Here is a 56350-nt window from a genome sequence, read left to right on the forward strand (position 1 = left end):
CACGGCCTGCCCACGGTGCCCGAGGACATCGTGGGCCTGGTGTGCCGCATCGCGGCCGCCGTCCTCGTCCACCACCGGGCCCAGCCTGACGGCGAGGGCCTGGCCGCCAAGGACATCCGCTCCGAGCGGATCGGTGACTACGCCGTGCAGTACGGCGACGGCGGCCGCATCACCGAGATCGAGTTGCCCGAGTACCTGCGCGAGCAGCTCGCCGCCCGCTTCGGCGGCGGCATCACGCTGGTGAGGTCGCGGTGAGCCGCGTCGGGCGCCTCCTCAACCGCACCGTGCCGGTGTGGCGGGCGGTGACCGCCGACGACGGCGGAGGCGGCCAGGACACCACCTGGGCGCAGGTCGGCACCCCGCGCGCCCGCATGTCGCAGCCGTCCGCGCGCGAGCGCCAGGCCGCCGACCAGTCCGGCGCCGAGCTCAATGAAACCTGGTACTTCCGCCCCGGCACCGACGTGCGCCGTGGCGACGAGCTCCGCCCGCCCGGCCGCGTGCTCACGGTGTTCGCCGTCTTCGAGCCGTCCGAGGACGGCACCTATCTGCGGGCGGACTGCACCGTTCGCCAGCCCACTGTCGAGAGCTGAGGAACCCATGGCCATCCTGACCGCACAGCGGCTGCCGCTCGGCGGCCTGCAGCCCACCTACTCCAACGCCGCCGGCGGCGGCGACCAGGCCCCGGTCGGGGAGAAGCTGGTGCTGCACGTGAAGAACGGCGACGCCTCGTCGAAGACGGTCACCCTGGCCACCCCCGGCACGGTCGGGAGTCTGGCCGTGGCCGACGCGTCGCAGGTGATCCCCGCCGACGGGGAGGCGTTCATCCCACTGAAGTCAGTGTTCCGCGACCCGGCGACCGGCCGCGCAAGCATCACCTACAGCGCGGCCACCTCGGTCACCGTGGCCGTCCTCCAGCTGCCCTGAGACCGTGGCCCGCCGCATCCGTCTGGACGGTCTGCAAGACGCGCTGCGCGCCATCGGCCGGATCCCCGAGGCCGCCCGGGCCGCACGCACGGAGACCCTCAACGAGTGGGCGGACAACGTCCAGAACACCGCCGAGGACAAGGTGCCCCGCGACAAGGGCAACCTGTGGGAGGCCCTCGACCAGCAGGTCAACGACCACTTCGGCCGCGCCGACGTCGGCGTGTGGGACCCGTCCGAGCTCGAGTACGCGATGTACGTGGAGAAGGGCACCTCCAAGATGGACGACCAGCCCTACCTCCTGCCCGCGTTCAACGAGCACCGCGCCCAGGTCACCCGCACCTACAGGGCCGCGTTCCGCCGGCACATAGGAGGGGGGTGAGTGACCATGCCCGCCAAGGTGACGCTGCCGGTCTACATGCGGATCGGCGAACGCGGCGAGGAGCATCTCGTCGGATACGCCAGCTGGGACCTTGACACAGGGGAGCCCACCTCGGACCTGATCCGGTTGGACTCCGAGTTCCCGAAGATGCTCGACGAGAGCCCCGAGCTGAAGGCGTTCGGCATCGAGAGGGAGGGCCGCGAGTCGTGACGGCCGCTCTGTGGCCGCTGCAGCAGGCCGTCTACGCCAAGCTCACAGGGCACGCCCCGCTCATGGCGCTCGTGTCCGGCGTCTACGACGAGGTGCCCGAGCAGGCCGCCCACCCCTACGTCTCGCTCGGATCGATCACCGAGAACGTGGACGACGCCCACAACCAGCGCGGCCTGGAGGCCTCCGTCGTGCTGCACGTGTGGTCCAAGTACCGCGGCTTCAAGGAGGCCGCGGGCATCCTCGCTGAGCTCGACGCCGCCCTCGACCGCCAGCCGCTGGCGGTGGCCGGCTTCAAGGACGTCTCGGTCGCGCACCAGCAGCACACCGAGCTGCGTGACCCCGACCCCGACATCAGGCACATCAACGTCAGCTATCGCGTGTGGCTGACCAAGTCGTAAAGGAGTCAGGCCATGGCTGGTCTGGACGCTTTCGGCACCCAGCTGCAGCGCGGCGACGGTGCCACCCCTACCGAACTGTTCACGGCGATCGCGAACGTCACCGACATCACCCCGCCCGGCCTCGAGCGGGAGACCCTCGACGTCACCTCGCACGGCTCGCCTGACGCCTGGCGGGAGTTCATCGGCGGCCTGAAGGACGGCGGTGAGGTCGAGATCGAGATCAACTACGACCCCCGCGAACACGACTCGCTCGTGGCCGATTTCGAGGACGACGAGCCCCGCAACTACAAGGTCGTGTGGCCGAAGAACCTGGGCGACTGGGCGTTCGCCGCGGTCCTGACCAACTTCGAGCCGGAGGCGCCGCACGACGACAAGCTCGCCGCGTCGCTGACCTTCAAGGTCTCCGGCAAGCCGACCCTCACCACCGGAGCGTGACCGTGACGCAGTACCTGTCCGCCGAGCAGATCCTGGGCGCCGACGACCTCGCTTACGAGGACGTGCCCGTGCCCGAGTGGGGCGGGACCGTGCGCGTGCGGGAGCTCCCCGGCACCGAACGCGACAAGTTTGAGGCCCAGTTCGTCGGCAAGGACGGCGCCAGCGTCCGGGCCGAGGGTCTGGAGGGCTTCCGGGCCCGGCTCGCCGCCGCCTCGATCGTCGACGCCGACGGCAAGCAGCTGTTCCGCTCGGTGGCCGAGGTGAAGCGGCTGGGCGAGAAGTCCGCCCGGGCGCTGCAGCGGGTGTGTGACGTCGCCACCCGCCTGTCGAAGATGAGCGAAGAGGACGTCAAGGAACTGACGGGAAACTGAGGGCGCGGCCAGCGCGGCAGTTCTACTTCCGGCTGGCCGCGCACCTCGGCATGACCGTGCGCCGCCTGCTCGCCGAGACCGGCTCCGCCGAGCTCGCCGAGTGGCTGGCCTACGAACAACTCACCGGCCCCCTTGGAGGCGCCCGCGGCGACGTCCAGGCCGCGCTGATCGCCTCCGTCATCGCGAGCGTGAACCGCGGCAAGGGCCAGCGTGCCCCCACCGTCGCCGACTTCATGCCCCGCTGGGACCGCACGAAGATCCGCAAGTCGCCGGAAGAGCTCTTCCGGATGGCGCAGATGGCGAACGCCGCCCTCGGAGGCGGTTTCAACACGACAACTCCATAGCGACCTGAGGGGGTGATGGCCTTGGCCACGCTCGCTTCGATGACGGTCCGCCTGGGCATCGACACCGACGCCCTGCGCGAGGGCGTGGACAGCGCCAAGGCCAAGCTGACCGGCCTCGGAAAGGCGGTGGCCGGGCTGGGTGTCGGCGTGCCTGTGGCCGCCGCCGTGGCGGCCGGTGTGGGCGGCATGGCGGCCGCGTTCGCCTCCGCCGGCGTGGCCGCGAAAGCGTTCCAGCTGGCCGTTGGACCGCAGATGCAGTCCGTCTCGGAGGCCGCCACCCTCGCCGAGGAGGCGGAGAAGGCCGCGGCGGCCGGTGCTGAGGACGCCGCCGACAAGCAGAAGGCCTACACCGACGCCCTCGCCGCGATGCCGCCGCACACGCGGGCGATGGCGAAGGAGTTCATCGGACTGAAGAAGGACCACCAGAAGTGGTCCGACAGCCTCAGCTCGTCGACCATGCCCGTGTACACCAAGGGCCTGCAGGTCGTGCGGCGCCTGCTCCCGCTACTCACTCCGTTCGTCAAGGAAGCGTCGAAGGCGTTCGGGTCATTCATCGACGAGATCGACCGCGGCACCAAGGGCAAGGGCCTGGAGTCGTTCGCCAAGTCGATGGCGAAAGTCGCCGGCCAGAACCTCAAGAGCCTGCTGTCGGGCCTGAAGAACATCGCCGTCGGTATCGGGGGCGTGATCAAGGCGTTCCTGCCCATGTCGGACGAGATGTCGGGCGGGTTCGAGTCGTCCACCGCGGCGTTCGCCAAGTGGGGCCAGGGCCTCAGCAAGAGCGAGGGGTTCGCCCAGTTCGTGGACCTGGCCCGCCAGGGCGCCCAGATGCTCGGTTCGCTGGCGTCGGCGGCCGTGAAGGTTTTGGCGGCGCTCTCGCCGCTGATCGGCATCACGGCGATGATCGCCCTGCACCTGGCGGAGTTCATCAACAGCCTGCCGCCCGGGGCGGTGCAGGCCCTCACCTACGCGATCCTCGGCGCGGTCGTCGCCTTCAAGGCCTTCAAGGCGGCCTCATCCGCAGTGGACACCGCGTCGGACCTGATGAACTCCCGCCTCGGGCAGGTCGCCCGCCGGTGGGTGGCCACGGCGGCCACCGCCATCAAGTCCGGGGCACGCATCGCGGCGTCCGCCGTGGCTCAGGCGGCCCGTACCGCGGCCGCGTGGACGGGTGCGGCACTGAAGGCGATGGCACGGTTCGCCGCGCAGATGATCCGCACCGCGGCCATCGCCGTCGCCCAGTTCGTGCGCATGGCCGCGCGCGCGGTGATCTGGGCGGCGACGATGGCCGCGCAGTGGCTGATCGCGATGGGCCCGGTCGGGTGGATCATCGCGATCGTCATCGGCCTGGTGGCGCTGATCATCGCCAACTGGGACACCGTCAAGGCGTACACGATGGCCGCCTGGAACTGGGTCGTCGCGCAGATCAAGGGCGCGGTCAACGGCATCCTCGCCGGGATCGAGTGGCTCTCGCGGATCCCCGGCAAGATCTCGGCGTGGTTCGGGCAGGCCAAGGACTGGGCGGTCAAGAAGATGCTCGCCCTTGTCGCCTGGGCCGCAGGCCTGCCCGGGCGCGTCAGCAGCGCGCTGGCCGGGCTGCTCGGCGCCCTGCGGCAGCGGGCATCCTCCGCGTTCCAGGCCCTGCGGAACGTGGCCGTGCAGAAGGCCCTGTCCCTGGTGTCGTGGGTGCGCGGGCTGCCGGGTCGGCTCATGTCGGCGATCGGCAACCTCAACCGGCTCCTGGTGGGCGCCGGCCGCGCGCTGATCCAGGGTCTGATCAACGGCATCACCGGCATGGTCGGCGCGCTGAAAAGCAAGCTGTCCGGGATCACCAACATGCTGCCGGACTGGAAGGGACCCATGCGGGTCGACATGCGGATCCTGGCCCCCTCCGGCGCCGCGCTCATGGGCGGTTTCATGGACGGCATCGCCGCCCAGACACCGGCCCTGCGCAGCCAGCTGCAGGGCATCACGGGCGACCTGCCCGGCATGACCGCCGACGTCACCCCGGCCGGGGTACGGCGCGCGGCCGCCGGCCGGGAGCTCACGCTCAAGTGGGTGGGCAGCGAAGACGACTTCAACCGGTTCATGCGTCGCTCGGTCGTCGTCTACGGCGGCGGCAGCGTGCAGCGGGCCTACGGACAGGGATAGGGGGACGGGTGGAGATCACCACCGAGCTCAACCTGGGCGGCGTCTGGGTCGACATCAGCGAGGACGTGCGCACCGAGTCCGACATGAACGGCACCCGCGGCCTGTCGTCCTGGGCGTCCGAGGCCGACCCGTCGAAGTACACGTTCGCCCTGAACAACCGGCACGGGAAGTACAGCCCGCGCAACCCCGTCTCCCCGTACTACCGGCAGCTGTCCATCAACACGCCCATCCGGATCAGCGTGCCGTCGCCCACCAGCCACCTCGAGATCCTCGACGACACGGGCACGGTGACCACCCCGCACCGGCCCGAGCTGAACATCGCCGGGGACATCGACGTGAGGGTGGAGTTCGACGCCACCCTTACGGACGCCACCGCCAACCAGACCCTGATCGGCAAGTGGTCGCCGGTGACGGCGGAGAAACAGTGGATGCTGTCGGTCTACAACGGCATGCTGCGGTTCCGGTTCGTCGACGGCGCGGGTGTCGAGGTGCAGGCCTTCCAGGCCGTCGCCGGATACGGCGGGAAGGTCCTGCGCGTCACCCTCGACGCCGACAACGGGGCGGGCGGCTGGACCGTGCAGTTCTGGCAGGCCGAGACCTGGGGCGGCGCCTGGACGTCGGTGTCGGGGCCGCTGACGGCGACCGGCACCACCGGCATGAAGTCGGTGGCGGCCGGGCCGCTCGCCATCGGCATCAACGACCCCACCGGCAACCCGGCACGGACCCCGTTCATCGGCTACGGCTACCGCGCCCAGGTCCGCCGCGGCATCAAGGGCCTGGTCGTCGCCGACGTCGACTTCACCAACCTGGCCGCCGGGGCCACCTCGGTCACCGACGGAGCCGGCAACCTGTGGACCCTGTCCGGCGGCGCCCAGATCGCCCGCCGCAACTACCGCCTGCACGGCGAGGTGCCCGAGTGGCCGGCCGAGACCGACGACTCCGACACCGACAGCATCGTCCGGATCACCGCCCAGTCCCTGAAGCGGCGCCTGGACTCCGGCCGTGACCCGCTCAAGTCCGTCCTGGCCCGCCGGGTGCCCGGCTACAAACCGCGCGCGTACTGGCCGCTGGAGGAAGGCACCGACGCCTCCCAGGCCTACAGCCCCCTCGACGGGGTGAAGCCGATGACCGCGCTGAACATGACGTTCGCCTCCGAGTCGTCGCTGCCGTCCTCCGCCGCGCTCCCCGTCGTCGCCACCCAGAACGGGGCCGTCACCTCCCGCCTGTCCGGACAGATCCCCGCGGGCGGGTCGGCCACCGCCTGGTCGGTGTACTGGCTGTACCGGCTGGACACCCAGCCCTCGGACTACGCCAGTTACATGTCGATCCAGACGTCCGGCACCGTGCGGGACTGGCGTATCCAGGTCAAGGACACCGGCAGCCGCATCCTGGGCTACAACAGTGATGGCGTCGCGGTCGTCTCGCAGCTGATCGCCACCGGGCCGGACCTGTTCAACCAGTGGGTTCTGTGCCGCTTCTACGCCCAGCAGGTCGGCGGCAACATCTCCTGGCGCATGTCCTGGCAGGACGTGGGCGGCGACGCCGGCGGCTTCTCCGACACCGTCGCCGGAACCCTCGGCCGCGTCACCTCCGTGGGCTCCCCGCCCAACGGATGGAACGCGCTCATGGACGGCCTGGCCGTGGGCCATATCTCGGTGTGGGACGCCATCACCACCGAGGCCTACGACACCCCGGCCACCACCGGCACCGTGCTGCTCGGCTACGCCGGTGAGTTCACCGCCGACCGCATCACCCGCGTCGCGCGCGAGAACGACGTCCCCCTGACCTGGCGGGGCAAGCGTTTCGCCGGTGAGCGGGTGGGGCCGCAGCCCCTCGACACGTTCCTGGCCGTCGTGCGGGACGCGGCGGCCGCCGACGGCGGGATCCTGCTGGACCAGCGGGCCCGAAACGCGTTCCTGTACCTGTCGCCGGCCGCGCTGCAGAACCAGACACCCAAGCTCACCCTGGACTACACCGCGCCAGGGCACGTGGTCGGCGTCTTCGCGCCGGTCGACGACGACTCCGCGCTGGAGAACGACAGCACCGTCCAGCGTGAGGGTGGCTCCTCGGGCCGGTACGAGAAGACCGAGGGTTCGCTGAACGTCAACCCGCCCGAGCTCGACGAGGACGGCGTGGGACGCAAGGCCCAGCAGGTCACCCTCAACGTCTACACCGACGAGCAGTGCGAGGGCCTGGCCGCCTGGCGCGTGCACCTCGGCACCTGGGACGAAGCCCGGTTCCCCACCCTCACCGTGGACGCCCGGGCCATCGTCGGCCAGCTCCCCGAGGTCGCGCAGCTCGACGTCGGCGACGTCATCAAGGTCACCAACGTGCCGACCAAGCACTCCTTCAACGACCTGTACCTGCTCGTCATGGGCTACACCGAGACGCTCAGCCAGTTCCGGTGGCAGATCACGTTCAACTGCGTGCCCTACGGGCCGTGGATGACGGCCGTCGTGGGGGAGGCCCGCACCGACACCAGCGGCAGCACCCTGGAGACAGCGGCCACCAGCACCGCCACATCCCTCCAGGTCGTCAACGAGGGCGCCCCGTGGGCGCGCTCCGGGGACTACCCGGACGACTTCCCCATGGACATCCTCGTCGACGGCGAGCGCATGACCCTGACCGGTGTCACCGGCTCCCTCGAGGACGCCTTCGCCCGCACCGTCAGCGCAGGCTGGGGCAGCGCGGACACCGGGCAGGCCTGGCAGACCAGCGGCGGCACGTCTGCGGACTACCAGATCGCCGGCGGGTACGGAGGCCACCGGCTGGCCAGCACCAACGTGTCCCGCCGCAGCGTCGCCGCCCTCACCCACGCCGACGTCGACGTCTACGCCAGCATCACCGTCTCGGCGGCCGCGACGGGCGGATTCCTGTCCGGGTCAGTGACCGGCCGCTACCTCGACCCCGACAACCTGTATGCCGCACGGCTCGCCTTCAACAGCACGGGCACGCTGACCCTCACGGTCCGCAAGCGGGTCACCGCCACCGAAACCGAGCTGGCCTCCTACAGCGCGGGCTCCTACACGGCGGGCACGTACTACCGGATCCGCTTCCAGACGTCCGGCAGCACGCTGCGCGCCAAGGTGTGGCCGGCCGGGACACGCGAACCCGCCCAGTGGCACATCGACGTCACCGACACATCCCTGGCGCCCTCGACGCACTGGGGGACGAGGTCGATCTCCTCCAGCAGCAACACCAACGTGAACCCGGAGATCCGCTACCGGGACCTGCGCGTGGTCAGCCCGCAGACGTTCACCGTCGTCCGCTCCGTCAACGGCGTCATCAAGGCCCAGCCCGCAGGCGCGCGGGTGTCGCTCTTCCAGATGCCGTTCACGGCACTCACCGAATAGGAGGCGCCCGCGTGCAGTGGCTCAACGGGCTCAAGATCACCCCCGAGCGGTTGATGGACAACACCGCCGACGAGGTCATCACCTCAGGACTGTCCGTGCCGTCCGGCTGGTCGGTGTCCTCGTTCACCGGCACGAGGCTGCACGGCATCACCGAGGTCGACATCTTCGTCACCCGCACCGGCGCGGACATCACCGAGTCGTCCGCCGGGTCGGGCAACATCAGCGGCGACCCCCTCATGTGCACGCTGCCGTCCGGCTGGGCCCCGCCCCGGCCGGTCAACGCCACCTGGGGCAACGGCTCCACCGACGGCGAGGCCACCATCGTCACCTCGGGCGATGTGCAGCTGCGCTCCATCTCCGGATCCGGGGCGATCGCCACCGGCACCAACGTGCGCGTCACCTCGATGTGGATCAGCGAGACCCCGGCCGGGTACTCCCACGACGAGACCACCGACATCACCACGTACACCGAGGCCGGCCTGTTCTGGGTCACCGGCGCCGCGGGCGACGGCGTCTCGGACGACCTCTGGGCGATCCAGGCCCAGCTCGACGCCGCGCACGCCGCCGGCGGCGGCACGGTCGTCATCCCGGCCGGGAAGACCTACGGCCTGAGCACGTTCGCGGTCGTCTACGACAACACGACGATCTGGGCCTACGGAGCCACGCTCAAGGCCATCGGCAACAGCGGCTTGTTGAGGAACTTCCTCAGCTCGGAGACGTTCGCCGGGTACAGCGGGCACTCCCACATCCAGGTCCTGGGCGGCACCTGGGACGCCAACGCGGCCGACGCCGGTGTCGGCACGGTGACGGCCACGACGAACTGCATGAGCTTCGTTCACTGCGAGGACATCACGGTCCGGGACGCCACGATCACCAACGTGTCGTCCGCGCACGGCCTGGAGTTCAACTCCACCAGCCGCGGCCGCGCCATCAACTGCCGCTTCCTCGGCTACAAGGACAACTCCGGCGACGGCTCCCGCGATTTCTCCGAGGCGATCCAGATCGACATGGCCGTGTCCGGGTCGGCCTCCATCGGCGACTTCGACAACACCGCGTCCAAGGACATCCTGGTCCAAGGCTGCCAGGTCGGTGCGTCCAGCCGGCTCGGATCCTTCGGCCGCGGGGTCGGCTCGCACATGCTGCGCTCCGGCGTCTACTACTACGGCATCCAGATCATCGGCAACCGCATCGACGGCACCCGCCAGCAGGGAATCTACGGCTTCGGCTGGCGCCGCGCAGTCATCTCGGGCAACGTCGTCACCGGCTCCGGCCTGTCCGGCATCCAGCTGTCCCGCCCCGACCCGGCAGGCGCCGGGCCGTCCGAGGGCTACACCATCAACGGCCGCAACATCTCGATCACGGGCAACACCGTGGAGGGCGCCAAGGACGCGTCCGGCATCAGGGTCTTCGGCGCCTCCGGCGGGACCTACGACCAGGTCGAGATCTCCGGGAACAGCGTTCTCGGGTTCAACACGGACACCTCCAACGGCATCCACGTCGAGTACTGCAGCAGGCCGAACGTCACCGGGAACACGATCGCCGGCACCCAGTCCACAGGCATCGTGTGCTTCAACTCCGACGGCGCGCACATCGGCTCCAACACCGTGCGCAACTCCGGCTCCAACGGCGTCAACGTGACCGGCTGCACCGGCGTGAACGTCACCGGCAACACCATCGACGGCACCACCGCGAACCACGGCATCTTCCTCGCCACCAGCAGCAAGTTCAGCGTGCAGGGCAACTGGATCCAGTCCGCCGCGTCGGCGGGTGTCCGCCTCAGCGACGGCGCCCAGGACGGCACCGTCACCGGCAACCGGATCATCAAGGGCTCGGGGACCAACGGCATCACTGTCAGTGCCACCTCGGCCGGGGACAACGTCGTGGCCAACAACGACCTGACGAACGGCGGCTGGGCGGTCGGCACCGCCCTGATCTTCAGCACGGCTGCCATCACCGCCTACACCGGCGGCACGACGTCCCCCGGCGCCAACCTCGTGTCCTGACCCACCCGCCCCGCTTGCCCCGCGCCGCCTGGCCCGGGGCTTTCCTCGTTCCTGGAGCCCACATGGCCACACCCCTGTCCCCGTCGAAGCTGGTGGAGGTCCTCCGCGCCGAGGGCCTGACCGTCCACGAGGTCCGCTCGTGGCGCACGCACAATCGCAACAGCAAGGGTCCCTGGGGGCCGGTGAACGGCGTGATGATCCACCACACCGTCACCTCCGGCACCGAGGCCTCCGTCCGCATCTGCTACGACGGCTACGCCGGGCTGCCCGGCCCGCTGTGCCACGGCGTCATCGACAAAAAGGGCCACGTCCACCTCGTCGGCAACGGCCGCGCCAACCACGCCGGCCTCGGCGACAGCGACGTCCTGCGCGCCGTCGTCGCCGAGCGCCAGCTGCCGGGCGACAACGAAGCGAACACCGACGGCAACCGGCACTTCTACGGCTTCGAGGCCATCAACAAGGGCGACGGCAAGGACCCGTGGCCGCGCGAGCAGCTGGAGGCCATCGAGAAGGTCGCCGCCGCGATCTGCCGCCACCACGGCTGGAACGAGCGGTCCACCATCGGCCACCTGGAATGGCAGCCGGGCAAGGTCGACCCGCGCGGCTTCGGAATGGACTGGCTGCGCGGGCAGATCCGGGAGCGGCTCAAGCCCACCGTCGTCTACACCGTCTCCCGCGGGGACACCCTCTGGTCGATCGCCGCCAGCAAGCTCGGCGACGGCAACCGCTGGCGCGAGATCGCCGACCTCAACGTCCTCAAGAACCCGGACGACATCACGCCCGGCCAGAAGATCAAGCTCCCCAAGAAGTGAGGTAGCACCATGCCCGAATTCACCCTGCCCGGCGACGCCGAGACCGTCGTGAAGACGGCGAAGACCTACGCCCGAGACCTCGCCGAGCGCACCCTCGCCACCGGCGTCGTTGCCGCGGGTGCCGTGGCCGTGGCGGCCGGTCCCGCCGACATGTTCCGCGCGTCGTTCTGGGAGACCATGGCGGCGGCCGGCATCGCCGCAGCAGGCACCCTGCTGAAGGGCATGCTCGCCAGAGCGTTCGGTACGAAGAACTCCGCGAGCTTCGCCAAGGGCGTCTGATGCGCGCGGCGGCTCGGCGGCTCACGAGGCGGCTGGGCCGCCGCGGCGCCCTGCTCACCATGAAGGGCATCATTGCCACCCTCTACGGCTCCGGTCAGATCATCGAACCAGTCCGGGACACACGCGGCCTGCGCCTGCTCCTCACGCTCTGGCCACTGGAGGTCTGGGGCTGGGCGTGGATCACGGCCGGAGCCATCGCGCTCGTCGGCGCGTGGCTCCCACCGCGCCGCGACTGGCCCGGCTTCCTGGCCGTCTGGGCGATCACCGCACCCTGGTCCATGTCCTATCTCGTGGCGTGGTGGCCGCTCGACGATTACCCCCGGGGTTGGGTTGCGGCCTTGATCTTCGGCGCGTTCGGTGCGGTCTGCCTGGTGGCGATCGGCTGGGCCGAGCCTCCAGCACGGACGGAGCTACCGCGTGAGACCTGAGATGCTGACTGCCCTGAGCGCGTTGGCCGTCGCCCTCGTCACGGCGGCCGGCGGTGTCGTCACCGCCGTCATCGGCCGACGGCAGCCTCGGCGGCCGCGCGGGGCGGAGCGGCGCGACGATTTCACCGCAGTCACAGAGAAGTTGGGCGAGCACATCGCGCGCCTGGAGCGGGAGGCCGAGCAGGACCGGCAGCAGGCGGAGCAGGATCGGCAGCAGGCCGAGGAGGACCGGGCACGGATCAGCGCCCAGGACTTCGCCCTGCGCTACATCGCTGGCTGGGCCCGCTCGCTAGTGGCGTACATGCGGCAGGCGCAGCTGGAGCCGCCCCCGCCGCCGCAGCCCATACCCGACGAGGTCCGTCCGTACCTGCACGACATCGGCTCATGACTGCGCCCCCTCTCGCCTTCGGGCGGGAGGGGGCCCTTTCGTATGTCCGCTGGTGCCCCATACGCTCCCGGCATGACCAAATTCCTCCAGGTGTCCACGGCAACCCCTGCCCGTGACCAAGCCATTGAGCTGGCCCGCTCCGTTGTCGCTGAGCGGCTCGCAGCTGGCGCGCAGATCATCGGCCCCGTTACCTCGGCGTTCTGGCACGACGGCGAATTCGGCACTGGTGAGGAGTGGCAGCTGCTGCTCAAGACCACCCAGGCCCGTTACCCCGAGCTGGAGGCGCACTTGCTGAAGCACCACCCGTGGCAAAACCCGGAGATCGCCGCCGTGCCGATCGAGGCCGGGTCGAAGGGGTGCCTCGACTGGATCACCGCGAACACCACTCCCGCCCAGTAGTTCAGCCGCGAGCCTGCTCCAGGACGTCGGCGACCGCAGGCAGCACCTGGTGCTCGCCGAGCCGCAGGAGCACCGGCTCCAGCCGCTCCCGGGGCCGTACCGACGCCACTCCCGAGGAGAGGCCGAGCGCGCGGCCGGTGACTGTGGCCGCCTGCTCCACCTCACCCGCCGTCACGTAGGAGTCGGCGAGCCACGACAGGTACAGGGCCTTATCCCGCGCATGTGAGTCGTTGTACTGGGCGAGCGCGGCCTCAAGGACCGGCACGGCCCTCAAGGGCCGGCCGAGCTCCGTCCAGCACCGGCCGGACATGATCTGCAGCTCGGTATCGTCGACCCACGCCGCCCAGTCCGGCGGCGGGGTGTCGTCGACCTCGGCGAGCGCCGTCTGGGCGGCGTCCAGGGCGCGCTCTGTCTCGTCGGCGTGGCCCGCCACCGCATGCGCCCACGCAAGCCGCTCGTACAGCAGCGCACGCACACGCGGCACCGCGTCCGGGCCGGCGGTGGCGCACGATCTGGCCGCGGTCTGCACCGCGTCCCGCCTGTCCTGCCGATCGCCTCGCAGCCCCTGGTACGCCAGGAAGGCCAGTGCGTTCCCGGCAAGCGCAGCATCCCCCGCATCCGTGGCCGCCTTGCGGCTGGCTTCGTACAGGCCGCGCGCCTCGGCGTGCCGACCACCGTCGAACGCCGCCCAACCAGCCTGCTGCGCCTGCTCGGCGAGCACCGACAGCAGGCCGCGCCCCGTCTCCTCCGTGTACGAGTTGCGCCGCAGTAGCCCCCTGGTGGCCTGGTACTCGCCGAGATAGGTGCGGTAGGTGTCACCGCCGCCGAGGACCTCGTCGAGGCGCCGCAGGCGGGCCGTGCGCTGCCGCAATTTCTTGGGGAGGTCGCTGCCGACGCGGCCGCCTGGCGAGGAACGGGAGAGTTCGGGGAGCCCGACGGCGAGACTCGCCGCCGCGGAGGTCTTGAGGAACTCTCGGCGAGGCGCAGCGCCGACCGAGTCTTCGGGGGATGTCTCCCACGGCCGCGGCGCGAGCCCCACCATGTGGCCGGGGATGCGGAACGCGTCGGCAATACGAACGATCTTCTCGAACGTCGCCACCTTGCCGTGCCCCTTAGCAAGCGTCCCCACACGCTCCGGCTTGATGCCGCACTCTGCCGCGATCAGCGAGTAGCTGATGCCCGCCTCCGTGCGCGCGAGATGGAACACCGTCCCGAAGTCGTGGGTGGCGAGCGCGGATCTCACCTCGGGGCGCTCCAGGAGCTCTCGGGGGAGCGCGGTTGGCGGTGCGTGACCGGTCATGGGTGCCTCGTCGCGCTTGGTGATGGGGTGTTCTGACGCTGAGGGTACCCATGATGGGTACCCCTCGACGGCAAGTCAGAAGTACCTGGCACGCGCAAGGGTGAGGTCTCAAGACCCCGGCGAGGTGGAGGCCTCCCGGGGCGTGGCCAACGCCGCAAGGAGCGTCGACATCGTGAACGCTACAGCCCGCACACCGCTAGCCGAAGACCCGCCGGACCTCGCGACGATGCGCGAAACGGCGCACCGCATGCTGGGCCCGGACAGTGCGCCAGATGTCCTCCCGCCCTCCGGGGAGGAGCTGGAGACGCTCACCGCCACGTTGCGCGGCCAGATCGAGTTGCTGGCCCCCGAGGTCGAGCAGGCGGCCACTCTTCTGTCGGAGAGCAGCCCCACCCGTGCCGCCGCCCTGGCCTGCGCCGAGGAGGCGGGAGGCAAGCTCCGCGCCCACGAATTGAGCTTCGTCCCGCTGGCGGGCAGCGCCATGTACGCCCGGAGGCTCGCCCGCGTCCTGGCCGCCCTGTGCGACCACTACGAGATCGTCAGCGCGGGGATCGAGGTGACGTCCGAGCAGATGGCGTTCGTGCGCCTGGCGAACCACTGCGCGGGGTGCAAGACGTGCCTGGCCAGGAACAGCGAGGGCGTGAACGCCGAACTTTCCTGCGAGGAGGAGAGCCGCCTGTACGAGGTGTACCGGGCAGCATGCGCCCGCGCCTCCGCAGCCCGACTCGCCGGCCGCCGCCCTGCGGAGGCCTCGGCATGACCACCACCACCGAACCCGAGCCCCCCGTCGAGGATGACCCGCTCCAGGCGCTCGGCAAGCAGCTGCTGCGCACCGCGACGTCCCCCGGCGCTCGGTCAGCCGTCCAGGCGCTGCTCGATGAGCGGACCGTCCTGGAAGTCCCGGCCGTACAGCGCGCCCTGGTCGTCGACACCGGACGCGGCCAGCGAGCTGACTTCGACGGGCTTCTGGGACGCCTGTACACCCTCGGCCTGGACGAGCAGCAGCGCTCGTTCCTCGGCCTGGTCCTGTCGATGGTCGGCATCGGAATGACCACCATCGCCGCCGTACAAGACCTGGACGAACGCTGCCTGCCGATCATCCTCCGGGCGGTCCTGCGGCTCGCGGACAACGACACCATCGCTGTCGGCACGCGCATCTAGTCCATGCCCCCGCTACCGGCTCGCGCCGACGCTGGTAGCGGATGGCCACCCCGACGCCCCGTTACGGGTGGCCACGGGCCCGTCGCCGGACACGTCCCCCGTCGCCGGCGGCGGGCCCTCACTCATCCAGGTCGCCCAACTGGACTTCGAGCACCCAGGCGATGCGGAGCAGCGTCGACAGGGTGCAACCCTCGCCGGACTCGACGCGCTGGTACGTCCAGCGGGTGATGCGGGCCGCCATCCACACCTGGTCCTGGCTCGCGTTCTGGCGGAGGCGTTCGGCACGGATGCGGGCCCCGATGGTACGGCGGCGCTCCTGCACCCACTCGTCGTCGTCGGGGAGGTCTCGCACCATCACACGTTGAAGTGATCAAGGTTGGAAGTCTGCCCAATAATTTGGGCATTGTTTGATCTTGGAGGGGTCGGGAACGTGAGCGGAACACCCCCCTCCGCTAGCTGCTGAAGGTGTTGCGGTCGCTCGACAGGGCGACCCGGAGAGGACACCGGAGGCAGGGATGGGCGGTCGGCCACCGAGTCGGCCGCCCATCCTCAACCCACCTCACTCCGAATGCACTTCGGCTGAGCTTCGACTGAGCAAGCGATCATGAAACTATCCTGAAACGGACAGGACCCCAGCTCAGTTTCCTTCTGAGCTGGGGTCCTTCAGGTAGGCCCTGTGGGACTCGAACCCACAACCAATGGATTAAAAGTCCACTGCTCTGCCAATTGAGCTAAGGGCCCAGGTGATGTTGCCCCCACGAGCATAGCCGGACGACGGCGAGTCTCCGATCGGGTATCGGCTCGTGACGATCACACACCACCGTACGGGACCGAAAGCAGAGCGCCGCGACCCGCCTCTCAGAGGGGGCCACGGCGCTCGTCACGCGTCTGCGTCAGCCGTTGCGCTTCCAGCGCGGCTTGTCCTCGCGGCGGCCGAAGGAGCCGCCGCCGCGGTGGTCGTCACGACGGCCGTTCGGGCGGTCGTGGCCGCCGGAGCGGTAGCCCGGACGGTCGTCACGGCGGTCCCGGTTGAAGGGACGGTCGCTGCCGCGGTGCCCACCGCGCTCGTCGCGGCGGAAGCCCGGACGGTCGTCCCGGCGGTCGCGGTTGAAGCCACCGCGGTCGTCACGGCGCTCGAACGTACGGCCACCACGGTCACCACCGCGGTCCCGGTTGAAGCCACCCCGGTCATCACGGCGCTCGAACGAACGGCCACCACGGTCACCACCGCGGTCACGGTCGAACGAACGCCCGCCACGGTCGCCGCCACGGTCACGGTCCCGGTTGAAGCCACCCCGGTCATCACGACGCTCGAACGAACGGCCACCACGGTCACCACCGCGGTCACGGTCGAACGAACGCCCGCCGCGATCACCGCCACGGTCACGGTCGAACGAACGCCCGCCGCGGTCGCCACCACGGTCACGGTCGGCGTAGCGGTCACGCCCGTAGCCGCCGCCACGCTCCTCGCGCCGCTCCCGGCGCTCGTACGACGGGGAGGACTCGGCACGCTCCTCGCGCGCCACATCCTGCGCGGTCGGCTGCTCGGGCACCGACACCTCGACACCGGCCGGAACATCCCCGGCCACCGCCGACTCCACGGCAGCCGCGGGGTCCTCGCCCCGCTCACGAGCGACCCGCGCGAGCAGCCGGTCGGACTCCTCACGCAGCTCGGTCGCACGCCGCTGCGCCCGCTCCAGCTCCTTGGTGAGCTGGGCGACCTCACGCTCGGCCTGCTGCGCGGAGTTGCCCACGGACTCGGCCTGGACCTCGGTCATCGACCGGGCGCCGGTGATCTCGGCGACCTCCGGGTCGAAGGCCGCGCCGCCCTGGATGATGTGGCGCGTGGCGTCGACGCCCGCGTCCTCCATCAGCCGGAAGATCTGGCGCCGCTGGTGCGGCAGCGAGAGGGAGACGACCGTGCCCGTGCGGCCGGCCCGCGCCGTACGGCCGGCCCGGTGCAGGTAGTCCTTGTGGTCCCCGGCCGGGTCCACGTTCAGCACCAGGTCGATGCCGTCGACGTGGATACCGCGCGCTGCGACGTCGGTGGCGACGAGGACGTTGACGTAGCCGTCCTTGAAGTCGGCCAGCGTCCGCGTCCGGGCGCCCTGGGTCATGCCGCCGTGCAGCGCGTCGGCCTTCGCACCGGCGTCGCGCAGCTGCTCGGCGACGCGGTCGGCGCCCAGCTGGGTGCGGACGAAGATGATCGTGCGGCCCTTGCGGGAGGCGATGGCCGCGGTGACCGGCGCCTTGTCCTTGGGCTTCACGATGAGGATGTGGTGCGACATCGTCGTGACGGCGCCCTGGGCGGCGTCGACCTCGTGGCTGACCGGGTTGTTCAGGTACCGGTCGACGAGGGTCTTGATCTCGTTCTCCATGGTCGCGGAGAACAGCATCCGCTGGCCGCCCGCCGGAACCTGGTCAAGCAGCTCGGTGACCTCGGGCATGAAGCCCAGGTCGGACATCTGGTCGGCCTCGTCGAGAACGGCGATCTGCACGTTCTCCAGCGAGCAGGCGCCGCGGTTGATGATGTCGCGCAGCCGGCCCGGGGTGGCGACCAGGATGTCGACGCCCCGCTCCAGGGCGTAGATCTGGTTGCCCATGGACGTACCGCCGCAGACGACCTTCATCTTCAGCCCCATGACGTCGCCGTAGGGCTGGAGCGCGTCGGCGACCTGCATGGCGAGCTCACGCGTCGGCGTGAGGATGACGGCGCGCGGCTTGTGCTTCTCGGTGCGGCCGCCGGCGAGCGTCGCCAGGGCCGGCAGACCGAAGGAGAGGGTCTTGCCGGAGCCGGTGCGGCCACGGCCGAGGATGTCCTTGCCGGCCAGGGCGTCCGGAATGGTCGCGGCCTGGATGGGGAAGGGGGTGGTCACGCCGTTCTGTGCGAGCTTGCGCACGACGCCCTCGGGCAGACCGAGGTCGGCGAAGGTCAGTTCGGGGGTGGCGTCGGCTGCCTCGTTCTCGGGCACGACGACGTGATCAGTACTGGCGATGGACATGCGAATGCGAAACCTTCCGGAGTCTCGATCGGCACGCGCCCGTCAACTCCGTGATTCGCGATTCGCAATACGACCGCCTCAATGCGGTCCACCACGGCAAGGGAGAGTACGCGCCACACGGCGCGCTCTGCAGTGGCGCCGGGCAAGAATGGGATCAAACGATCTGCCACCATACGCACTCCGGGCCCCGCAAGGCAAACCGGACTCCGTAGGAGACAGCAGGGACGCCCTCTGTAGGCCAATGGCCCGGAGAACCTCCCGTCGGCTGTCAACCGACCACCCCCAGAGTATGTTCCCGCCGCGACGATGCTCACAGCGGGGGCTACGCCGGCGCCCCAGCCTCGGGTGCCGGCTCCCGCTGGGCGAGCTGCGGCCCCGGCGGCTCGGGCGTCGGCTCCGGCGAGGTCGTCGGCTCCTGCGACGCCGGGGGCTCGGGCGGTGTCGGCGTCGGCTCCGGTTCGGCCGTCCGGGTGGGCGTGGGCGGTGCCGGCGGTTTCGGCGTCGGCTTGGCCTGCTGCCCCGGCTTGCCGCCTCCCTGCGCGGGCGCGCTCGCCGCGGCGGACGGCGACGCCTCGGGAGACGCCGGCTCCCCCGGCCTGCCGCCCTTGCCCTTGCCCTTGCCGCCCTTCTTCCCCTTGCCGCGCCCGTGCTTGCCGTCGGTCGACGCCACACCGATCCCGGTATCGCCGCCCGACACCGCCGACCCGCCCTCGGGCCCCTCCCCGCCACGCTGCCCCGCGGAGTGCGACGGCTTGGCACTCCCGCCCGCGCCGTCGGCGCCGACGCTCATGCAGCCGGCGGCAGCGGCGACGGCCACGACCGTGGCGGCCAGGCGGACGGGTACGTACAAGGGGCGCACGGGGCCACCTCCGGGAAGGGTGATGGAGTCAACACCTTCAACTCCCGCCGCCCGCAAGAGGACACGCGCCCCGCGTTCACATCACGGCTCAGCCGTAGCCCAGGGCGTGAAGACGCTCGTCGTCGATGCCGAAGTGGTGCGCGATCTCGTGCACCACAGTGACCTCCGTCTCCGCGACGACGTCCTCCCGCGACTCGCACATCCGCAGGGTCGGGTTCCGGTAGATCGTGATCCGGTCCGGCAGCACACCGGCGTACCACTCCCCCCGGTCGGTCAGCGGAGTCCCCTCGTACAGCCCGAGCAGCTCGGGATCGTCCGCCGGCGGTTCGTCCTCGACGAACACCGCGACGTTGTCCATCAGTCGGGTCAGCTCCGGCGGGATCCGGTCGAGCGCCTCGGCGACCAGTTCCTCGAACTCCTCGCGCGTCATCTCCAGCACAGGCCCATTGTCGGCCACGACCCCGCCGTACGAGAGCCATCCGGCGTCGCATATCCGCCCCGGGACTTGGGCATACGGGATCAATGGCCCGCGTCCCCGCCGCAGTCCGGAGTGTCCTGAACCCGATCCGCAAGCCCCCGCGTGCCCTGGCCCGCCGCTACCGCTCCCGCCAGGCGCCCACCACGATCGAGCTCGTACGACAGCCGCACCCGTGGGCCCGCGCGGCCGGACTCGTGACCGTCGTCCTCGTCGGCGCCTGGCTGGGACTGCTGGTCGTGGGCAACGTCCGGGTCCCGGTCGGCCCCATGAACACCACCATGACCCTGCGCCCCTCCTTGACCGGCGGCACCAAGATCAACGTCTCGCCGCTGGGCGCCCTGGCGCTGGACAGTCACAACGCCCCCGTCCGCCTGGACGTGAACGTCGACCAGCTCGACCCTGACCGCTCCCGGGCCCTGGTCGACCACCCCGAACGGCTCTCCGGCCTCCAGGACGAGGTCACCGAGGACGTCGGCCGCGGCACCCTCGACCTGGCCGTCCGCTCGGGCGTCGCCGTCGTCGCAGGGGCCACCACCCTCGGCCTCGCGGTCTACCGCCGCCCCCGCCGCGCCCTGGCCGCCGGCGGTCTCGCCCTCACGCTCCTCGCCGCCTCGGGCGGCACGGCCTACGCCACCTGGCGCCCCGACTCCGTCCTGGAGCCCAAGTTCTCCGGCCTGCTCACCTCGGCCCCCTCCCTGGTCGGCAACGCGCGCAGCATCGTCACCGAATTCGACGTCTACCAGAAGGAATTGGCCCGCCTGGTCACCAACGTGACCAAGCTCTACGACGCCACCTCGACGCTCCCGGCCTACGCGCCCGACCCCTCCACCATCCGGGTCCTGCACGTCTCCGACATCCACCTCAACCCGGCGAGCTGGAAGATCATCGCCTCGCTCGTGGAGCAGTACAAGGTGGACGTGATCGTCGACTCGGGCGACACGATGGACCACGGCACGGCCGCCGAGAACGGCTTCCTGGACCCCATCGAGGACCTGGGTGCCCCCTACGTCTGGGTCCGCGGCAACCACGACTCGACGCTCACCCAGCAGTACCTGGAGGACCTGAGGAACGTCCACGTCCTGGACGACGGCCGGGCGAAGACGATCAAGGGCCTGCGTTTCGCGGGCATCGGCGATCCGCAGTACACCCCGGACCGCTCGAAGCAGATCGGCGCCGCCCAGTCCCAGGAACTGGCGGGTGCCCGGCTGGCCACGGCCCTGCGCGATCAGAGCTCGGCCGGCACGCCGGTGGACGTCGCCGTCGTCCACGAACCGGCGGCGGCCCGCGAGGTCGACGGCGAGGTGCCCCTGGTCCTGTCCGGCCATCTCCACCACGACGAGACGGAGGTCATGAAGTACGGCACCCGACTCCGCATCGAGGGCTCCACCGGCGGCAGCGGCCTGCGCGCCATCGAGGGCAAGCACCCCGACCCCATCGAGGCGTCGATCCTCTACTTCGACCGCGACACCCGCCACCTCCAGGCCTGGGACGAGATCGAACTGGGCGGCCTCGGCCTCACGACGGCCGAGGTCAGCCGCCACCTGCCGGAGGAGAACCAGCCCGGCGCGAACCCGTCGCCGAGCCCCCCGAGCACCCCCACGGAGGGCACCCCGTCCGCCTCCCCCTAAACCGTTTTGGCGATAGGTCCCGGCATCCCATATGCTTCTCACGTCCCCGACGCGCTGAGAAGCGCCCAGGCGGGCCGATAGCCCTCATCGTCTAGCGGCCTAGGACGCCGCCCTTTCAAGGCGGTAGCACGGGTTCGAATCCCGTTGGGGGCACGCACCACCCTGTGCGACACTGTCGTACGACGCTTGGTCCTGTGGAGCAGTTTGGAGTGCTCGCCACCCTGTCAAGGTGGAGGCCGCGGGTTCAAATCCCGTCAGGACCGCTGAGGTTTCACGTGAAACCTCGTGGCTGGGTAGCTCAGTTGGTACGAGCGTCCGCCTGAAAAGCGGAAGGTCGCCGGTTCGACCCCGGCCCCAGCCACCGCAGCCCGTTCAGGGCATGAGCCCCTCTCCAGCATCGCCGGAGAGGGGCTCAGTCGTGTCATGGCTCATGTCGACGGCACGTCCTGCCGAGGGCCGACCCAGGTGGTCAGGGCAGTCAGCAGCGCGTCGTGGTCGTGGTCGTCCGCGGCCCAGGCGATGTAGCCGTCCGGGCGGACCAGCAGCACTGCCGGGGCCTTGGTGCCGGCCGCCGGGGTGACGGTGATCGTCCGGTCCTCCCAGCCCGTCAGATCGGGAAACCGGCTGACGAGCACGAAACGGCAGGCGCGCAGGGCCTCGTACAGCCGCCCCGGGGAGCTGGTGCCGGGGCTCGGCACCAGCTCCAGGTCGGGAGCGCGACGGCCGGTGCTGGGGTGGGTGCCGGAGGGTGCCGGGTAGGAGATGGCGATGCCCGTCGCCATGGCAGCCAGACGGTCCGCCACCGGTGGAATGGCCGCGGCGGCGCGCGAGAGCAGGTTCATGGCGGTGCTCAGCACGGGCGAATGGATCAGCGCCAGTCGCATCATCCTGCCGCTGTCCCGGATCACCTCCCGCCCGATCGGGTGCCGCTCGGCCTGATACCCGTCGAGCAGCCCCTCCGGTGCCCATCCGCGCACCACCGCCGCCAGCCGCCACGCCAGATTGGCGGCGTCCTGGAGACCTGTGTTCATGCCCTGGCCGCCCGCCGGAGAGTGCACATGCGCGGCATCGCCCGCGAGCAGCACCCGCCCCAGCCGGTACCGCGGCACCTGGCGCTCGTCGGTCTGGAAGCGGGAGAGCCAGCGCGGATCGTGCATGCCGAAGTCGGTCCCGAGGGCCTTGCGGGTGATCGTCCGCACCTCCTCCAGATCGAGAGGCGCCTCGACCGGCAGCTGCCTGCCACGGTCCCAGGCGACCACCCGGTGCCAGCCGTCGCCCAGCGGGGAGACGAACGCGATCCCCTCGCGGACCGCGTTCGCCACCGGCATGGACTGCGGCAGGGTCAGCCGGACGTCGGCGAGCATCACCGAGCGCAGGGCAGCCCGGCCGGGGAACGGAAACCCCAGCGCCCGGCGCACGATGCTGTTCATGCCGTCCGCGCCGACCAGGTAAGCGGCACGCCGGGCCTCCGATGTGCCGTCGGACCGGCGCACGGTCACGCTCACCCCGTCGGCGTCCTGCTCGATCCCGGTGACCTCCGCGCCGGTCACCACCTCGGCCCCGAGCGCCTCGGCGCGTTGCGCCAGCACCGCCTCGGTCGCGTACTGCGGGGTCAGCAGCATGTAGGGGAATCGACTCGGCAGCCGCCTCAGATCCAGCTGCGCGTCCCCGATCATCTGGAGCTTGCCGATCTGGACACCGCCGGCGACGAGTTCGTCGGCGATGCCCCGGGCGTCCAGCAGCTCGAGCGTCCGGGCATGGACCGCGAAGGCTCGGGTCAGCCGCGACCGCTCCGTGCGGCGCTCGAGCACGGTGACGGAGACGCCCGCCGCGGCGAGGTCTCCGGCGAGCATCAGACCGGTGGGACCGGCACCCACGATCAGGACTTCGGTGGCTTTGGACATGGGACGGGAGGCCCTCCCATCGTGAGCGACTGCCGTACGGCCTCTCCGCCATGCAATCCCCGCCAGAACGAGAAACGGTCAAGCCTCACTCCGTGCCGCAGAGAGCGGGCAACGGGCCGCGGGCCAAAACCGTTCGCCACGGATTTCCCGGGGATGAGATCCTGGATCCCGTATGTCTACGCACCCCGCCCCCGCCCTCGGCGCCCTCGCCCCCCGCCTGACCGAGCTTTCCCTGCGCGACGCGCACCGGCTCGGCCGCAGGCTCGAAGGTGCGCGCAAGATCCGTAAGCCGGAGGCCCAGGCCGCCGTGCTCGCCGAGATCGAGGCGGAGGTCGCCAAGGCAGAGGAGCGCATGGCGGGGCGGCGCGCCCGGGTGCCCGAGGTCACGTACCCCGAGCAGCTGCCGGTCAGCCAGAAGAAGGACACGATCGCCGACGCCATCCGCGACCACCAGGTCGTGATTGTCGCCGGTGAGACCGGTTCCGGGAAGACCACGCAGATCCCGAAGATCTGCATGGAGCTCGGGCGGGGCGTCCGCGGCATGATCGGGCACACCCAGCCCCGTCGTATCGCCGCCCGCACGGTCGCCGAGCGCGTGGCGGAGGAGCTGGACACCCCGCTCGGCGAGACCGTCGGCTGGAAGGTCCGTTTCACCGACCAGGTCGACCCGGAGGCCACCTTCGTCAAGCTGATGACGGACGGCATCCTGCTCGCCGAGATCCAGACCGACCGCGAGCTGCGCGCCTACGACACGATCATCATCGACGAGGCCCACGAGCGGTCCCTCAACATCGACTTCCTGCTGGGCTACCTCGCCCAGCTGCTGCCGAAACGGCCCGACCTCAAGGTCGTCATCACCTCGGCCACCATCGACCCCGAGCGCTTCTCCCGGCACTTCGGCGACGCCCCGATCATCGAGGTCAGCGGCCGTACGTACCCCGTGGAAGTGCGCTACCGGCCGCTCCTCGAAGAGGACTCCGACGACGCCGACCGCGACCAGATCACCGCGATCACCGACGCCGTGGAGGAACTCCAGAAGGAGGGCAAGGGCGACATCCTCGTCTTCCTCTCCGGCGAGCGGGAGATCCGGGACACCGCCGACGCGCTCACGAAGAAGCAGTACAGATTCACCGAGATCCTGCCCCTCTACGCCCGGCTGTCGCACGCCGAGCAGCACCGCGTCTTCCAGCCGCACACCGGACGCAGGATCGTTCTGGCGACCAACGTCGCCGAGACCTCCCTCACCGTCCCGGGCATCAAGTACGTCATCGACCCGGGCTTCGCGCGGATCTCCCGCTACAGCCACCGCACCAAGGTCCAGCGCCTGCCCATCGAGCCGGTCTCCCAGGCCAGCGCCAACCAGCGCAAAGGCCGCTGCGGCCGTACGTCCGACGGCATCTGCATCCGCCTCTACAGCGAGGACGACTTCGAGGCCCGCCCGGAGTTCACGGACGCGGAGATCCTCCGTACGAACCTCGCCTCCGTCATCCTGCAGATGACCGCGGCCGGCCTCGGCGACATCGAGAAGTTCCCCTTCATCGACCCGCCGGACCACCGCAACATCCGCGACGGCGTGCAGCTCCTCCAGGAGCTCGGCGCCTTCGACCCGGCCCAGAAGGACATCCGCAAGCGGCTCACGCAGACCGGCCGCAAGCTCGCCCAGCTGCCCGTCGACCCGCGGCTGGCCCGCATGGTGCTGGAGGCCGACCGGAACGGCTGTGTCCGCGAGGTCATGGTCATAGCCGCCGCGCTGTCCATCCAGGATCCGCGCGAGCGCCCCGCCGACAAACAGGCGCAGGCGGACCAGCAGCACGCCCGTTTCAAGGACGAGACCAGCGACTTCCTGGCCTTCCTCAACCTCTGGCGCTACGTCCGCGAGCAGCAGAAGGAGCGGGGCTCGTCCTCCTTCCGCCGGATGTGCAAGCAGGAGTACCTCAACTTCCTTCGCATCCGCGAATGGCAGGACATCTACTCGCAGTTGCGCACGGTCGCGAAGCAGATGGGCATCCACCTCAACGAGGACGACGCCCCGGACGACCGCATCCACGTCTCCCTCCTCGCGGGCCTGCTCTCCCACGTCGGCATGAAGGACGTGAAGGAGACCGGCGGCGAGGGCGGGCGAAACACGGGGAAGAACGAGTACCTGGGCGCCCGCAACGCCAAGTTCGCCGTCTTCCCGGGCTCGGCCCTCTTCAAGAAGCCCCCGCGCTTCGTCATGTCCGCCGAACTCGTCGAGACGTCCCGCCTCTGGGCCCGCGTCAACGCGAAGATCGAGCCCGAGTGGGTCGAACCCCTCGCCGCCCACCTCCTCAAGCGCACCTACAGCGAGCCGCACTGGGAGAAGGACCAGGCAGCGGTGATGGCGTACGAGAAGGTCACGCTGTACGGCGTTCCGATCGTGGCGCAGCGGAAGGTCAACTACGGCCGGATCGACCCGGAGGTCAGCCGCGAGCTGTTCATCCGGAACGCGCTCGTCGAGGGCGACTGGCGCACGCACCACAAGTTCTTCTCGGACAACCGCCGCCTCCTCACCGAGGTGGAGGAGCTGGAGCACCGGGCCCGGCGCCGGGACATCCTGGTCGACGACGAGACGCTGTTCGACTTCTACGACCAGAAGATCCCCGAACACGTCGTCTCCGGCGCCCACTTCGACTCCTGGTGGAAGCGCAAGCGGCACGAGCAGCCCGACTTCCTCGACTTCGAGCGCGAGATGCTCATCAACGAGAAGGCGGGCGAGGTCAGCAAGGCTGACTACCCGGACTCCTGGCGCCAGGGGAACCTCAAGTTCCGCGTGACGTACCAGTTCGAGCCGGGCGCGGACGCCGACGGCGTGACCGTCCACATCCCGCTCCAGGTCCTCAACCAGGTCACGGACGAGGGCTTCGACTGGCAGATCCCGGGCCTGCGGGAAGAGGTCGTCACGGAGCTGATCCGGTCCCTGCCGAAGCCGATCCGCCGCCACTACGTCCCCGCGCCGAACCACGCGCAGGCGTTCCTGGACAGCGCGGTTCCGCTCCAGGAGCCGCTCACGACGACCATGGCCCGCGAACTGAAGCGCAGGGTCGGCGTGCCCTTCGAGGCGGACGACTTCGACTGGTCCAAGGTCCCCGACCACCTCAAGGTCACGTTCCGGATCGTCGATGAGCGGCGTCGCAAGCTCGCGGAGGACAAGGACCTGGAAGCGCTGAAGCTGCGGCTGCGGCCGAAGGCCCGCAAGGCCCTCTCCCAGGCCGCGGCGGCCACCGCCGAGCGCCAGGGCGGCGAGTCCCTGGAGCGCAAGGGCCTCACCGACTGGACGATCGGCACGCTCACCCGCGTCTTCGAGACCCGGCGGGCCGGCCAGCCGGTGAAGGCGTATCCGGCGCTGGTCGACGACGGCGACACGGTCTCCGTACGCCTCTTCGACACGGAGGCGGAGCAGGCGCAGGCCATGTGGAAGGGCACGCGCCGCCTGATCCTGCGCAACATCCCGGTGAACCCGGCGAAGTTCGCCTCCGAGAAGCTGACGAACGCGCAGAAGCTGGCGCTGTCCGCGAATCCGCACGGCTCCATCCAGGGCCTGTTCGACGACTGCGCGATGGCGGCCGCCGACAAGCTGATCGGGGACTTCGGCGGGCCGGCGTGGGACGAGGAGTCCTACCGGAAGCTGTACGACAAGGTCCGCGCGGAGATCGTCGACACCACGGTCCGTACGGTGGGCCAGGTGCAGCAGGTCCTGGCCGCCTGGCAGGCCTGTGAACGCCGCCTGAAGGGCGTACGCAGCCCCGCGCTGCTGCCGAACCTCCAGGACGTGCGGGGGCAGCTGGACGCCCTCGTGAAGCCGGGCTTCGTGACGGAGGCGGGGCTGCGGCGCCAGCCGGATCTGATGCGCTATCTGGTGGCGGCGGACCGGCGGCTGCAGCAGATGCCGGCGAACGTCCAGCGGGACACCACGCGGATGCAGAAGGTCCACGAGATGCAGGACGAGTACGCCTGGCTGCTGGAGCAGATGCCGCAGGGCCGCCCGGTGCCGTCGTCGGTCCTGGACATCCGCTGGATGATCGAGGAGCTCCGGGTCAGCTACTTCGCCCACGCGCTGGGCACGGCGTACCCCGTCTCCGACAAGCGGATCGTCAAGGCGATCGACGCGGAAGTCCCGTAATCGCCCGTGCGCGTTGGGTGAGTTCGCGCAGGGCCCCACCCCTCCTGTACAGTCTCTTCTCGCAGCGCAACGCACGAATAGCGCCGCGAAACCTGGTCCTGTGGAGCAGTTTGGAGTGCTCGCCACCCTGTCAAGGTGGAGGCCGCGGGTTCAAATCCCGTCAGGACCGCAGTGAAGTGAGCAGGGCCCGCATCCCGCAAGGGACGCGGGCCCTTTCTCATACGCGTCAAGGCCGCGGGGAGAGAGCCCGGATCTTCGGATCCGGGCTCTTTTGTGTGTCCTGACCTCCGTAGAGCCCCCAGAGCTCCCCCACGCCGCCTTGACGGCCCCTCATTCGCTCGGTACCCAGAAACCAGGGACGTTCCCGTGCGGCCTCTGGAGGTGGCGTATGGCGGCATCGGCCAGGCACGAGACGCGGGCCCTGCTCCGCGCGCACCTGTCGGCCGCGTCGTCGTACCGGCACCTCACACGCCACTGCCCGATCTGCCACCGGCTGCTGCGGCTGGTGATGGAGTCCGTGCCAGGCCGGCCTCAACACCCGTCCGAGCGCGGGACGGTGGAGCCGGAGGCTCCTCTACCGCACCGGCGTCAGAGCTAACAAGCCGCTTGGTATGTGACGGGTGTCACCGCATGAGTTTTGGAAAGTGCGGTACTTACCCCCCACCTACAACAGGTCAATTTAATATGTGCAATTGCACTCCACCCCGAGGTGCCGCGCACAGGAGATCCGACACCCCTCCCCAGACTCCGACAAGGCCACTCACAGCAGGCCCGGCAGACCGGTGGTCGGCGCACAAAAAAGATCGCGCTGGACCCGGCGGAGTCCAACGCGATCTACGACGCACCCTGTTACATGCCTGCGAAGCTCTGACTGGCTTGGGCGTGGGGCCTGTTGGGGCAGGACCCGCGTCGCTTGGAGCTAGGGTTCCGGACGCCGCGGCCAGTGGGGGACCAGCCGGTTTGTCCGGTATTCAATTGTTCAGGCCTCGCTGCGCTGCTGCGGAATACCCGCGAGCAGAGCGCGGACCTCAGCCTCGCGGTAGCGCCGATGCCCGCCGAGCGTGCGGATCGACGTGAGCTTGCCGGCCTTCGCCCACCGCGTGACCGTCTTCGGGTCCACGCGGAACATGGTGGCGACCTCAGCCGGGGTCAGCAGCGGCTCGGCATCAGGGGTGCGAGCGGTCATGAGCGGCCTCCTCGGGAGAACCGAACCTTCTCGGTTCTTTCCTCTAAATTCTGCACCTTGACCCGCGTTGCCCGAAATGGCGGACGCGAGTCGAGTCGGTTATAGGACGAACGGCTTGTCCTCGGCACTACAACTACACCATCTGTCCAGCCGCGTCGGCCAAACCGATGGAATTGCCCCTCCAGGTGTTCATCAGCGACGGAAGCCGATGGACCATGCCATAGCGGACAGTCACGCCGCTGTGACGATCAGTCACAGCGGCGATCAGGAGTCACGAGACCCCCCAAAGCGTGCAATGCTGAGATTCCGCCCACAGTGCAGCACTACGGGACGGAAGGAGCCCCCCGGACTCCTTGTCCTATTTTGGCATGAGGAGGGGCAAGGGGCGCAAGAGCCACGTACGTGTAGTCCGTCACGCTTGGCCAACTTGGGAGGTACGCCCGGATCGGGCCGTACGTCCCTTGTTGACGAATCCTCAGGAAAAGCACAGTCCGCTTCAGGAAGTCGGTGCGAGGACAAAACCTCAAATCGGGCGGTTCGTCAAACGTCAGTTCGTTACCGACCGCGAGCCGTCCGTAGGGATCACAAGGTCAGGGGTCAGTTGGCCGACCGAAGATCCCGCACGGAACGCCACCGCTCCACCAGCCGCGCGTACGCCGCCCCCGCGGCCGTCCCGTCGCCCCGGCGCAGCGCGGCGATCCCCTCGGCCACGTCCGCCGCCGAGTGATCGTCCTCCAGCGCCCCGGCCGGCACGGCGTGCACCAGACCGCCGTAGTCCAGCTCCACGAGCGAGCGCGGGTGGAACTCCTCCAGCCAGCGCCCGACGTCCACCAGGCCGTCGATCAGCGGCCCCTCGTCCATGGCCTCCTTCAGGGCCTTGAGGCCCCGGGCCACGCGCCGCCGGGCCTGGACCATCGGCGTGCGGTAGCGCAGCACGGGCGGGCTGTCGACAGAGTCGCCCTTGTCGTACTCACGCTCCTCGTCGGAGACCAGCACGAACCAGTTGATCGGCACCTGCCAGGTCGCCGTGCGGATCCACGGGCGGGCGTCCGGGTTGATCGCCAGCCAGCGCTCGTAGTCCTGGGCGGCCTGGTTCCGCAGGAAGGGCGGCAGGACCGCGTCCAGGACGGGCTGCGGGAGCTCCTCGGAGAGGTCGTCCAGGGCCTGCCAGCCGCGCAGCCTGGTGCGCCAGGGGCAGACGCAGACGACGCCGTCGACATCGAGCACGAAGGCGTCCTCGCTCTCGTGCACCGGCACCGGGACCGGCGGGGTGGGCGCCAAGTCGGCCAGGGCGCGACGCAGTTCGTCCTGGTACGAGGGTCGGTCCGTACGACGCGCGTAGCGGGCCCAGTGGCCGCGCTCCGGTTCGGGGAAGGCGGCCAGCGGTTCGTACACGCGCAGATAGGTCGCGTAGGGGACGATCACCGAGGACACCTTGGGCACGCCTGCTCCCTCCCCCGCGCTCCGTCGCGAAAACCTGCGGAACCACTCACGAACGCACGGGAAGACTATGCAAATCGTCGCACGGGTGTACTCCGCACGGAGGGGATCCTGTGCGGGGTGCCGCCGTCTGGCGCACCAGGCCCTAATCTCATGCTCAACAGCTTCCGCCACCCATACGGGAGCCCAGCCCCACCCGCCGCAACTTACTCAGGAGTCACCACAGTGACCGACGTAGCCGGCGCGCCTGCTGATGTACTGCACACCCTGTTCCACTCGGACCAGGGGGGTCATGAGCAAGTCGTGCTCTGCCAGGACCGCGCGAGCGGCCTCAAGGCCGTCATCGCCCTCCACTCCACCGCCCTGGGCCCCGCGCTCGGCGGTACGCGCTTCTACCCGTACGCCAGTGAGGCGGAGGCCGTCGCCGACGCGCTGAACCTCGCGCGCGGGATGTCGTACAAGAACGCCATGGCCGGTCTCGACCACGGCGGCGGCAAGGCCGTGATCATCGGCGACCCGGAGCGGATCAAGAGCGAGGAGCTGCTGCTCGCCTACGGCCGCTTCGTGGCCTCCCTCGGCGGGCGCTACGTCACCGCCTGCGACGTCGGTACGTATGTCGCCGACATGGACGTCGTGGCCCGCGAGTGCCGCTGGACGACCGGCCGCTCCCCCGAGAACGGCGGCGCCGGGGACTCCTCCGTCCTCACCGCCTACGGCGTCTACCAGGGCATGCGCGCCTCCGCCCAGCACCTGTGGGGCGACCCGACGCTGCGCGCCAAGCGGATCGGCATCGCCGGTGTCGGCAAGGTCGGCCACCACCTGGTGGAGCACCTGGTGAAGGAGGGCGCCGAGGTCTTCGTCACGGACGTGCGCGAGGACGCGGTGCGGCGGATCACCGAACGGCACCGGGACGTGATCGCCGTCAAGGACACCGACGAGCTGATCCGGGTCGACGGGCTGGGCATCTACGCCCCCTGCGCGCTGGGCGGCGCCCTCGACGACGACACCGTGCCCGTACTGACCGCCGAGGTGGTCTGCGGCGCCGCCAACAACCAGCTCGCCCACCCGGGTGTGGAGAAGGACCTCGCCGACCGCGGGATCCTCTACGCGCCGGACTACGTGGTGAACGCCGGCGGTGTCATCCAGGTGGCCGACGAACTGCACGGCTTCGACTTCGAGCGGTGCAAGGCGAAGGCGTCGAAGATCTACGACACGACGCTGGCCATATTCGCACGTGCGAAGGAGGACGGTATTCCGCCGGCCGCCGCGGCCGACCGGATCGCCGAGCAGCGGATGCACGACGCGGCCATGGCCCGCCGGGCACGCTGAACCGGAGCGGACACGGGACCGACCCGGAGAGGTCTCGTACGTTTGGCCGGTACCCGTCGGTGGGCAGTTAGAGAGAACTCTCACTTCTACCGGCGGGTCGACCGCCGATAAGTGGTTAAAATCGCGGTTGACCAGCGAGGACGGGGCGCCTCGAGGGTCCTGGGCGCGGGCACGTCATGCGGGCGACGTACCGTATGGGCGCGGGCTCAGGTACCGTGGAAGCCCTACGGACACGGTCTCTCCGCGGAGAGTCCGTTCCGGACCATGAACGCGTGTCAAGACTCTGGGGCCGTCGAGCCCCGTCGTTGAGGGGGTCGAGCCATGGGGCGCGGCCGGGCCAAGGCCAAGCAGACGAAGGTCGCCCGCCAGCTGAAGTACAACAGCGGTGGGACTGACCTCTCACGCCTGGCCGAGGAGCTGGGTGCATCGCCTTCGAATCCGCAGCCGCCTAACGGCGAGCCGGTGGTCGAGGACGATGATCAGGACGAGGACCTGTACGCACGGTACGCCGACCTCTATGAGGACGACGACGAAGATGAGGACGACCAGTCCTCACGACACCGTCGCGGCGCTTGACCCTGCACTGAGCACTTACCCGGTCGGTGACTCCGGTCACCGACCGGGTTCTGTGCTGCCCACAGGATCATGACCCCCGTGCCTCAGCTCGCGTAGTCACCGATCAGGGCGGCGCCGGTGGTGTGCTCGCCCCGGTCCGTGATCTCCCCTGCCACCCAGGCGTCCACGCCGCGGTCGGCCAGGGTCGTCAGGGCCACGTCCGTGGACTCCTGCGGCACGATCGCGATCATGCCCACGCCCATGTTCAGGGTCTTCTCCAGCTCCAGGCGCTCGACCTGACCGGTCCGGCCGACGAGGTCGAAGATCGGGGCCGGGGTCCAGGTGGAGCGGTCGACGATCGCGTGCAGCCCGTCCGGGATCACCCGGGCGAGGTTGGCCGCGAGTCCGCCGCCGGTGATGTGGCTGAAGGCGTGCACCTCGGTGGTGCGCATCAGGGCCAGGCAGTCCAGCGAGTAGATCTTCGTCGGCTCCAGCAGTTCCTCGCCGAGGGTGCGGCCGAGCTCCTCGATGTGGCTGTCCAGCGCGAGGCCCGCCTGGTTCAGCAGGACATGCCGGACGAGGGAGTACCCGTTCGAGTGAAGACCGGAGGCCGCCATGGCGATCACCGCGTCACCCGTACGGATACGATCCGCGCCGAGCAGCCGGTCGGCCTCCACGACACCCGTGCCGGCTCCGGCGACGTCGAAGTCGTCCGCGCCCAGCAGGCCCGGGTGCTCGGCGGTCTCGCCGCCGACCAGGGCGCAGCCGGCCAGCACACAGCCCTCGGCGATGCCCTTGACGATGGCGGCGACACGCTCGGGGTGGACCTTGCCGACGCAGATGTAGTCGGTCATGAACAGCGGCTCGGCGCCGCAGACCACGATGTCGTCCATGACCATGGCGACCAGGTCGTGGCCGATCGTGTCGTAGATCCCGAGCTGGCGGGCGATGTCGACCTTGGTGCCGACGCCGTCCGTGGCGGAGGCGAGCAGGGGACGCTCGTAGTTCTTCAGGGCGGAGGCGTCGAAGAGGCCGGCGAAGCCGCCGAGGCCGCCGAGGACCTCGGGGCGCTGCGCCTTCTTCACCCACTCCTTCATGAGTTCTACGGCGCGGTCGCCCGCTTCGATGTCGACGCCCGCGGCTGCGTAGCTGGCGCCGCCCTCGGCGATGGGTGTCTCAGACATGGCTGATGAGAACCTTCGTGTCGTACGGCAGGTGTGACGGGCCGGCTACGGGCGGCGGATCGCGTCGGCGGCGGCCGTGGCGGCAGGACCCGCGGCCAGCTCGGTCTCCAGGAGCTGCTTGCCGAGCAGCTCCGGGTCCGGCAGCTCCATCGGGTACTCGCCGTCGAAGCAGGCACGGCACAGGTTCGGCTTGGCGATGGTGGTCGCCTCGATCATGCCGTCGATGGAGATGTACGCCAGGGAGTCGGCGCCCATCGAGGTGCCGATCTCGTCCACGGTCATGCCGTTGGCGATGAGCTCGGCGCGGGTGGCGAAGTCGATGCCGAAGAAGCAGGGCCACTTCACGGGCGGCGAGGAGATCCGGATGTGGACCTCGGCGGCGCCCGCCTCGCGCAGCATGCGGACCAGGGCCCGCTGCGTGTTGCCGCGCACGATCGAGTCGTCCACGACGACCAGGCGCTTGCCCTTGATGACTTCCTTGAGGGGATTCAGCTTCAGACGGATGCCGAGTTGGCGGATGGTCTGTGAGGGCTGGATGAAGGTGCGGCCCACGTAGGCGTTCTTCACCAGGCCCGAGCCGAAGGGGATGCCGGACGCCTCCGCGTAGCCGATGGCGGCGGGGGTGCCGGACTCCGGGGTCGCTATGACGAGGTCGGCGTCGACCGGGGCTTCCTTGGCGAGCTTGCGGCCCATCTCCACGCGGGAGAGGTAGACGTTCCGGCCGGCGATGTCCGTGTCCGGGCGGGCCAGGTACACGTATTCGAAGACACAGCCCTTGGGCTTCGCTTCCGCGAATCGGGAGGAACGCAGGCCGTTCTCGTCGATGGCGACGAACTCGCCCGGCTCGATCTCGCGGACATAGCTGGCGCCGCAGATGTCGAGGGCCGCGGACTCGGAGGCCACGACCCAGCCGCGCTCCAGGCGGCCGAGGACCAGCGGGCGGATGCCCTGCGGGTCGCGGCCCGCGTACAGCGTGTGCTCGTCCATGAAGACGAGGGAGAAGGCGCCCTTGACCTGCGGGAGGACGCGATGGGCCGCGTCCTCGATGGTCAGCGGCTTGCCGTCCTCGTCGACCTGGGCCGCGAGGAGCGCGGTGAGCAGGTCGGTGTCGTTGGTCGCCGCGACGCGCGGGGTGCGGCCGCCCTCCTGCTTGGGCAGGTCGGCGACCATCTCGGCGAGCTGGGCGGTGTTGACCAGGTTGCCGTTGTGGCCGAGCGCGATGGAGCCGTGCCCGGTGGCACGGAACGTCGGCTGGGCGTTCTCCCACACGGAGGCGCCGGTGGTCGAGTAGCGGGCGTGTCCGACCGCGATGTGTCCCTGGAGCGAGCCGAGGGAGGTTTCGTCGAAGACCTGGGAGACCAGGCCCATGTCCTTGAAGACAAGGATCTGAGAGCCGTTGCTGACCGCGATTCCCGCGGATTCCTGGCCTCGATGCTGGAGGGCGTAGAGCCCGAAGTACGTGAGCTTGGCGACCTCTTCGCCCGGAGCCCAGACACCGAAGACGCCACAAGCGTCCTGGGGGCCCTTCTCACCGGGGAGCAGGTCGTGGTTGAGTCGTCCGTCACCACGTGGCACGCCATCGAGTGTAGGCGAGGTCGACCACTGGTCCGAATTGGGGATTCCGGACTTTTTGGTGGATCACTGTCCGGCGACGGCTCGCACACTCGTGCCGTTCTTGCTGGTCAGCGTAAGAGTCTGATGATCGACTCCGTACTTCAGCTCCCCGTCGAAAAGTCGCAGCAGGGTCTTCTCGTCGGCCATGAGTGAGTCTTCGCACATCATTCGGGTCGTGGCCGGGGGGCCCAGGGTGATATTGCCGTCGCGCACGGTGGCCTTGGCGTTCACCTTGTTGCAGCCGAGGCTTCCGGAGACGGTGCCCTTCTTCTCGTCGAAGGTGAGGTGGGCGCGGCCGTCGGCCTCCGGCGTCGTGACGGTCCACTTGGTGCCGCTCAGCTCGGCGTCCTTGGCCTTGGTGAGCCGGACGGTGTCGCCCTTGTCGGTGGTGAGGGTGAGGCGGTCGCCGTCCACCTTCGCCTCGAACTCCTGGTCGGAGAGGGTGCGGGCGAGGGCAGTCTCGAAGGCCATGGGCTTGTTCTCGCAGGCCATCTCCGTGGCCCTGGTCTTGCTGAGCCGGACGCGGTCGCCGTCGACGGTGGCGTCGGCGCCGAAGTTGTTGCAGCCGAGGCTGCCCTCGGCCCGGCCCTTGTCGATGGTCATGTGGGTGCCGGTGGGTGCCTTCTGGGTCTTTCCGTCCGCGGTGACGCTGTCCACGCTCCACCGCATGCCGGTGACCGCCGGCTTGTCGGCACCGACCGAACCGCTGCCGCTGTCCGCCTTCTCACTGCCGCAGGCCGCCATGAGCGGGACGAGCATGGCGGCGGCCGTCAGGGTCATGCGCTGCTTCTGCCTGTCCATGCCACTTCGACGGGGCAACCGGGGGGATCGGTTCCCCTCAGCTCATCACGGGCAGGTACGCCTCCAGGTCGGCCCGCTCGCCGCTCGCGCTGACCCGGGCGTCCTGGAGCGCCTGCTTCCAGGTCAGCCGGCCGGTCGCCAGCCGGATCCAGGTCAGCGGGTCCGTCTCGACGACGTTGGGCGGGGTGCCCCGGGTGTGCCTCGGACCCTCCACGCACTGCACCACCGCGTACGGCGGCACCCGCACCTCCGTGGAGCCGCCGGGCGCCTTGGCGGCGAGCGCGTCGGCGAGCAGCCGGGTGCAGGCGGCCAGGGCCTGACGGTCGTAGGGGATGTCCAGGCCGGGGACGGCGGTGTTGAGGTCGTCGGTGTGGACGACGAGTTCGACGGTGCGTGTGACGACGTAGTCGGCGAGGGGCAGGGCGCCCGCGCCGGTGGGGAGCAGCCGGCCGGCGGGGTGCGCGTCGAGGTGCGTGGTGAAGCTGTGCTCGGCGGCGGCGAAGTGGGCGTCGAGGTCCGGGTGCTCCTCGACCAGGCGGCGGGCGGTGTCGGCGATGGCGGGGGCGTCGTCGGCTATGGCGAACGGCCAGTCGAGCAACCGGCCGTCCTGCCGCGCGGGCTCGGGCTCCCCGAGCAGCCGGTCCACGGCGTCCAGGGCCATGGCGCAGTGCGCGGCCAGCTCGCGCACGGTCCAGTCGCCGAGGCGCGTGGGCAGGTCCAGCCGGTCCGGGCCGAGGGCGCCCACGGCCCGGCGTATGTTCCCGAACTGGGCGAGCACGGCGGTCCGGGTCTTGGCGGGGTCGTAGGCGCGGGGGCGCTTCTTGGCCGGGGGCATGGGGATCAGCCTAGGCGGGGGCTGTGACAGTCGGGGGTGCCTCGAAGGTCTGGCCGTTGGCGGGCACTCCGATGCCGGTCCAGGTGAAGGGGGCGCCCCGGGCCGCGTCCGGGTCGGGGCCGTCCATGAGCTGGAAGTGGAGGTGCGGCTCGGAGGAGTTGCCGGAGTTGCCGCAGCGGGCGAGCGGCTGTCCGGCCCGGACGCGGTCGCCCTCGTGGACGGTGAGGGAGCCGCGCTGGAGGTGGGCGTAGGCGGCGTAGGTGCCGTTGCCGAGGTCCAGGACGATGTGGTTGCCGAGGACGCGGCGGATGCCGGACATCTCTCGTACCGAGCCCTCGACGAGGATCAGGTACACCAGCCCGAGCAGCGAGTTGCGGCTGAGGTGGTCGCGCTGCCCGTCGACCGCCCGTACGACCGTGGCGTCGGCGACCGCGAGGATCTCGGCGCCGAAGGCCGGGAAGTCCTCGGGGCGGCGGGCGAGCGGCCACAGCGGGCGGAAGGCGGGGCGGGCGCCCGGCTCGGGCTCGGCGAGGATGTCGATGGCGTATGTCTGCCCGTGGGTGTGGATGCCGTGGCTCGGGGTGCGGTCGGCCGGGCTGTTCAGCGCGGTCCAGCGGCCGGTCACGGGCGCGGCGACCTCAAGGGGTTCCCGGGCCCGGCGCGGGCTGTCGGGGGCGCCGCCCCACCGGTTGGCGACGGTGATGACGGCGTACGCGAGGAGCAGCAGCAGGCAGTTCCACAGGATGGGGTAGCCCCAGCCGAAGCCGATATGGGCGATCACCAGGCCGATGAAGGCCAGCTGGAGGCACTGGAAGGCCACCGTGCCGATCTTGCGTGCGGACATCCTGCCCCCGGTTCGTCTACGGTCGCGCCGTCGATACCGCCACCAGCAGCGGCACGACGCGCTGGTCGGGCACCTCGTAGCGGCCCCGGCCGGTCGTGTGCAGCCAGCCGGTGCCGGTGAGCTGGCGCAGGTGGTGGTAGATCTGGCCGGTCGTGCCGACCTCGTCCAGCTCGGCGAGTTCGGCCGCGGTGCGCCGGCCGCCGAGGATCTCGCGGAGCAGCCGGAGCCGGACCGGGTGGCCGAGCGCCGCGAACGACTCGGCGGCCGCCGTCCAGTCCTCCTCCAGCAGCCCCTCGGTCAGGGCTCCCATCTGCCACGCGTACGGCTCGCCCGTCGGCAGGCGCACGGAGCCGGTGTAGAGGATGCCGCCGTCGGTGGCTCCCAGCTCGGAGAGTTGCTCCCGCAGCCCGTTCAGGGCCCAGAAGTCGCCCCCTTCGAGGCGCGGGCCGGTGCTGGGGGCGCCTTCCAGGGCCGCCAGACGGCGTTCCAGGTCGGCTACACGTTCTTCGAGTTCCACTCCTCCAGTATTACGGAACTACGTAATTACGTGCAACCGTCGAATCCGTTCGCGGCCCCGATCACGGCCCCGATCACGGCCCCGGGACACGCCGAGGCCCCCGTCCGGCGAACCGGACGGGGGCCTCGTGACGTACGGCCGGCTTACGCCAGCAGCGCCGGGATCGTCGCCTCGTGCGTCTCGCGCAGCTCGGACAGCGGGAGCGCGAACTCGCCCTGGACGTCCACCGAGTCGCCGTCGACGACACCGATGCGGGTGACCGGGAGGCCCCGCGCACCGCACATGTCGTTGAAGCGCAACTCCTCCGAGCGCGGCACGGCCACGACCGCGCGGCCCGCCGACTCGGAGAAGAGGAAGGTGAAGGCGTCCAGACCGTCCGGGACGATCAGGCGGGCTCCCTTGCCGCCCAGCAGCGCCGACTCGACGACGGCCTGGATCAGACCGCCGTCGGACAGGTCGTGCGCGGAGTCGATCATGCCGTCGCGGGAGGCGGCGATCAGGATCTCGGCGAGCAGCCGCTCGCGCTCCAGGTCGACCTTGGGCGGCAGGCCGCCGAGGTGGTCGTGCACGACCTGGGACCAGGCCGAACCGCCGAACTCCTCACGCGTGTCGCCGAGAAGGTAGAGCAGCTGCCCCTCCTCCTGGAAGGCGACCGGCGTGCGGCGGGCCACGTCGTCGATCACGCCGAGGACGGCGACCACCGGGGTCGGGTGGATGGCGGCCTCGCCCGTCTGGTTGTAGAGGGAGACGTTGCCGCCGGTCACCGGGGTGCCCAGCTGCTGACAGGCGTCCGCCAGACCGCGCACGGCCTCCGCGAACTGCCACATCACCGCCGGGTCCTCGGGCGAGCCGAAGTTCAGGCAGTCGGAGACGGCGAGCGGCTTCGCGCCGGTCGTGGCGACGTTGCGGTACGCCTCCGCCAGCGCCAGCTGGGCGCCGTGGTACGGGTCGAGCTTGGCGTACCGGCCGTTGCCGTCCGTGGCGATGGCCACGCCGAGGCCGGACTCCTCGTCGATCCGGATCATGCCGGAGTCCTCGGGCTGGGCGAGGACGGTGTTGCCCTGCACGAAGTGGTCGTACTGGCTGGTGATCCAGGACTTGGAGGCCTGGTTCGGGGAGCCGACGAGCTTCAGGACCTGGTCCTTCAGCTCCTCGGACGTCGCCGGCCGGGGCAGCTTGTTCGCGTCGTCGGCCTGGAGCGTGTCCTGCCAGGACGGGCGGGCGTACGGGCGCTCGTAGACCGGGCCCTCGTGCGCGACCGTGCGCGGATCGACGTCGACGATCTTTCCGCCGTGCCAGTAGATCTCCAGGCGGTCGCCGTCGGTCACCTCACCGATGACGGTGGCGATGACGTCCCACTTCTCGCAGATCTCCAGGAAGCGGTCGACCTTCTCCGGCTCGACGACCGCGCACATGCGCTCCTGCGACTCGCTCATGAGGATCTCCTCGGGCGAGAGAGTCGAGTCACGCAGGGGTACGTCGTCCAGCGTCACGCGCATGCCGCCCGAGCCGTTCGACGCCAGCTCGCTCGTCGCGCAGGACAGGCCCGCCGCGCCGAGATCCTGGATGCCGACGACCAGCTTCTCCCGGAAGGCCTCCAGGGTGCACTCGATGAGGAGCTTCTCCTGGAAGGGGTCGCCGACCTGGACGGCGGGCCGCTTGGAGGGCTTCGCGTCGTCGAAGGTCTCGCTCGCCAGGATCGAGGCGCCGCCGATGCCGTCGCCGCCGGTCCGGGCCCCGTAGAGGATGACCTTGTTGCCCGCGCCGGACGCCTTCGCCAGGTGGATGTCCTCGTGCCGCATGACGCCGATGGCACCGGCGTTGACCAGCGGGTTGCCCTGGTAGCAGGAGTCGAAGACGACCTCGCCGCCGATGTTGGGCAGGCCCAGGCAGTTGCCGTAGCCGCCGATGCCGGCGACGACACCGGGCAGCACCCGCTTGGTGTCGGGGTGGTCGGCAGCGCCGAAGCGCAGCGGGTCGACCACGGCGACGGGCCGCGCACCCATGGCGATGATGTCGCGGACGATGCCGCCGACACCCGTGGCCGCGCCCTGGTAGGGCTCCACGTACGAGGGGTGGTTGTGCGACTCGACCTTGAAGGTGACCGCGTAGCCCTGGCCGACGTCCACCACACCGGCGTTCTCGCCGATGCCGACGAGGAGGGCGTCCGACTGGGGCGCCTTCTCGCCGAACTGGCGCAGGTGCACCTTCGACGACTTGTACGAGCAGTGCTCGGACCACATGACGGAGTACATGGCGAGCTCGGCACCGGTGGGCCGGCGGCCGAGGATCTCCACGACCCGCTCGTACTCGTCCTTCTTCAGACCGAGTTCGGCCCAGGGCAGCTCGACGTCGGGGGTCTCGGCCGCGTGCTCGACCGTGTCCAGAGGCGTCCGGCTCATGCGTTGACCAGCTTCTTGAGGATCGAGGTGAAGAACGGCAGGCCGTCGGTACGGCCCGTACCGATCAGCTGCTCGACGGCGTGCTCGGGGTGCGGCATGAGGCCGACCACGTTTCCGGCCGCGTTGGTGACGCCGGCGATGTCCCGCTGCGAGCCGTTGGGGTTGAAGTCCAGGTACCGGAAGGCGACGCGGCCCTCGGCCTCCAGCTGGTCGAGCGTGTACGCGTCGGCCACGTACTGCCCGTCGTTGTTCTTCAGCGGGATGTGGATCTCCTGGCCGGCCGTGTAGTCGGTGGTCCAGGAGGTCTCGGCGTTCTCCACGCGCAGCTTCTGGTCACGGCAGATGAAGTGCAGGTGGTCGTTGCGCAGCATCGTGCCCGGCAGCAGATGGGCCTCGGTGAGGATCTGGAAGCCGTTGCAGATGCCGAGCACCGGCAGACCGGCCTTCGCCTGCTCCAGCAGGGGCTCCATCACCGGCGAGAAACGGGCGATGGCCCCGGCGCGCAGATAGTCGCCGTAGGAGAAACCACCGCACAACACCACGGCGTCGACCTGCTTGAGGTCCTTGTCCTTGTGCCAGAGGGCGACCGGCTCGGCGCCCGCGACCCGGATCGCGCGCTGCGTGTCCCGGTCGTCCAGACTGCCGGGAAAAGTGACCACGCCAATACGAGCGGTCACTTCACGGCCTCCGCGACTTCCTCGACCCGGACGGTGAAGTCCTCGATCACGGTGTTCGCGAGGAAGGACTCCGCAAGATCGTGAATGCGGGCGAGGGCGGCCTCGTCGACCGGCCCGTCAACTTCCAGTTCGAAACGCTTTCCCTGGCGGACGTCCGAGATCCCCTCGAAACCCAGCCGCGGCAGTGCGCGCTGCACCGCCTGGCCCTGGGGGTCGAGGATCTCCGGCTTGAGCATGACGTCGACTACGACGCGTGCCACGTGCACTCCCGGTGGTGTGGTGCTGAGCAGGTTCCTGCAGTGGTTTCAGACTACCCGCACAAAATTTCTACGCGCGTCGACTTGTAGGAAGCTACGTGACGGTCATCACGATCCCGCATCGACGGGTCCGCACACGAAAATTTCCAGGAAAGATTCCGGGTCGTCACCCGAAACCTATTGCGTTCGGACACGCGGAAGGATTTAGTCGGTGTCAACAATGCATTGCACGGCACTGTACAAATGAATTGGCAAGTGCCGCAGGAAGGGACCGATATTCGTGGCGCAGAAGGTCGTGGTCACTCTCTTTGACGACATCGACGGCTCGGAAGCGGCGGAAACGATCGCTTTCGGACTGGACGGCAAGTCGTACGAGATCGACCTGAACGAAGGCAATGCCGACGAACTGCGGAAGGCGCTCGCGCCTTACGTGGAGGCCGGCCGCAAGCGGTCCCGCTCGGGCAAGGCGTACCGGCAGACGGAGGTCGCCCCCGACCCCTCGGCCGTACGGGCCTGGGCCCAGGCCAACAAGATGGACGTCCCCGCGCGCGGGCGCATCCCCAAGAAGGTCTACGAGGCGTTCACGGCCGCCCAGTGACGGCCCGCTGAGCCCCGGCCGACCGCCGGCCATCCGCCCCTCGCGGCAACCGACTTGCGCAGCACCCGGGCTGATCAGTTAGAGTCTGGAGCACGCCGAGGGGCGAGGCCGAAAGGCCCAGCTCACGGAAACACGCGGGTGTAGTTCAGTAGTAGAACATCCCCCTTCCAGGGGGAAGGCGCAGTGTGCGATTCCTGTCACCCGCTCTGCATCACCGTACCGACCACTCCTGTGGATCAGGTAGGCTGGTGCCCGCACCGATCGGTGAGAGCCGATCGGGGGCAATTGCGGACGTAGCTCAGCTGGTAGAGCGCAACCTTGCCAAGGTTGAGGTCGCGAGTTCGAACCTCGTCGTCCGCTCGGGAATGAGACCCCGGTCCTTCAGGACCGGGGTCTTTTCGTGTCCATCACAGGCTTGTCTGACATTTGTCATGCCGAGTGATGACACAGCGCACTGCTGAGCGGCCCGCCGGGGCGGAACTCTGAAGGCATGGAAAACAACGGACGCGAACACGTGATTGAGGTCACTGACCTGCGGCGTGTCTACGGGGGCGGGTTCGAGGCGGTGAGCGGAATCAGCTTTTCCGTACGTCGCGGGGAGATCTTCGCGCTGCTGGGCACCAACGGCGCGGGCAAGACGTCGACCGTCGAACTGCTGGAGGGACTCGCGGCGCCGGAGGGCGGCCGGGTGCGGGTCCTCGGGCACGATCCGTACACCGAGCGGGCCCTCGTCCGGCCCCGCACCGGCGTGATGCTCCAGGAAGGCGGCTTCCCGTCCGAGCTCACCGTCGCGGAGACCACGCGGATGTGGGCGGGGTGCGTGAGCGGGGCCCGGCCGCCGGCGGAGGCCCTCGCGCTGGTCGGACTGGAGTCGAAGGCCGGTGTCCGGGTCAAGCAGTTGTCCGGCGGGCAGCGGCGCCGCCTGGATCTGGCGCTCGCCCTGCTGGGCCACCCCGAGGTGCTCTTCCTGGACGAGCCGACCACCGGACTGGACGTCGAAGGCCGCCGGGAGACGTGGGAGTTGGTGAGCGCGCTGCGCGACGGCGGCACGACGGTGCTGCTGACCACGCACTACCTGGAGGAGGCCGAGAGCCTCGCCGACCGGCTGGCGATCATGCACGAGGGCCGTATCGCCACCAGCGGCACCCCGGCCGAGGTGACCGCCGCCGAGCCGTCGCGGATCTCCTTCGACCTGCCCGACGGCTACTTCGTGGGCGATCTGCCGCCGCTCGGGGAACTGGGCGTGACCGGGCACGAGACCGACGGCCGGATCGTCCGGCTCCGGACCCATGAACTGCAGCGCGCGGCCACCGGGCTGCTGCTGTGGGCCGAGCGGGCCCGGGTGGAACTGCGCCGCCTGGACGTGCGGTCGGCCTCCCTGGAGGAGGCGTTCCTCAGGATCGCCAAGGAGGCCTCGGCGGGGCGGACCCCGGCCGGGACGACGAAGGAGTACGCGGCATGAGTGCCACCCACCCGACGCCCCGCACCACGCCCCACCCGGCGACCGGCACGAGAGCCGCGGGCACCACACCGATGAGCCGCATGGCGGCACTCGCCCGCGCCGAGCTGACCCTGCTGGGGCGGAGCAGGGGCGCGCTCGTCGCCGCGTTGTTCGTGCCGCTGGTGATGCCGGTCAGCGTGCGGTCGGCGGCCCAGGAGATGGATCTCGCGGAGGCGGGGCTGAACGCCGGCACCCTGGTGCTGCCCGCCGCGGTCGGCTTCTCCCTGCTGTTCGCCGTCTACTCGGTGCTCGTCGGCGTCTTCGTCGTCCGGCGTGAGGAACTCGTCCTCAAACGGCTGCGCACCGGTGAGCTGCGGGACGCCGAGATCCTGGCCGGCTCCGCCGTGCCCGCCGCGGTCACCGGGCTCGTGCAGTGCCTGCTGCTCGCGGCGGGCTGCACCGTGCTGCTGGACATGTCCGCGCCGTCCGCGCCCCATCTGGCCGTCGTGGGCCTGTTGTTGGGGCTCGTGCTGTGCGCGGCCCTCGCCGGAGTCACCGCCGGTTTCACCCGGACCGGCGAGAGCGCGCAGGTCACACCCATGCCGCTGCTGGTCGTCTCGGTGATGGGCTCGGGCATGTTCTTTCCGCTGGAGCTGCTGCCGGACCGGCTGGCCTCCCTGTGCGAACTGCTGCCGCTGACGCCCGTCGTCACCCTGGTGCGCGGCGGCTGGACCGGCGACCTCTCGGCGTACGAGACGCTGGGCGCCGTGGCGACGGCGGTGGCCTGGATCGTGGTGTCGGTGTTTGCTGTACGGCGGTGGTTCCGCTGGGAACCGCGGCGCTGACCTAGGGGGAGGGACGGGCTGATGCGCGGGCCGGGTGGGTGGTGGCGGCGGCAGACGACGCCGGAGAAGGTCGAGACGTATACGCGGTGGTCCTTCCAGTCCTTCGCGGTGACCGAGTTCGTCATGATCGGGATCATGGCCCTCCCGATGGGAGCGTGGCTCGGGGCCGGGATGCTGCTCCTGGCCGGTGCGCATGCCGCGGTCTGCTACGTCACCGTGTCGCGGGCGCTGGACTGGACGCGCGGCAGGCGGCCGCAGCCCGTACGGCTGCTGTGGACGCTGGCCGCCGTGACCGCCGCGGTGTGCGCCGTCGTGATCGGCATCGCCGACCACGGGCCGGGCGGCGAGAGCGTGGACACCGCCGCGGGCGGGGCCCTCCACATCGTCGGCATCATCGGTGTCGGCACCATCGCCCTCGGCGTCCGCGAGCGGCGGCAGGTGTTCGCGATCGTCGTGGGCTTCGCGACGGTCTCCTGGCTCGTCGCGTTCACTCGGGGCGCCTCACTGGGCGAATCGCTCTTCACGACGGTGATCGCGCTGTTCGCCGGCGGGCTGCTCGCCTTCACGGCCGTCGTCTCCGTGTGGCTGCTCAACATCGTCTACGAACTCGACGAGGCCCGCGAGACCCGGACCCGGCTCGCCGTCGCCGAGGAGCGGCTCAGGTTCGGGCGTGATCTGCACGACGTCATGGGGCGGAACCTCGCCGTGATCGCGCTCAAGAGCGAACTGGCCGTGCAGCTGGCGCAGCGGGGACGGCCGGAGGCCGTGGCGCAGATGGTCGAGGTGCAGCGGCTCGCGCACGAGTCACAGCGTGAGGTGCGGGAGGTCGTCCGCGGCTACCGCGAGGCCGATCTCGGGGCGGAACTCGCCGGGGCGCAGGGGGTGCTGGCCGCGGCCGGCATCGACTGCACGGTGAGCGGGGCGACGGCGGCCGGGCTGCCGGTGCCGGTGCAGTCCGCCCTGGGGTGGGTGGTGCGGGAGGCCGCGACGAATGTCCTGCGGCACGGGGACGCGCGGCGGTGTGCAGTGCGGTTGCGGGTGGAGGAAGGGGAGGAGGAGGGGGAGGGGTGCGTGGTGCTGTCGGTGGAGAACGACGGGGTGGAGAGCGACGGGGTGTTCACGGCTGCCGGGGCGTCGGGCTCTTCTGGCACTTCCGGCCCTTCTGGCCCTTCTGGCCCTTCTGGCACTTCTGGCCCTTCTGGCCCTTCTGGCACTTCCGGCTCTTCTGACACTTCCGGCTCTTCCGGCTCTTCCGGCTCGGGACTTGCCGGATTGCGGGAGCGGCTGGCGGAGATCGACGGGACGTTGGAGGCCGGGCCCGCGGGGCGGGGGCTGTTCCGGCTGACGGCGGAGATTCCGCTGCCGTCGGCGGCGGGCCCAAGGCCGCGTGGTGCCGCTGACCGCTCTGGCCCGGCATCCGCCGCCACCGTGGGCCCTGTGAGAGAGGTCACACCATGACCGTCGTAGAGCCCGTGCGGCTGCTGCTCGCCGACGACGAGCACCTCATCCGTGGGGCGCTCGCCGCGCTGCTGTCGCTGGAGGACGACCTCATGGTCGTCGCCGAGGCGGCCACCGGGCCGGAGGCGATGGCGATGGCCCGGGCGCACGAGCCCGACGTCGCGGTGCTGGATCTCCAGATGCCCGGCGCCGACGGTGTGAAGGTCGCCACAACCCTGCGCTCCGAACTGCCCGGCTGCAAGGTGCTCATCGTCACCAGTCACGGGCGGCCCGGGCATCTGAAACGGGCGCTGGAGGCCGGGGTGCGGGGGTTCGTACCGAAGACCGTGAGCGCGCAGCGGCTCGCGGAACTCATTCGTACCGTGCACGCCGGCAACCGTTACGTCGACCCGGAGTTGGCCGCCGACGCGATCGCCGCCGGGGACTCTCCGCTGACCGCGCGGGAGGCCGAGGTGCTGGAACTCGCCGCCGACGGGGCGCCCGTGGCGGAGATCGCCGAGCGGGCCGCGCTGTCGCAGGGGACCGTACGGAACTATCTGTCGTCGGCGGTCTCGAAGCTCGGGGCGGAGAACCGGCATGCGGCGGTGCGGCTCGCACGGGAGCGAGGTTGGGTATAGTGGTTCTCGTACCACGGCGCATGCGAACGTAGCTCAGTTGGTAGAGCGCAACCTTGCCAAGGTTGAGGTCGCGAGTTCGAACCTCGTCGTTCGCTCCAGCGAGAAGCCCCCCGGTTCCGGCCGGGGGGCTTCTCTGTGTCTCAGGCCCAGGTCAGGCCCGTCAGGCGCTCGTACGCCTCCACGTACTTGGCGCGGGTGGCGTCGACGACCTGCTGCGGCAGCGCCGGCGGGGGCTGCTCGCTCTTGCGGTCCCAGCCGGACTCCGCCGAGGTCAGCCAGTCACGGACGAACTGCTTGTCGTACGACGGCTGCGCGCGGCCCGGCTGCCACCGGTCGGCCGGCCAGAAACGGGAGGAGTCCGCGGTGAGGACCTCGTCCGCCAGGACCAGGTCGTCGCCGTCGAAGCCGAACTCGAACTTCGTGTCCGCGAGGATGATGCCCCGCTCCCGGGCGATGTCCCGCCCCCGGGCGTAGACGGCGAGGGTCGCCTGGCGCAGCCGGGCCGCGGTGTCCGCGCCGACCTGGCGGGCGACCTCCTCGTAGGAGACGTTCTCGTCGTGCTCGCCGACGGCGGCCTTGGTGGCCGGGGTGAAGATCGGCGCGGGCAGTTCGCTGCCGTCGACCAGGCCCTCGGGGAGGGCGAGGCCGCAGACCGTGCGGGACTCGTTGTACTCGACCAGGCCCGAGCCGGTGAGGTAACCGCGGGCCACGCACTCCACGGGGACCATCTGGAGCGACTTGCAGACCAGCGTGCGGCCCGCCCAGTCGGCCGGGGCGCCGGCGGGCAGTTCGGTGCTCAAGACGTGGTTCGGGGCCAGGTCGGCGAGCTGGTCGAACCACCACAGGGAGAGCTGGGTGAGGACCCGGCCCTTGTCCGGGATCTCGGTCGGCAGCACCCAGTCGTAGGCGGAGATGCGGTCGCTGGCGACCATCACGAGGTCGCCCGCCTCGTTCCGGTACAGCTCGCGCACCTTGCCGGTGTGCAGATGTACCAGACCCGGGACCTGGATCGGCTCGGGCTTTTCGACGAATCCGGACACGGTGCCTCCCCGTGGTTCTGTCCAATGGCTTGATTCTCCCGTATATGCGGGTGATCGCGGACAGCGGGTCAGTCGCGTTTGCAGATGCGGTCCAGGAGATTCGCGGTGGCGCGCTGGATACGGGGTTCGACGTGGCCCGGGCGGTCCAGGGCCGGGGTCCAGGCGAACGTTCCGGATGCGAAGACCCAGGCGCCGGAGGGTGCGCGGTAGAGGGAGGTCTCCTGGTGGCGCCGGGCGCCTTCCTTGTCGGTGTACGGGGAGTGCGCGAGCAGCACGCGCTCCTCGTGCTCGGGCAGCGGGGTGCGCGGGAAGTAGCGGTCGGCCTCGCCCGCGACCAGGTCGGTGATCTCGTCGCCCTCGTGCGCGCCGGTCGCCTCCCACAGCCAGTGATCGGCGTTGCGCACGATCAGGGGCTGTGGCTCCGGGACGTGCCCCGCGTACTGGATGCCGATGAGCTGCTGCTCCGCCCGGTCGATCTCCCGCCACAGCACCGGCTTGCCGGGGCCCCTGCGTTTGCGGCAGGTCAGCAGGCGGTCGGGGACGCCGGACGGGGAGGGGCCCAGTTCCACCTGCCAGTACATGGAGTTGGCGGAGAGGAAGACGAGCGAGGTGCCGGCGTCACGGGCGCGCTCCACACTGCCGCGCATGGCCGCCGACCAGTACTCGTCGTGACCCGGGAAGACCAGGCCGCGGTAGTGGGTGGGATCGACGCGGCCCGCGTGCAGGTCGCTCGCCGTGGCGTAGGCGATGTCGTAGCCGTAGCGCTCGGCCCAGCGGATGAAGTCGTAGGCGTGGCCGACGTGGAGGGGGAGGCCCGCGCCCGCGTACGGGCGGTCGAAGGAGACCGTCGTGGCCGCCTCCGACTCGCCCAGTAACCGGCCCTCGTCGTCCCAGGCGTGGTAGAGGCTGGCGCCGGTGCGGCCGTCCTCCGGGTAGAGGTTGTACGCCTGCCAGGTGATGTCGGGCAGGACGAGGAGCAGGTCGGCGGGCTGGTCGTGGCGGACCGTGAACGGGACGTGGGAGCGGTAGCCGCCGGCGGTGGTGAGGACGGCGACGTACGCGCCGATGTTCCAGTACGACGGGACCTGGAGCCGCCAGGACAGCCACCAGTGGTGGCAGGAGACCGTACGGTCCGCGGTGAGCGGCGCGGGCTGGACGATGCCGGACAGCCGCGGGCTGGTCGTGATCTTGGCGGCGCCGTCACCGCCGTAGTGGCCGATGCGGTAGATGTCGACGCCGAACTCCTGGGGCGGATCGACCGTGATGTGGAAGTCGATGGCCTCGCCGGGCGCGACCGCGCCGGTGGAGGTGAAGCCCTTGATCTGGCGGTTGACGTCGTCGGCGGCGCGGGGGCCGTTGGAGCGGGCGGACTTCCTCGGGGCGTGGGGCGCGTCCAGGTCCACGTACCAGGGGACGACCTGGCCGGTGTCGTCGAAGTACGTGACGGTGCCGCGCAGCCATGGAACGGGGCCCTGTCCGAAGGGATCCGTCACGGCGTGCGCCAGCGCTCCCGACTCCCAGCGGCGGATCTGCTCCGAAGCCATGGCTGCTTCCCCTCCCCTTCGCCCCCGTGGTGCTGCCTGCTCGTGTGATGCGTGTGGTCTGTGCGGTGAGTGCGGTGAGTGCGTCCCCGAGTGATGCCGTCGCGCTTATGTGCCTGTCGTATGTCGTCAGCCCTTGCCATGTGCGCGAACGGTCCAAGCACATCACATAACGCGCGCACTTCGTCACTGTTCGTTTTGAATTGGCCAGAAGTGGAAGCGGGTGCTCCGGCGGTCAGGCGAGCCGGACCGGCTTCTCCGGGCGTATCCCCAGCTCGGCCAGCCAGGCGCGCAGGGGGGTGGGGTCGCCCTCCTCGATCAGGGTGAGGATCTTGGGCGCGAGATCGGCGGTGCGCTCGCCGTTGTGCAGGAGTGTGGGGCCGTCCAGCCAGTCCAGGCCGGGCATCGCGCCGGCGGTGTCCATCGCGGCACAGCAGATCATCGCCGTGAGGTGGTCGGCGAGCAGTTCACGGGCCGTGCGCGGGGGCTGGAGGGGGAAGAGGGGGAGGGCTCGGTCGTCCCAGAGGGCGAGGGGGTCGGGGGTGGCCGGGGAACCGGCTGCCGATGAGGCCGCGGTGGGCGGGCGGGGTGTCGCGGCGGCCTCCTCGCGGGCCAGTTCGGCGCTGAGGCGGGCGGCCAGGTCGGCGCTGCGAGGGGTGGTGCCGGAGAGGTCTTCTTCGTCTGCGTGGACGTCTTCGTCTTCGTTGAGGGGAGGCAGTGGTTCCGGGGGTCTGGTGGGGAACGGGGGCGCTTCGCCGGTCAGGTCCGTCAGGTGGTCCACGACACGGGACAGGGTCGGGCCACCAGTGGCGGGGGCCGCGGGGCCGGCGGCGGGGCGAACGCCCATCGTGTCCAGGACGCGGTGGAGCCGGGCCGCGTCGATGCGCCACTTGCGGTCCACGACCTCCTCCGGATACTCGCTCCAGTCCACCGGCGACCAGTCGGGTCCGGGCCCGGCGGGGCCGCCGTGGAAGAGGCGGGCGGCGAGGAGGGAAGCGGACTCGTCGACCGTGCCCGGCTCCTCGAGCAGATCGCAGGCGGGCCGCTCCCCGAGCCGGGACGCGAAGCCCTCGGCCAGGCGGTCGCGCCGGGACAGCTCCGTGAGCGCCGCCACCACGCCGGCGTCCAGCCGGGACGGCCAACGGCCCATCCGCCAGGCCGGCAGCGCCACGCGGGTCAGCAGCCGGTCCCACCCCGCGTACGCCAGGCCCACCTGCTCCTGGGCAACGATCCGAAGCCCGTAATCCACAGCCTGTGCACGCTCCGCGGCCGCGGCCGCCACGCCCCGCTCCAGCTCGGCGGCCGGGAGGCGGCAACTGCGCAGCAGCAGCCGGGCCACCCAGCCGACGCCTGCCAGCACGGCTCGCGAGACCGGGTCACGGCGGGGCGCCGAGGCCACGGCCACCGCAGCGTCGAGGCCCCGGACGAAACGCCGGGCCGCGGCTATGTCCGGGTGGGCGGAGGGGCCCGTACCCGCGACGACCGGGGCGAGGACCGCGCGCAGCTCGCCGACCCGCATCCACCACAGGAAAGGAGAGCCGATGACGAGGACCGGGGCGGCGGGGTGCCGACGGTGCGGGTGCTTCCCGGCGCCCGCTATGTCGTCGTGCTCCTCGGCCGGAGGCGGTCCGTGGGCCGGATGCGTGCGGTCCTCCAGCCAGCTGTCGCAGTCCGGTGTGAGCGCTATCGCGGAGGGGGCGGGGACCTCGAGGCGGTCGGCCAGGTCGCGCACCATCCGGTACAGGTCGGGAGCCGCCTCCTCGGCGATCGGGACGGTCGGGCTCATGGCCGGACGGGCCCGGGCGACGACCAGGGCGATCCCGGCGGCGGCGAGCAGTACGAGGACGGCGACCGGGGTCAGAACCCAGCGGGCGGCGTCCCAGCCGGGCCCGACGAGGCGGCCGGAGAACGCCCCCGCGAGCAGGATCACGGCGACGGCGGCGGGCAGCAGGGCGACGGCCAGGGCGCGGCTGCGGACGCGCAGCACGACCAGTGCCCGTGCCCGCGCGATCTGCGCGCCTGCCTCCACACCCATTCCGGTCACGACCGACCTCACCCCCTCCCCGTTGACCTGACGCTTTCCTTGCTCACTCCCCCACTGTGGCACCAGCCACTGACATCGCAATGCCGGTGGGCCAAGTGCCGGAACGCTTGCGCCGCACCCTAGTTGGGGCTCAGCCCCCCGTCAGCCGGATACGGCATCGGTCACTCGATGGAATGGCTTTGGGGAGAGGTGGATGACGGAAAGCGAGGGTCAGGCCCTCACCTGACGAAAACTTCAGGCCCCGGATCCTGAGACGGATCCGGGGCCTGTGGGGTTCATCGGCGAGGGGCTGTGTCCCTACGCGCCCGCCGCCTTCGCGGCGATGTCCGTGCGGTGCTGGGAGCCGTCGAGGCGGATGCGGCCGACGGCCGTGTAGGCGCGGTCGCGGGCCTCGGCGAGGTCCTTGCCGGTGGCCGTGACGGACAGGACACGGCCGCCCGCGCTGACGATCGCGTCACCGTCGCGCCTGGTACCGGCGTGCAGGACGTACGCGTGCGGGGCGTCCTGGGCGGCGACCTCGTCGAGGCCGGTGATCGGGTCGCCGGTGCGCGGGGTGCCGGGGTAGTTGTACGAGGCGACGACCACCGTCACGGCCGCGTCGTCGCTCCAGCGCAGCGGTTCCAGGTGGGCCAGGTTGCCGGTGGCGGCGGCCATCAGGAGACCGGCCAGCGGCGTCTTCAGACGGGCCAGGACGACCTGGGTCTCCGGGTCGCCGAAGCGGGCGTTGAACTCGATCACGCGGACACCGCGGGAGGTGATCGCGAGACCGGCGTAGAGCAGACCGGAGAACGGCGTGCCGCGGCGCTTCATCTCGTCCACGGTCGGCTGCAGGACGGTCTGCAGCACCTCGTCGACCAGCTTCGGGTCGGCCCACGGCAGCGGGGAGTAGGCCCCCATGCCGCCCGTGTTCGGGCCCTCGTCACCGTCCAGCGCGCGCTTGAAGTCCTGGGCGGGCTGGAGCGGCACGACCGTCTCGCCGTCGGTGACGGCGAACAGGGAGACCTCGGGGCCGTCGAGGAACTCCTCGATGACCACGCGCTCGCAGGCCGCGGCATGCGCCTTGGCGGTTTCGAGGTAGTCGGTGACGACGACGCCCTTGCCCGCGGCGAGCCCGTCGTCCTTGACGACGTACGGGGCACCGAAGGCGTCGAGGGCCGCGTCGACCTCGTCCTCCGTCGTGCAGACGTACGAGCGTGCCGTGGGCACCTCGGCCGCCGCCATGACCTCCTTCGCGAAGGCCTTGGAGCCCTCCAGCTGCGCGGCCGGGCCGGACGGGCCGAAGACCGGGATGCCCGCCTCGCGCACGGCGTCGGCGACACCGGCGACGAGCGGCGCCTCCGGTCCGACGACCACGAGCTCCGCGCCGAGCCGGGTGGCCAGCGCGGTGACGGCGGAGCCGTCCAGGGGGTCGACCTGGTGCAGCTCGGCGACCTCGGCGATGCCGGCGTTGCCGGGGGCGCAGTGCAGCGCGGTGACGTCGGGGTCGAGGGACAGGGAGTGGCACAGGGCGTGTTCGCGGGCGCCGGTGCCGATGACGAGGACCTTCACGGGGGTCAGCCTAACGGGAAGCGCCGGGATTCCTTTGTGCGGGCTTCCGAAGGGGGTGGGGGTGTTGGCTTGGAGGTTCCTCCGAAGCGGGGGTACCGGCCGGGAGGCCGGGGCCGTTCGGCCGGGAGGCCGGGGCCGTTCGGCCGGGAGGCCGGGGCCGTTCGGCCGGGAGGCCGGGGCCGTTCGGCCGGGAGGCCGGGGCTCGTCCGGCCGGGCCGGAGGTCGGCCGGGCCGGGGCTCGCTCCGCCGCGGTTAGGGCTCGTTGGTGAACTCGTCCACCACCGTTGCCCCCAGCTCCCGGACGATCAGGTCCTGCCCGGAGAGGGCCGACTCGTCGAGGTCGGGATCGTCGTCCTCGGGGATGTCGTCCTCGACGGACACGGACCGCGGCCTCGGAGCGGAGGGCTGGGGCGCGGGCGCCGCGGGGGCGGAGCCTGAGGTGGGGGCGGGGGTGCTCGACTGCTGGGCCGCGGTGGACGGGGCCGCCGACTGGGACGAGGCGGGGCGCTGAGCGGTTGCCGTACCGCCGCTGCCGCCGCTGCCGCCTCCGGTGTTGTGGCCGCCACCGCCGGAGCCGTAGCTGCCGCCGCTGTGGCCACCGGCGCTGCCGCCGTGGGCGCCGCCGTTGCCTCCCCCGAGGCCGGAGGGGCCGCCCGGGGCCGGGGGCGCGGATCCCCCGGAGGGGTCGACGATCGCCTCGATCTTCCACTGGACGTTGAACTGCTCGCCCAGCGCCTGCCGCAGCACGTCCTCGCTGCCGCTGCTCAGGAAGTTGTCCCGCGCACCCGCGTTGACGAAGCCGAGCTGGAGGGTCGTGCCGTCGAAGCCGGCCACCTGGGCGTTCTGGCTGAGCAGGATCCAGGTGAAGCGCCGACGGTTCTTGACGGCCTCCAGGATGTTCGGCCAGAGCATGCGGGGGTCGAGACCGCCTGCGGGAGCAGCGGCGGGAGCGGCCTGAGCGGGGGCCGAGGGGGATGGTGCGGGGGCCGGTGGGGTGCTGGCGGTGGGGGTGCTCGGGGCGGGTGTGTTCGCCGCGGGCGCGTTCCCCGCTGCGGGGTTCGGGGCGGGTGCGCCCGAGGCGGCCGTGGGCCAGCCACCGGGGCGACGGCCGCCGCTGCCGGCGGAGGCGGCCGTGGGCCAGGCGCCGGGGGCGGGGGCGGGGGCCGCGGGCGTTGTGGGTGCGGGCGCTGTGGGTGCCGTCGGCGCTGGGGGTGCCTGGGACGGCTCCGGGGGCTGAGGCGGCTGGGTATACCCGTCGGCGGCAGGGCCTGAGGCCACCGGCGGCTGTGCGTCGTGGCCGCCGGGGGGGCCCGGGGTTCCGTGAGCGTCGGGGACGTACCCGGCGGCGGCCGCCGTATCACCGCCACTACTGCCGCTGCCGGTGCCGCCGCTGTTCCCGCTCCCCGGTGCCCCGGAAGCCCGTACCGCCGCACGGGCCGCGGCCGGACCGCCGCCGGGCGGAACCGGAGCAGCCGCCGCGGCCGCGGCCGCCGGTCCGCCATGCCCCTCGGGCCCCGGCACATAGCCCATGGCGGGCATGCCGGCGGGTGCCGCGGAGAAGTTCACACCGCGCTCGACGCGGTCCAGGCGGGCCATGACGGACCGCTCGTCGCCGTAGGCGGCGGGGAGCAGGACGCGGGCGCAGATCAGCTCCAGCTGGAGACGGGGCGAGTTGGCGCCCCGCATCTCCGTCAGTCCCTCGTTGACGAGGTCGGCGGCACGGCTCAGTTCGGCGGGGCCGAAGGTGCCGGCCTGGGCCTGCATGCGCTCGACGACATCGGCGGGGGCGTCGATGAGCCCCTTCTCCGCCGCGTCCGGGACGGCGGCGAGGATCACCAGGTCACGCAGCCGCTCCAGCAGGTCGGCGACGAACCGACGGGGGTCGTTCCCGCCCTCGATGACGCGGTCGACGACCTCGAAGGCCGCGGCTCCGTCGCCGGTGGCGAAGGACTCGACGACGGAGTCCAGGAGGGAGCCCTCCGTGTACCCGAGCAGGGCGGTGGCCATGGCATACGTCACACCGTCCGCCGCGGCGCCGGCGAGCAGCTGGTCCATGACGGACATGGAGTCACGCACGGAGCCGGCACCGGCCCGCACGACGAGCGGGAGCACACCGTCGTCGACCGGGATGGTCTCCTTCTGGCACACCTCGGCGAGGTAGTCCCGCAGGGTCCCGGGCGGGACGAGCCGGAAGGGATAGTGATGGGTCCGCGACCGGATCGTCCCGATGACCTTCTCGGGCTCGGTGGTCGCGAAGATGAACTTGAGATGCTCCGGCGGCTCCTCGACGACCTTCAGCAGCGCGTTGAAGCCGGCCGACGTGACCATGTGGGCCTCGTCGATGATGTAGATCTTGTAGCGGCTGCGCGCGGGTCCGAAGAAGGCCTTTTCGCGCAGGTCACGGGCGTCGTCCACGCCACCGTGCGACGCGGCGTCGATCTCGATGACGTCGATGGAACCGGGGCCGTTGCGCGCGAGGTCCTGACAGGACTGGCACTCACCGCACGGTGTGGGCGTGGGCCCCTGCTCGCAGTTCAGGCACCGCGCCAGGATGCGCGCGCTGGTCGTCTTGCCACAGCCGCGCGGCCCGCTGAACAGGTACGCGTGGTTGACCCGGTTGTTGCGCAGCGCCTGCTGCAACGGGTCGGTGACGTGCTGCTGCCCGATGACCTCGGCGAAGGTCTCCGGGCGATAGCGGCGGTACAGAGCGAGAGACGACACGCATACGAGGTTATAGGCGCCCACTGACAACGAGCCCCGCCCCGGAAACCCGGGAACGCAAACGCCCCCCACGCACCCGCCAGAGCCAACCTACCCTTGCTGCCTTCCGGCCCTGGGGGAGTTCAGTCAGATAGCGCCGCGTGAGGGGCTGCGCCAAGGCTACCTGATGTCAGGGGCAGGGAACGAGTTCGCGAGCACTCCTCCCAGTCATGTAATGTCTTCGACGGAGGATTCGCCTAGAGGCCTAGGGCGCACGCTTGGAAAGCGTGTTGGGGGCAACCCCTCACGAGTTCGAATCTCGTATCCTCCGCCAGTGCCTCACCGGGCACGATGTCGAAGGGCCCCACCGTTCGCGGTGGGGCCCTTCGACGTTGTCCGGCTCGGATGAGCTCTCGGGGCGGATCAAGGTGTCGTGCTGGGGATCACGCAGTTCTTCGGCTGGGGTTTGCCCGTGGGCCAGCCGAGGCCTACGAATTTCAAGGTGCCCTCGCCTTTTCGGCCCGGGTCGAGTTCGACGATGGCGGCCGGTTTGTCGTAGGCGTTGCCGCCGGTGGTGAGGCAGATCAGGCCGCTGGTGGCCTGGACTCGGTGGCGGGACTGGAGGAGGGACCACTGGCGGCCCACGTCCTCGCGGGTGGGGGCGGTGGTCTCGGGGGCGCCTCGTTGGGCCTGGTGGAGGGCCTTGCCGATGGTGATGAGGCCGTCGTAGACGAGCATCGTGCGGGAGTCGTCGAGGTTCGGGGTGGAGCCGAGTGCCGTGCCCTCGCGCCGGGTGGTGGTGATCTGGTTTCTGAGGGTGTCCAGGGCCGCCTTCGGTTCGGTGAGGTACTGGGGGAGGTCCTGGGCGGGTGGTCTCTTGTCGTGGGTCGCCGTGTAGCGCTTGGTCCACGCCGTCAGTTCCGTGGTCCAGGCGTCGGGGTGGGCGGGGGCCGCGTACTGCACCGTCACCTTGGGCCTGCCGTCCTCGCCGCGGAGCCGGGCCCAGTCCTTCTCCGTCATGGCCTGGCGCAGCGATGCCGCGTCGGAGCCGCTGACGATGGTGTAGTGGCGGTTCTCGCAGCCCACCTGGGCGAGCTTGAGGGCGAAGATGCGCAGGTGGAGCGTGCGGCCCGCGAAGTAGACCGTGTCGGCCTCGGAGTCGCAGATGTTGTTGGCCGTCTGGGTGAACTGGTTGCCGGTCGAGCCCGGCTCGTCGATGGACGGGGACTCGAAGGACATCGCGGCGGGGCCGGCCGGGCCCTTCTCCTTGATCCTGCTGAACGCCCTGGCCAGCGACTCGTTGTAGCCGTCGGGGCGTTTGTCGTAGACCAGGACCGTCCTGAGGTTGCGGCGGCCGCGTTCGCCGTTGAAGTTGGCGAGGGCCTGGGCCGCGTCGTTGTTGGTGGGGAGGATGCGGGCCAGGCCGGGGAACTTCAGGGCGGCCATGCCGTCCGGCCGGTCCTCGTTCGCGATTCTGTCGCCGCTGATTCTGGCCGCGAGGACCGGGACCTTGTTCTCCGTCAGGCGTTT

At 70.6% G+C, this 56350-nt stretch carries 52 protein-coding genes, 9 tRNA genes and 1 other RNA gene (2 of these 62 only partly in view); 37 read left to right on the plus strand and 25 right to left on the minus strand.

What is annotated here, in order from left to right; all coding sequences use genetic code 11:
- From ACFZBT_RS17055 to cutA, 17 genes are all read left to right on the plus strand, one after another.
- Nucleotides 1-255 carry the end of a hypothetical protein gene (locus tag ACFZBT_RS17055; protein ID WP_391103837.1) on the plus strand. 339 nt of this gene lie to the left of the window's left edge, so the window shows 255 of its 594 coding nt (coding positions 340-594); its start codon lies beyond the left edge, outside the window; it ends in the stop codon at nt 253-255.
- Entirely contained in the window at nt 252-590 is a 339-nt protein-coding gene (locus ACFZBT_RS17060; protein ID WP_391103840.1) for a head-tail adaptor protein, read from the plus strand. The genes ACFZBT_RS17055 and ACFZBT_RS17060 overlap by 4 nt, the downstream gene beginning before the upstream one ends.
- A 7-nt stretch (nt 591-597) precedes the next feature.
- Nucleotides 598-924 (plus strand): hypothetical protein, encoded by a 327-nt coding sequence (locus ACFZBT_RS17065; RefSeq protein ID WP_391103843.1) that lies wholly within the window; start codon nt 598-600, stop codon nt 922-924.
- A 4-nt stretch (nt 925-928) separates the two neighbouring features.
- Entirely contained in the window at nt 929-1303 is a 375-nt protein-coding gene (locus ACFZBT_RS17070; protein ID WP_391103845.1) for an HK97-gp10 family putative phage morphogenesis protein, read from the plus strand.
- A complete protein-coding gene (locus tag ACFZBT_RS17075) occupies nt 1304-1513 on the plus strand; it encodes a hypothetical protein (RefSeq protein WP_391103847.1) in 210 nt (69 codons plus the stop codon).
- Nucleotides 1510-1911 carry a DUF3168 domain-containing protein gene (locus ACFZBT_RS17080; RefSeq protein ID WP_391103850.1) on the plus strand — a complete coding sequence of 134 codons (402 nt, stop codon included), beginning with the start codon at nt 1510-1512 and terminating at the stop codon, nt 1909-1911. Before ACFZBT_RS17075 ends, ACFZBT_RS17080 begins: the two co-directional genes overlap by 4 nt.
- Nucleotides 1912-1923: 12 nt before the next feature.
- A complete protein-coding gene (locus ACFZBT_RS17085; RefSeq protein ID WP_391103852.1) occupies nt 1924-2346 on the plus strand; it encodes a phage tail tube protein in 423 nt (140 codons plus the stop codon).
- The gene (locus tag ACFZBT_RS17090) at nt 2343-2717 is read left to right on the plus strand and encodes a hypothetical protein (RefSeq protein ID WP_391103854.1); all 375 of its coding nucleotides are present in this window, start codon (nt 2343-2345) and stop codon (nt 2715-2717) included. Before ACFZBT_RS17085 ends, ACFZBT_RS17090 begins: the two co-directional genes overlap by 4 nt.
- A gap of 50 nt (nt 2718-2767) precedes the next feature.
- A complete protein-coding gene (locus tag ACFZBT_RS17095) occupies nt 2768-3061 on the plus strand; it encodes a DUF4035 domain-containing protein (RefSeq protein ID WP_391103856.1) in 294 nt (97 codons plus the stop codon).
- A 39-nt stretch (nt 3062-3100) separates the two neighbouring features.
- Complete coding sequence (locus tag ACFZBT_RS17100; protein ID WP_391103859.1) at nt 3101-5212, plus strand: hypothetical protein; 2112 nt, start codon at nt 3101-3103, stop codon at nt 5210-5212.
- Nucleotides 5213-5220: 8 nt separating this feature from the next.
- Nucleotides 5221-8565, plus strand: a complete 3345-nt coding sequence (locus tag ACFZBT_RS17105) for a hypothetical protein (protein WP_391103862.1) — start codon at nt 5221-5223, stop codon at nt 8563-8565.
- A gap of 11 nt (nt 8566-8576) precedes the next feature.
- The gene (locus tag ACFZBT_RS17110; protein WP_391103865.1) at nt 8577-10568 is read left to right on the plus strand and encodes a right-handed parallel beta-helix repeat-containing protein; all 1992 of its coding nucleotides are present in this window, start codon (nt 8577-8579) and stop codon (nt 10566-10568) included.
- Between the two features lie 62 nt (nt 10569-10630).
- The gene (locus ACFZBT_RS17115) at nt 10631-11380 is read left to right on the plus strand and encodes an N-acetylmuramoyl-L-alanine amidase (protein ID WP_391103867.1); all 750 of its coding nucleotides are present in this window, start codon (nt 10631-10633) and stop codon (nt 11378-11380) included.
- A 9-nt stretch (nt 11381-11389) separates the two neighbouring features.
- Nucleotides 11390-11659, plus strand: coding sequence for a hypothetical protein (locus ACFZBT_RS17120; RefSeq protein WP_391103869.1), 270 nt, complete (start codon nt 11390-11392; stop codon nt 11657-11659).
- Nucleotides 11659-12087: a hypothetical protein gene (locus ACFZBT_RS17125; protein WP_391104482.1), complete on the plus strand. Its 429-nt coding sequence runs from the start codon at nt 11659-11661 to the stop codon at nt 12085-12087. Before ACFZBT_RS17120 ends, ACFZBT_RS17125 begins: the two co-directional genes overlap by 1 nt.
- Complete coding sequence (locus ACFZBT_RS17130; protein ID WP_391103871.1) at nt 12077-12475, plus strand: hypothetical protein; 399 nt, start codon at nt 12077-12079, stop codon at nt 12473-12475. The genes ACFZBT_RS17125 and ACFZBT_RS17130 overlap by 11 nt, the downstream gene beginning before the upstream one ends.
- A 72-nt stretch (nt 12476-12547) precedes the next feature.
- Nucleotides 12548-12874, plus strand: a complete 327-nt coding sequence (gene cutA / locus ACFZBT_RS17135) for a divalent cation tolerance protein CutA (RefSeq protein ID WP_391103873.1) — start codon at nt 12548-12550, stop codon at nt 12872-12874.
- Between the two features lies 1 nt (nt 12875).
- Here cutA and ACFZBT_RS17140 read toward each other — a convergent pair whose 3' ends face one another.
- Nucleotides 12876-14174: an XRE family transcriptional regulator gene (locus ACFZBT_RS17140; protein WP_391103875.1), complete on the minus strand. Its 1299-nt coding sequence runs from the start codon at nt 14172-14174 to the stop codon at nt 12876-12878.
- 172 nt (nt 14175-14346) lie between these two features.
- Between ACFZBT_RS17140 and ACFZBT_RS17145 the strand changes: the two genes are divergently transcribed.
- Together ACFZBT_RS17145 and ACFZBT_RS17150 are read left to right on the plus strand one after the other, a co-directional pair.
- Nucleotides 14347-14934 (plus strand): DUF6415 family natural product biosynthesis protein, encoded by a 588-nt coding sequence (locus ACFZBT_RS17145; protein ID WP_391103878.1) that lies wholly within the window; start codon nt 14347-14349, stop codon nt 14932-14934.
- Nucleotides 14931-15335: a hypothetical protein gene (locus ACFZBT_RS17150; protein ID WP_391103881.1), complete on the plus strand. Its 405-nt coding sequence runs from the start codon at nt 14931-14933 to the stop codon at nt 15333-15335. Before ACFZBT_RS17145 ends, ACFZBT_RS17150 begins: the two co-directional genes overlap by 4 nt.
- 118 nt (nt 15336-15453) lie before the next feature.
- Here the strand turns inward: ACFZBT_RS17150 and ACFZBT_RS17155 are convergent, their stop codons facing one another.
- The 5 genes from ACFZBT_RS17155 to ACFZBT_RS17175 all read right to left on the minus strand — a co-directional run bounded on the left by ACFZBT_RS17155 (nt 15454) and on the right by ACFZBT_RS17175 (nt 19635).
- Entirely contained in the window at nt 15454-15690 is a 237-nt protein-coding gene (locus tag ACFZBT_RS17155; protein WP_391103884.1) for a helix-turn-helix domain-containing protein, read from the minus strand.
- A 313-nt stretch (nt 15691-16003) separates the two neighbouring features.
- A tRNA-Lys gene (locus ACFZBT_RS17160) sits at nt 16004-16076 on the minus strand.
- A 152-nt stretch (nt 16077-16228) separates the two neighbouring features.
- Nucleotides 16229-18337 (minus strand): DEAD/DEAH box helicase, encoded by a 2109-nt coding sequence (locus ACFZBT_RS17165; RefSeq protein WP_391103886.1) that lies wholly within the window; start codon nt 18335-18337, stop codon nt 16229-16231.
- A gap of 322 nt (nt 18338-18659) precedes the next feature.
- Nucleotides 18660-19196, minus strand: a complete 537-nt coding sequence (locus ACFZBT_RS17170) for a hypothetical protein (protein WP_391103889.1) — start codon at nt 19194-19196, stop codon at nt 18660-18662.
- An 88-nt stretch (nt 19197-19284) separates the two neighbouring features.
- Nucleotides 19285-19635 carry a metallopeptidase family protein gene (locus ACFZBT_RS17175; protein ID WP_184593542.1) on the minus strand — a complete coding sequence of 117 codons (351 nt, stop codon included), beginning with the start codon at nt 19633-19635 and terminating at the stop codon, nt 19285-19287.
- 83 nt (nt 19636-19718) lie between these two features.
- Between ACFZBT_RS17175 and ACFZBT_RS17180 the strand changes: the two genes are divergently transcribed.
- The 4 genes from ACFZBT_RS17180 (at nt 19719) to ACFZBT_RS17195 (ending at nt 21663) form a co-directional block, all read left to right on the plus strand.
- A complete protein-coding gene (locus tag ACFZBT_RS17180; RefSeq protein ID WP_391103892.1) occupies nt 19719-21302 on the plus strand; it encodes a metallophosphoesterase in 1584 nt (527 codons plus the stop codon).
- An 80-nt stretch (nt 21303-21382) separates the two neighbouring features.
- Nucleotides 21383-21455, plus strand: a tRNA-Glu gene (locus tag ACFZBT_RS17185).
- 35 nt (nt 21456-21490) lie between these two features.
- Nucleotides 21491-21565 (plus strand) — tRNA-Asp (locus tag ACFZBT_RS17190).
- Nucleotides 21566-21589: 24 nt separating this feature from the next.
- Nucleotides 21590-21663, plus strand: a tRNA-Phe gene (locus ACFZBT_RS17195).
- A 67-nt stretch (nt 21664-21730) separates the two neighbouring features.
- Here the strand turns inward: ACFZBT_RS17195 and ACFZBT_RS17200 are convergent.
- Complete coding sequence (locus ACFZBT_RS17200; RefSeq protein WP_391103894.1) at nt 21731-23206, minus strand: FAD-dependent monooxygenase; 1476 nt, start codon at nt 23204-23206, stop codon at nt 21731-21733.
- A 172-nt stretch (nt 23207-23378) separates the two neighbouring features.
- Here ACFZBT_RS17200 and hrpA point away from each other — a divergent pair, with 172 nt between their 5' ends.
- The 3 genes from hrpA to ACFZBT_RS17215 all read left to right on the plus strand — a co-directional run bounded on the left by hrpA (nt 23379) and on the right by ACFZBT_RS17215 (nt 27945).
- Nucleotides 23379-27347 (plus strand): ATP-dependent RNA helicase HrpA, encoded by a 3969-nt coding sequence (gene hrpA / locus ACFZBT_RS17205; protein ID WP_391103897.1) that lies wholly within the window; start codon nt 23379-23381, stop codon nt 27345-27347.
- 94 nt (nt 27348-27441) lie between these two features.
- Nucleotides 27442-27516: transfer RNA gene (locus ACFZBT_RS17210), tRNA-Asp, on the plus strand.
- A gap of 219 nt (nt 27517-27735) precedes the next feature.
- Nucleotides 27736-27945, plus strand: coding sequence for a DUF6274 family protein (locus ACFZBT_RS17215; RefSeq protein ID WP_391103899.1), 210 nt, complete (start codon nt 27736-27738; stop codon nt 27943-27945).
- A 381-nt stretch (nt 27946-28326) separates the two neighbouring features.
- On the opposite strand, the gene bldC is transcribed toward ACFZBT_RS17215, so the two are convergent.
- On the minus strand, nt 28327-28533 hold the full coding sequence (gene bldC / locus ACFZBT_RS17220; protein ID WP_003949541.1) for a developmental transcriptional regulator BldC: 207 nt from the start codon (nt 28531-28533) through the stop codon (nt 28327-28329).
- A 597-nt stretch (nt 28534-29130) separates the two neighbouring features.
- On the minus strand, nt 29131-29976 hold the full coding sequence (locus ACFZBT_RS17225; protein ID WP_391103901.1) for a hypothetical protein: 846 nt from the start codon (nt 29974-29976) through the stop codon (nt 29131-29133).
- Between the two features lie 222 nt (nt 29977-30198).
- Here ACFZBT_RS17225 and ACFZBT_RS17230 point away from each other — a divergent pair, with 222 nt between their 5' ends.
- Both ACFZBT_RS17230 and ACFZBT_RS17235 read left to right on the plus strand, forming a co-directional pair.
- On the plus strand, nt 30199-31302 hold the full coding sequence (locus ACFZBT_RS17230; RefSeq protein WP_391103904.1) for a Glu/Leu/Phe/Val dehydrogenase dimerization domain-containing protein: 1104 nt from the start codon (nt 30199-30201) through the stop codon (nt 31300-31302).
- A 321-nt stretch (nt 31303-31623) separates the two neighbouring features.
- The gene (locus ACFZBT_RS17235; protein WP_391103906.1) at nt 31624-31878 is read left to right on the plus strand and encodes a DUF3073 family protein; all 255 of its coding nucleotides are present in this window, start codon (nt 31624-31626) and stop codon (nt 31876-31878) included.
- Between the two features lie 83 nt (nt 31879-31961).
- On the opposite strand, the gene purM is transcribed toward ACFZBT_RS17235, so the two are convergent.
- From purM to purS, 9 genes are all read right to left on the minus strand, one after another.
- Nucleotides 31962-33041 carry a phosphoribosylformylglycinamidine cyclo-ligase gene (purM, locus tag ACFZBT_RS17240; protein ID WP_391103908.1) on the minus strand — a complete coding sequence of 360 codons (1080 nt, stop codon included), beginning with the start codon at nt 33039-33041 and terminating at the stop codon, nt 31962-31964.
- A 45-nt stretch (nt 33042-33086) separates the two neighbouring features.
- The gene (gene purF, locus ACFZBT_RS17245) at nt 33087-34616 is read right to left on the minus strand and encodes an amidophosphoribosyltransferase (protein WP_189727322.1); all 1530 of its coding nucleotides are present in this window, start codon (nt 34614-34616) and stop codon (nt 33087-33089) included.
- Between the two features lie 63 nt (nt 34617-34679).
- The gene (locus ACFZBT_RS17250; RefSeq protein ID WP_391103911.1) at nt 34680-35456 is read right to left on the minus strand and encodes an META domain-containing protein; all 777 of its coding nucleotides are present in this window, start codon (nt 35454-35456) and stop codon (nt 34680-34682) included.
- 37 nt (nt 35457-35493) lie between these two features.
- Nucleotides 35494-36291 (minus strand): sterol carrier family protein, encoded by a 798-nt coding sequence (locus ACFZBT_RS17255; RefSeq protein ID WP_391103913.1) that lies wholly within the window; start codon nt 36289-36291, stop codon nt 35494-35496.
- Nucleotides 36292-36301: 10 nt separating this feature from the next.
- Nucleotides 36302-37135, minus strand: coding sequence for a peptidoglycan DD-metalloendopeptidase family protein (locus ACFZBT_RS17260; protein ID WP_391103915.1), 834 nt, complete (start codon nt 37133-37135; stop codon nt 36302-36304).
- Between the two features lie 16 nt (nt 37136-37151).
- The gene (locus ACFZBT_RS17265) at nt 37152-37652 is read right to left on the minus strand and encodes a helix-turn-helix domain-containing protein (RefSeq protein WP_391103916.1); all 501 of its coding nucleotides are present in this window, start codon (nt 37650-37652) and stop codon (nt 37152-37154) included.
- Nucleotides 37653-37795: 143 nt separating this feature from the next.
- A complete protein-coding gene (purL, locus tag ACFZBT_RS17270) occupies nt 37796-40054 on the minus strand; it encodes a phosphoribosylformylglycinamidine synthase subunit PurL (protein WP_391103917.1) in 2259 nt (752 codons plus the stop codon).
- Nucleotides 40051-40731 (minus strand): phosphoribosylformylglycinamidine synthase subunit PurQ, encoded by a 681-nt coding sequence (purQ, locus tag ACFZBT_RS17275; RefSeq protein ID WP_193483504.1) that lies wholly within the window; start codon nt 40729-40731, stop codon nt 40051-40053. The genes purL and purQ overlap by 4 nt, the downstream gene beginning before the upstream one ends.
- Entirely contained in the window at nt 40728-40991 is a 264-nt protein-coding gene (gene purS, locus ACFZBT_RS17280) for a phosphoribosylformylglycinamidine synthase subunit PurS (RefSeq protein ID WP_010045045.1), read from the minus strand. Before purS ends, purQ begins: the two co-directional genes overlap by 4 nt.
- Before the next feature lie 277 nt (nt 40992-41268).
- On the opposite strand from purS, the gene ACFZBT_RS17285 reads away from it, so the two are divergent.
- From ACFZBT_RS17285 to ACFZBT_RS17320, 8 genes are all read left to right on the plus strand, one after another.
- On the plus strand, nt 41269-41586 hold the full coding sequence (locus tag ACFZBT_RS17285; RefSeq protein WP_215120453.1) for an Lsr2 family protein: 318 nt from the start codon (nt 41269-41271) through the stop codon (nt 41584-41586).
- A gap of 134 nt (nt 41587-41720) precedes the next feature.
- Nucleotides 41721-41792, plus strand: a tRNA-Gly gene (locus ACFZBT_RS17290).
- A gap of 81 nt (nt 41793-41873) precedes the next feature.
- Nucleotides 41874-41946, plus strand: a tRNA-Gly gene (locus ACFZBT_RS17295).
- A 130-nt stretch (nt 41947-42076) separates the two neighbouring features.
- On the plus strand, nt 42077-43048 hold the full coding sequence (locus tag ACFZBT_RS17300) for an ATP-binding cassette domain-containing protein (RefSeq protein ID WP_391103918.1): 972 nt from the start codon (nt 42077-42079) through the stop codon (nt 43046-43048).
- Nucleotides 43045-43872, plus strand: coding sequence for an ABC transporter permease (locus tag ACFZBT_RS17305; RefSeq protein WP_391103921.1), 828 nt, complete (start codon nt 43045-43047; stop codon nt 43870-43872). Before ACFZBT_RS17300 ends, ACFZBT_RS17305 begins: the two co-directional genes overlap by 4 nt.
- 21 nt (nt 43873-43893) lie before the next feature.
- Nucleotides 43894-45330 carry a histidine kinase gene (locus ACFZBT_RS17310; protein WP_391103923.1) on the plus strand — a complete coding sequence of 479 codons (1437 nt, stop codon included), beginning with the start codon at nt 43894-43896 and terminating at the stop codon, nt 45328-45330.
- The gene (locus ACFZBT_RS17315) at nt 45327-45947 is read left to right on the plus strand and encodes a response regulator (RefSeq protein ID WP_391103925.1); all 621 of its coding nucleotides are present in this window, start codon (nt 45327-45329) and stop codon (nt 45945-45947) included. The genes ACFZBT_RS17310 and ACFZBT_RS17315 overlap by 4 nt, the downstream gene beginning before the upstream one ends.
- A gap of 22 nt (nt 45948-45969) precedes the next feature.
- Nucleotides 45970-46045: transfer RNA gene (locus tag ACFZBT_RS17320), tRNA-Gly, on the plus strand.
- A gap of 42 nt (nt 46046-46087) precedes the next feature.
- On the opposite strand, the gene ACFZBT_RS17325 is transcribed toward ACFZBT_RS17320, so the two are convergent.
- From ACFZBT_RS17325 to ffs, 6 genes are all read right to left on the minus strand, one after another.
- A complete protein-coding gene (locus tag ACFZBT_RS17325) occupies nt 46088-46987 on the minus strand; it encodes a phosphoribosylaminoimidazolesuccinocarboxamide synthase (RefSeq protein WP_391103927.1) in 900 nt (299 codons plus the stop codon).
- 68 nt (nt 46988-47055) lie between these two features.
- Entirely contained in the window at nt 47056-48531 is a 1476-nt protein-coding gene (locus ACFZBT_RS17330; RefSeq protein WP_391103929.1) for a N,N-dimethylformamidase beta subunit family domain-containing protein, read from the minus strand.
- 232 nt (nt 48532-48763) lie between these two features.
- Nucleotides 48764-50563 carry a hypothetical protein gene (locus ACFZBT_RS17335; protein ID WP_391104450.1) on the minus strand — a complete coding sequence of 600 codons (1800 nt, stop codon included), beginning with the start codon at nt 50561-50563 and terminating at the stop codon, nt 48764-48766.
- A 306-nt stretch (nt 50564-50869) separates the two neighbouring features.
- Nucleotides 50870-52120, minus strand: a complete 1251-nt coding sequence (gene purD / locus ACFZBT_RS17340; protein WP_391103931.1) for a phosphoribosylamine--glycine ligase — start codon at nt 52118-52120, stop codon at nt 50870-50872.
- A 252-nt stretch (nt 52121-52372) separates the two neighbouring features.
- Nucleotides 52373-54841 carry a DNA polymerase III subunit gamma and tau gene (locus tag ACFZBT_RS17345; protein WP_391103934.1) on the minus strand — a complete coding sequence of 823 codons (2469 nt, stop codon included), beginning with the start codon at nt 54839-54841 and terminating at the stop codon, nt 52373-52375.
- A 54-nt stretch (nt 54842-54895) separates the two neighbouring features.
- Nucleotides 54896-54994: signal recognition particle sRNA small type (gene ffs, locus ACFZBT_RS17350), an RNA gene on the minus strand.
- 72 nt (nt 54995-55066) lie between these two features.
- Here ffs and ACFZBT_RS17355 point away from each other — a divergent pair.
- Nucleotides 55067-55154, plus strand: a tRNA-Ser gene (locus ACFZBT_RS17355).
- 89 nt (nt 55155-55243) lie between these two features.
- Here ACFZBT_RS17355 and ACFZBT_RS17360 read toward each other — a convergent pair.
- Nucleotides 55244-56350, minus strand: partial view of an amino acid ABC transporter substrate-binding protein gene (locus tag ACFZBT_RS17360; protein WP_391103936.1) — the 3' portion only. Its footprint extends 516 nt past the window's final position; the window shows 1107 of its 1623 coding nt (coding positions 517-1623); the start codon falls outside the window, past its right edge; it ends in the stop codon at nt 55244-55246.

The sequence above is a fragment of the Streptomyces sp. NPDC008137 genome (genome assembly GCF_042957035.1).
GTDB lineage: Bacteria > Actinomycetota > Actinomycetes > Streptomycetales > Streptomycetaceae > Streptomyces.

Coding starts and splice junctions, on each gene's coding strand:
- ACFZBT_RS17330 (WP_391103929.1), bottom strand. CDS start 48,531: ATGGCTTCGGAGCAGATCCGCCGCTGGGAGTCGGGAGCGCTGGCGCAC.
- ACFZBT_RS17095 (WP_391103856.1), top strand. CDS start 2,768: ATGACCGTGCGCCGCCTGCTCGCCGAGACCGGCTCCGCCGAGCTCGCC.
- ACFZBT_RS17125 (WP_391104482.1), top strand. CDS start 11,659: ATGCGCGCGGCGGCTCGGCGGCTCACGAGGCGGCTGGGCCGCCGCGGC.
- ACFZBT_RS17065 (WP_391103843.1), top strand. CDS start 598: ATGGCCATCCTGACCGCACAGCGGCTGCCGCTCGGCGGCCTGCAGCCC.
- ACFZBT_RS17300 (WP_391103918.1), top strand. CDS start 42,077: ATGGAAAACAACGGACGCGAACACGTGATTGAGGTCACTGACCTGCGG.
- ACFZBT_RS17200 (WP_391103894.1), bottom strand. CDS start 23,206: ATGTCCAAAGCCACCGAAGTCCTGATCGTGGGTGCCGGTCCCACCGGT.
- ACFZBT_RS17150 (WP_391103881.1), top strand. CDS start 14,931: ATGACCACCACCACCGAACCCGAGCCCCCCGTCGAGGATGACCCGCTC.
- ACFZBT_RS17165 (WP_391103886.1), bottom strand. CDS start 18,337: ATGTCCATCGCCAGTACTGATCACGTCGTCGTGCCCGAGAACGAGGCA.
- ACFZBT_RS17140 (WP_391103875.1), bottom strand. CDS start 14,174: ATGACCGGTCACGCACCGCCAACCGCGCTCCCCCGAGAGCTCCTGGAG.
- ACFZBT_RS17310 (WP_391103923.1), top strand. CDS start 43,894: ATGCGCGGGCCGGGTGGGTGGTGGCGGCGGCAGACGACGCCGGAGAAG.
- ACFZBT_RS17180 (WP_391103892.1), top strand. CDS start 19,719: ATGGCCCGCGTCCCCGCCGCAGTCCGGAGTGTCCTGAACCCGATCCGC.
- ACFZBT_RS17255 (WP_391103913.1), bottom strand. CDS start 36,291: ATGCCCCCGGCCAAGAAGCGCCCCCGCGCCTACGACCCCGCCAAGACC.
- purL (WP_391103917.1), bottom strand. CDS start 40,054: ATGAGCCGGACGCCTCTGGACACGGTCGAGCACGCGGCCGAGACCCCC.
- ACFZBT_RS17335 (WP_391104450.1), bottom strand. CDS start 50,563: ATGGGTGTGGAGGCAGGCGCGCAGATCGCGCGGGCACGGGCACTGGTC.
- ACFZBT_RS17115 (WP_391103867.1), top strand. CDS start 10,631: ATGGCCACACCCCTGTCCCCGTCGAAGCTGGTGGAGGTCCTCCGCGCC.
- ACFZBT_RS17235 (WP_391103906.1), top strand. CDS start 31,624: ATGGGGCGCGGCCGGGCCAAGGCCAAGCAGACGAAGGTCGCCCGCCAG.
- ACFZBT_RS17260 (WP_391103915.1), bottom strand. CDS start 37,135: ATGTCCGCACGCAAGATCGGCACGGTGGCCTTCCAGTGCCTCCAGCTG.
- ACFZBT_RS17315 (WP_391103925.1), top strand. CDS start 45,327: ATGACCGTCGTAGAGCCCGTGCGGCTGCTGCTCGCCGACGACGAGCAC.
- ACFZBT_RS17120 (WP_391103869.1), top strand. CDS start 11,390: ATGCCCGAATTCACCCTGCCCGGCGACGCCGAGACCGTCGTGAAGACG.
- purM (WP_391103908.1), bottom strand. CDS start 33,041: ATGTCTGAGACACCCATCGCCGAGGGCGGCGCCAGCTACGCAGCCGCG.
- hrpA (WP_391103897.1), top strand. CDS start 23,379: ATGTCTACGCACCCCGCCCCCGCCCTCGGCGCCCTCGCCCCCCGCCTG.
- bldC (WP_003949541.1), bottom strand. CDS start 28,533: ATGACCGCTCGCACCCCTGATGCCGAGCCGCTGCTGACCCCGGCTGAG.
- ACFZBT_RS17100 (WP_391103859.1), top strand. CDS start 3,101: ATGACGGTCCGCCTGGGCATCGACACCGACGCCCTGCGCGAGGGCGTG.
- ACFZBT_RS17215 (WP_391103899.1), top strand. CDS start 27,736: ATGGCGGCATCGGCCAGGCACGAGACGCGGGCCCTGCTCCGCGCGCAC.
- ACFZBT_RS17250 (WP_391103911.1), bottom strand. CDS start 35,456: ATGGACAGGCAGAAGCAGCGCATGACCCTGACGGCCGCCGCCATGCTC.
- ACFZBT_RS17155 (WP_391103884.1), bottom strand. CDS start 15,690: ATGGTGCGAGACCTCCCCGACGACGACGAGTGGGTGCAGGAGCGCCGC.
- ACFZBT_RS17085 (WP_391103852.1), top strand. CDS start 1,924: ATGGCTGGTCTGGACGCTTTCGGCACCCAGCTGCAGCGCGGCGACGGT.
- cutA (WP_391103873.1), top strand. CDS start 12,548: ATGACCAAATTCCTCCAGGTGTCCACGGCAACCCCTGCCCGTGACCAA.
- ACFZBT_RS17305 (WP_391103921.1), top strand. CDS start 43,045: ATGAGTGCCACCCACCCGACGCCCCGCACCACGCCCCACCCGGCGACC.